The sequence below is a fragment of the Terrirhizobium terrae genome (assembly GCF_030323265.1).
Classification (GTDB): domain Bacteria; phylum Pseudomonadota; class Alphaproteobacteria; order Rhizobiales; family Rhizobiaceae; genus Neorhizobium.
Window position 1 is genome coordinate 57,672 of sequence record NZ_CP104991.1, and the last position, 57,671, is coordinate 115,342.

At 58.8% G+C, this 57,671-nt stretch carries 43 protein-coding genes and 16 pseudogenes; 34 read left to right on the forward strand and 25 right to left on the reverse strand.

Annotation, left to right across the window (positions count from 1 at the left end):
* The first annotated feature begins 677 nt into the window (after nucleotides 1–677).
* Nucleotides 678–884 (forward strand): WGR domain-containing protein, encoded by a 207-nt coding sequence (locus tag N7E02_RS03980; RefSeq protein ID WP_353622806.1) that lies wholly within the window; start codon nucleotides 678–680, stop codon nucleotides 882–884.
* 189 nt (nucleotides 885–1,073) lie between these two features.
* Here the strand turns inward: N7E02_RS03980 and N7E02_RS03985 are convergent, their stop codons facing one another.
* The gene (locus N7E02_RS03985; protein ID WP_286579109.1) at nucleotides 1,074–1,280 is read right to left on the reverse strand and encodes a hypothetical protein; all 207 of its coding nucleotides are present in this window, start codon (nucleotides 1,278–1,280) and stop codon (nucleotides 1,074–1,076) included.
* A gap of 349 nt (nucleotides 1,281–1,629) precedes the next feature.
* Between N7E02_RS03985 and N7E02_RS03990 the strand changes: the two genes are divergently transcribed.
* The gene (locus N7E02_RS03990) at nucleotides 1,630–1,908 is read left to right on the forward strand and encodes an HU family DNA-binding protein (RefSeq protein ID WP_286578800.1); all 279 of its coding nucleotides are present in this window, start codon (nucleotides 1,630–1,632) and stop codon (nucleotides 1,906–1,908) included.
* Between the two features lie 541 nt (nucleotides 1,909–2,449).
* Here the strand turns inward: N7E02_RS03990 and N7E02_RS03995 are convergent.
* The 5 genes from N7E02_RS03995 to N7E02_RS30285 all read right to left on the reverse strand — a co-directional run bounded on the left by N7E02_RS03995 (nucleotide 2,450) and on the right by N7E02_RS30285 (nucleotide 6,702).
* Entirely contained in the window at nucleotides 2,450–2,767 is a 318-nt protein-coding gene (locus tag N7E02_RS03995) for a DUF736 domain-containing protein (protein WP_286578801.1), read from the reverse strand.
* Nucleotides 2,768–3,681: 914 nt separating this feature from the next.
* Nucleotides 3,682–3,819, reverse strand: coding sequence for a hypothetical protein (locus N7E02_RS04000; protein WP_286578802.1), 138 nt, complete (start codon nucleotides 3,817–3,819; stop codon nucleotides 3,682–3,684).
* Nucleotides 3,820–4,101: 282 nt separating this feature from the next.
* Complete coding sequence (locus N7E02_RS04005; protein ID WP_286578803.1) at nucleotides 4,102–5,031, reverse strand: ArdC family protein; 930 nt, start codon at nucleotides 5,029–5,031, stop codon at nucleotides 4,102–4,104.
* Between the two features lie 331 nt (nucleotides 5,032–5,362).
* Nucleotides 5,363–5,974, reverse strand: coding sequence for a hypothetical protein (locus N7E02_RS04010; RefSeq protein WP_286578804.1), 612 nt, complete (start codon nucleotides 5,972–5,974; stop codon nucleotides 5,363–5,365).
* A gap of 437 nt (nucleotides 5,975–6,411) precedes the next feature.
* Entirely contained in the window at nucleotides 6,412–6,702 is a 291-nt protein-coding gene (locus N7E02_RS30285; protein ID WP_510185299.1) for a UCP036055 family protein, read from the reverse strand.
* Nucleotides 6,703–7,984: 1,282 nt separating this feature from the next.
* On the opposite strand from N7E02_RS30285, the gene N7E02_RS04015 reads away from it, so the two are divergent.
* Complete coding sequence (locus N7E02_RS04015) at nucleotides 7,985–8,911, forward strand: nucleotidyltransferase and HEPN domain-containing protein (protein WP_286578805.1); 927 nt, start codon at nucleotides 7,985–7,987, stop codon at nucleotides 8,909–8,911.
* 375 nt (nucleotides 8,912–9,286) lie between these two features.
* Here N7E02_RS04015 and N7E02_RS04020 read toward each other — a convergent pair.
* The 3 genes and pseudogenes from N7E02_RS04020 to N7E02_RS04030 all read right to left on the reverse strand — a co-directional run.
* Nucleotides 9,287–9,545 (reverse strand): annotated as a pseudogene (locus N7E02_RS04020) (IS66 family transposase); the annotation flags it as partial.
* 597 nt (nucleotides 9,546–10,142) lie between these two features.
* Nucleotides 10,143–10,396, reverse strand: a pseudogene (locus N7E02_RS04025) (DUF1419 domain-containing protein); the annotation flags it as partial.
* Between the two features lie 187 nt (nucleotides 10,397–10,583).
* Nucleotides 10,584–11,537, reverse strand: a complete 954-nt coding sequence (locus N7E02_RS04030; protein WP_286578806.1) for a DUF3991 and toprim domain-containing protein — start codon at nucleotides 11,535–11,537, stop codon at nucleotides 10,584–10,586.
* A gap of 613 nt (nucleotides 11,538–12,150) precedes the next feature.
* Here N7E02_RS04030 and N7E02_RS04035 point away from each other — a divergent pair.
* Nucleotides 12,151–12,747 (forward strand): annotated as a pseudogene (locus N7E02_RS04035) (J domain-containing protein).
* Here N7E02_RS04035 and N7E02_RS29990 read toward each other — a convergent pair.
* Nucleotides 12,710–12,790: pseudogene (locus tag N7E02_RS29990) on the reverse strand (hypothetical protein); the annotation flags it as partial. The pseudogenes N7E02_RS04035 and N7E02_RS29990 sit on opposite strands and share 38 nt — an antisense overlap.
* Nucleotides 12,791–13,148: 358 nt before the next feature.
* Between N7E02_RS29990 and N7E02_RS04040 the strand changes: the two are divergent.
* Together N7E02_RS04040 and N7E02_RS29415 are read left to right on the forward strand one after the other, a co-directional pair.
* Nucleotides 13,149–14,009, forward strand: a complete 861-nt coding sequence (locus N7E02_RS04040) for a lytic transglycosylase domain-containing protein (protein ID WP_286578807.1) — start codon at nucleotides 13,149–13,151, stop codon at nucleotides 14,007–14,009.
* 63 nt (nucleotides 14,010–14,072) lie between these two features.
* Nucleotides 14,073–14,177, forward strand: a pseudogene (locus tag N7E02_RS29415) (DUF2026 family protein); the annotation flags it as partial.
* Nucleotides 14,178–14,292: 115 nt separating this feature from the next.
* Here N7E02_RS29415 and N7E02_RS04045 read toward each other — a convergent pair.
* Nucleotides 14,293–14,604, reverse strand: a complete 312-nt coding sequence (locus N7E02_RS04045; RefSeq protein WP_286578808.1) for a hypothetical protein — start codon at nucleotides 14,602–14,604, stop codon at nucleotides 14,293–14,295.
* Nucleotides 14,605–14,657: 53 nt separating this feature from the next.
* Between N7E02_RS04045 and N7E02_RS04050 the strand changes: the two genes are divergently transcribed.
* The 6 genes from N7E02_RS04050 (at nucleotide 14,658) to N7E02_RS04075 (ending at nucleotide 18,762) form a co-directional block, all read left to right on the forward strand.
* Nucleotides 14,658–15,431 (forward strand): SOS response-associated peptidase, encoded by a 774-nt coding sequence (locus tag N7E02_RS04050; protein ID WP_286578809.1) that lies wholly within the window; start codon nucleotides 14,658–14,660, stop codon nucleotides 15,429–15,431.
* Nucleotides 15,432–15,518: 87 nt separating this feature from the next.
* Complete coding sequence (locus tag N7E02_RS04055; protein ID WP_286578810.1) at nucleotides 15,519–15,968, forward strand: hypothetical protein; 450 nt, start codon at nucleotides 15,519–15,521, stop codon at nucleotides 15,966–15,968.
* 33 nt (nucleotides 15,969–16,001) lie between these two features.
* Complete coding sequence (dinB, locus tag N7E02_RS04060) at nucleotides 16,002–17,099, forward strand: DNA polymerase IV (protein ID WP_286578811.1); 1,098 nt, start codon at nucleotides 16,002–16,004, stop codon at nucleotides 17,097–17,099.
* A gap of 29 nt (nucleotides 17,100–17,128) precedes the next feature.
* Nucleotides 17,129–17,878, forward strand: coding sequence for an exonuclease domain-containing protein (locus N7E02_RS04065; protein WP_286578812.1), 750 nt, complete (start codon nucleotides 17,129–17,131; stop codon nucleotides 17,876–17,878).
* The gene (locus tag N7E02_RS04070) at nucleotides 17,875–18,201 is read left to right on the forward strand and encodes a hypothetical protein (RefSeq protein WP_286578813.1); all 327 of its coding nucleotides are present in this window, start codon (nucleotides 17,875–17,877) and stop codon (nucleotides 18,199–18,201) included. Before N7E02_RS04065 ends, N7E02_RS04070 begins: the two co-directional genes overlap by 4 nt.
* Nucleotides 18,202–18,237: 36 nt before the next feature.
* On the forward strand, nucleotides 18,238–18,762 hold the full coding sequence (locus tag N7E02_RS04075; RefSeq protein ID WP_286578814.1) for a 2'-5' RNA ligase family protein: 525 nt from the start codon (nucleotides 18,238–18,240) through the stop codon (nucleotides 18,760–18,762).
* A gap of 300 nt (nucleotides 18,763–19,062) precedes the next feature.
* Here N7E02_RS04075 and N7E02_RS04080 read toward each other — a convergent pair whose 3' ends face one another.
* From N7E02_RS04080 to N7E02_RS04095, 4 genes are all read right to left on the reverse strand, one after another.
* Nucleotides 19,063–19,479: an organic hydroperoxide resistance protein gene (locus tag N7E02_RS04080; protein ID WP_286578815.1), complete on the reverse strand. Its 417-nt coding sequence runs from the start codon at nucleotides 19,477–19,479 to the stop codon at nucleotides 19,063–19,065.
* A gap of 160 nt (nucleotides 19,480–19,639) precedes the next feature.
* The gene (locus N7E02_RS04085) at nucleotides 19,640–20,971 is read right to left on the reverse strand and encodes a sensor histidine kinase (RefSeq protein ID WP_286578816.1); all 1,332 of its coding nucleotides are present in this window, start codon (nucleotides 20,969–20,971) and stop codon (nucleotides 19,640–19,642) included.
* The gene (locus N7E02_RS04090) at nucleotides 20,968–21,708 is read right to left on the reverse strand and encodes a response regulator (RefSeq protein WP_286578817.1); all 741 of its coding nucleotides are present in this window, start codon (nucleotides 21,706–21,708) and stop codon (nucleotides 20,968–20,970) included. Before N7E02_RS04090 ends, N7E02_RS04085 begins: the two co-directional genes overlap by 4 nt.
* A 124-nt stretch (nucleotides 21,709–21,832) precedes the next feature.
* Nucleotides 21,833–22,885, reverse strand: a complete 1,053-nt coding sequence (locus N7E02_RS04095; RefSeq protein WP_286578818.1) for an alpha/beta fold hydrolase — start codon at nucleotides 22,883–22,885, stop codon at nucleotides 21,833–21,835.
* Between the two features lie 345 nt (nucleotides 22,886–23,230).
* Between N7E02_RS04095 and N7E02_RS04100 the strand changes: the two are divergent.
* Together N7E02_RS04100 and N7E02_RS04105 are read left to right on the forward strand one after the other, a co-directional pair.
* Nucleotides 23,231–24,999 (forward strand): annotated as a pseudogene (locus tag N7E02_RS04100) (cytochrome c biogenesis protein DipZ).
* Between the two features lie 39 nt (nucleotides 25,000–25,038).
* Complete coding sequence (locus N7E02_RS04105) at nucleotides 25,039–25,797, forward strand: alpha/beta fold hydrolase (RefSeq protein ID WP_286578819.1); 759 nt, start codon at nucleotides 25,039–25,041, stop codon at nucleotides 25,795–25,797.
* Between the two features lie 51 nt (nucleotides 25,798–25,848).
* Here the strand turns inward: N7E02_RS04105 and N7E02_RS04110 are convergent, their stop codons facing one another.
* Both N7E02_RS04110 and N7E02_RS04115 read right to left on the reverse strand, forming a co-directional pair.
* The gene (locus N7E02_RS04110; RefSeq protein WP_286578820.1) at nucleotides 25,849–27,444 is read right to left on the reverse strand and encodes an ABC-F family ATP-binding cassette domain-containing protein; all 1,596 of its coding nucleotides are present in this window, start codon (nucleotides 27,442–27,444) and stop codon (nucleotides 25,849–25,851) included.
* A 134-nt stretch (nucleotides 27,445–27,578) separates the two neighbouring features.
* On the reverse strand, nucleotides 27,579–28,475 hold the full coding sequence (locus N7E02_RS04115) for a LysR family transcriptional regulator (protein ID WP_286578821.1): 897 nt from the start codon (nucleotides 28,473–28,475) through the stop codon (nucleotides 27,579–27,581).
* A gap of 96 nt (nucleotides 28,476–28,571) precedes the next feature.
* Between N7E02_RS04115 and N7E02_RS04120 the strand changes: the two are divergent.
* Nucleotides 28,572–29,986: pseudogene (locus N7E02_RS04120) on the forward strand (aldehyde dehydrogenase family protein).
* A 199-nt stretch (nucleotides 29,987–30,185) separates the two neighbouring features.
* Nucleotides 30,186–30,359, forward strand: a pseudogene (locus N7E02_RS04125) (Fic family protein); the annotation flags it as partial.
* A 134-nt stretch (nucleotides 30,360–30,493) separates the two neighbouring features.
* Here the strand turns inward: N7E02_RS04125 and N7E02_RS04130 are convergent.
* Nucleotides 30,494–31,144 carry a DUF2461 family protein gene (locus N7E02_RS04130; RefSeq protein ID WP_286578822.1) on the reverse strand — a complete coding sequence of 217 codons (651 nt, stop codon included), beginning with the start codon at nucleotides 31,142–31,144 and terminating at the stop codon, nucleotides 30,494–30,496.
* Between the two features lie 331 nt (nucleotides 31,145–31,475).
* On the opposite strand from N7E02_RS04130, the pseudogene N7E02_RS04135 reads away from it, so the two are divergent.
* The 11 genes and pseudogenes from N7E02_RS04135 (at nucleotide 31,476) to N7E02_RS04190 (ending at nucleotide 45,078) form a co-directional block, all read left to right on the forward strand.
* A pseudogene (locus N7E02_RS04135) lies at nucleotides 31,476–32,367 on the forward strand (SDR family oxidoreductase).
* 159 nt (nucleotides 32,368–32,526) lie between these two features.
* The gene (locus N7E02_RS04140; RefSeq protein WP_286578823.1) at nucleotides 32,527–32,793 is read left to right on the forward strand and encodes a hypothetical protein; all 267 of its coding nucleotides are present in this window, start codon (nucleotides 32,527–32,529) and stop codon (nucleotides 32,791–32,793) included.
* A 159-nt stretch (nucleotides 32,794–32,952) separates the two neighbouring features.
* Nucleotides 32,953–33,177 (forward strand): DUF982 domain-containing protein, encoded by a 225-nt coding sequence (locus N7E02_RS04145; protein WP_286578824.1) that lies wholly within the window; start codon nucleotides 32,953–32,955, stop codon nucleotides 33,175–33,177.
* A 718-nt stretch (nucleotides 33,178–33,895) separates the two neighbouring features.
* Nucleotides 33,896–37,326, forward strand: a pseudogene (locus N7E02_RS04150) (response regulator).
* Nucleotides 37,323–38,156 (forward strand): CheR family methyltransferase, encoded by an 834-nt coding sequence (locus N7E02_RS04155; RefSeq protein WP_286578825.1) that lies wholly within the window; start codon nucleotides 37,323–37,325, stop codon nucleotides 38,154–38,156. The pseudogene N7E02_RS04150 and the gene N7E02_RS04155 overlap by 4 nt, the downstream one beginning before the upstream one ends.
* Nucleotides 38,153–38,722, forward strand: a complete 570-nt coding sequence (locus N7E02_RS04160; protein WP_286578826.1) for a chemotaxis protein CheB — start codon at nucleotides 38,153–38,155, stop codon at nucleotides 38,720–38,722. The genes N7E02_RS04155 and N7E02_RS04160 overlap by 4 nt, the downstream gene beginning before the upstream one ends.
* A 1-nt stretch (nucleotide 38,723) precedes the next feature.
* Nucleotides 38,724–40,271 carry a response regulator gene (locus tag N7E02_RS04165; RefSeq protein ID WP_286578827.1) on the forward strand — a complete coding sequence of 516 codons (1,548 nt, stop codon included), beginning with the start codon at nucleotides 38,724–38,726 and terminating at the stop codon, nucleotides 40,269–40,271.
* 428 nt (nucleotides 40,272–40,699) lie between these two features.
* The gene (locus tag N7E02_RS04170; protein ID WP_286578828.1) at nucleotides 40,700–41,272 is read left to right on the forward strand and encodes a PAS domain-containing protein; all 573 of its coding nucleotides are present in this window, start codon (nucleotides 40,700–40,702) and stop codon (nucleotides 41,270–41,272) included.
* A 36-nt stretch (nucleotides 41,273–41,308) separates the two neighbouring features.
* Nucleotides 41,309–42,052 (forward strand): chemotaxis protein CheB, encoded by a 744-nt coding sequence (locus N7E02_RS04175; RefSeq protein ID WP_286578829.1) that lies wholly within the window; start codon nucleotides 41,309–41,311, stop codon nucleotides 42,050–42,052.
* Nucleotides 41,952–44,711 (forward strand): annotated as a pseudogene (locus N7E02_RS29420) (CheR family methyltransferase); the annotation flags it as partial. The gene N7E02_RS04175 and the pseudogene N7E02_RS29420, both read left to right, overlap by 101 nt.
* Nucleotides 44,704–45,078 carry a response regulator gene (locus N7E02_RS04190; protein ID WP_286578830.1) on the forward strand — a complete coding sequence of 125 codons (375 nt, stop codon included), beginning with the start codon at nucleotides 44,704–44,706 and terminating at the stop codon, nucleotides 45,076–45,078. The pseudogene N7E02_RS29420 and the gene N7E02_RS04190, both read left to right, overlap by 8 nt.
* Before the next feature lie 226 nt (nucleotides 45,079–45,304).
* Here N7E02_RS04190 and N7E02_RS29995 read toward each other — a convergent pair.
* From N7E02_RS29995 to N7E02_RS04205, 3 genes and pseudogenes are all read right to left on the reverse strand, one after another.
* A pseudogene (locus tag N7E02_RS29995) lies at nucleotides 45,305–46,820 on the reverse strand (ATP-binding protein); the annotation flags it as partial.
* 63 nt (nucleotides 46,821–46,883) lie between these two features.
* Nucleotides 46,884–48,776: pseudogene (locus tag N7E02_RS30000) on the reverse strand (GAF domain-containing protein); the annotation flags it as partial.
* 1,021 nt (nucleotides 48,777–49,797) lie between these two features.
* Complete coding sequence (locus N7E02_RS04205) at nucleotides 49,798–50,073, reverse strand: hypothetical protein (protein WP_286578831.1); 276 nt, start codon at nucleotides 50,071–50,073, stop codon at nucleotides 49,798–49,800.
* Between the two features lie 71 nt (nucleotides 50,074–50,144).
* On the opposite strand from N7E02_RS04205, the gene N7E02_RS04210 reads away from it, so the two are divergent.
* The 3 genes from N7E02_RS04210 to N7E02_RS04220 all read left to right on the forward strand — a co-directional run bounded on the left by N7E02_RS04210 (nucleotide 50,145) and on the right by N7E02_RS04220 (nucleotide 51,469).
* Complete coding sequence (locus N7E02_RS04210) at nucleotides 50,145–50,342, forward strand: hypothetical protein (RefSeq protein WP_286578832.1); 198 nt, start codon at nucleotides 50,145–50,147, stop codon at nucleotides 50,340–50,342.
* A 453-nt stretch (nucleotides 50,343–50,795) separates the two neighbouring features.
* Nucleotides 50,796–51,035: a type II toxin-antitoxin system VapB family antitoxin gene (locus N7E02_RS04215; protein ID WP_286578833.1), complete on the forward strand. Its 240-nt coding sequence runs from the start codon at nucleotides 50,796–50,798 to the stop codon at nucleotides 51,033–51,035.
* Entirely contained in the window at nucleotides 51,035–51,469 is a 435-nt protein-coding gene (locus tag N7E02_RS04220) for a type II toxin-antitoxin system VapC family toxin (protein ID WP_286578834.1), read from the forward strand. Before N7E02_RS04215 ends, N7E02_RS04220 begins: the two co-directional genes overlap by 1 nt.
* Nucleotides 51,470–51,657: 188 nt before the next feature.
* Here N7E02_RS04220 and N7E02_RS04225 read toward each other — a convergent pair whose 3' ends face one another.
* Both N7E02_RS04225 and N7E02_RS04230 read right to left on the reverse strand, forming a co-directional pair.
* On the reverse strand, nucleotides 51,658–51,828 hold the full coding sequence (locus N7E02_RS04225; RefSeq protein ID WP_286578835.1) for a hypothetical protein: 171 nt from the start codon (nucleotides 51,826–51,828) through the stop codon (nucleotides 51,658–51,660).
* A gap of 111 nt (nucleotides 51,829–51,939) precedes the next feature.
* Nucleotides 51,940–52,107: pseudogene (locus N7E02_RS04230) on the reverse strand (hydrolase); the annotation flags it as partial.
* An 823-nt stretch (nucleotides 52,108–52,930) separates the two neighbouring features.
* On the opposite strand from N7E02_RS04230, the gene N7E02_RS04235 reads away from it, so the two are divergent.
* From N7E02_RS04235 to N7E02_RS04245, 3 genes and pseudogenes are all read left to right on the forward strand, one after another.
* The gene (locus N7E02_RS04235; RefSeq protein ID WP_286578836.1) at nucleotides 52,931–53,305 is read left to right on the forward strand and encodes a hypothetical protein; all 375 of its coding nucleotides are present in this window, start codon (nucleotides 52,931–52,933) and stop codon (nucleotides 53,303–53,305) included.
* 133 nt (nucleotides 53,306–53,438) lie between these two features.
* On the forward strand, nucleotides 53,439–54,395 hold the full coding sequence (locus N7E02_RS04240; protein WP_286578837.1) for an SDR family oxidoreductase: 957 nt from the start codon (nucleotides 53,439–53,441) through the stop codon (nucleotides 54,393–54,395).
* 11 nt (nucleotides 54,396–54,406) lie between these two features.
* Nucleotides 54,407–54,780, forward strand: a pseudogene (locus N7E02_RS04245) (GFA family protein).
* Between the two features lie 302 nt (nucleotides 54,781–55,082).
* Here the strand turns inward: N7E02_RS04245 and N7E02_RS04250 are convergent.
* Together N7E02_RS04250 and N7E02_RS04255 are read right to left on the reverse strand one after the other, a co-directional pair.
* A pseudogene (locus tag N7E02_RS04250) lies at nucleotides 55,083–55,425 on the reverse strand (aldo/keto reductase); the annotation flags it as partial.
* A 22-nt stretch (nucleotides 55,426–55,447) separates the two neighbouring features.
* Complete coding sequence (locus tag N7E02_RS04255; protein ID WP_286578838.1) at nucleotides 55,448–56,440, reverse strand: MBL fold metallo-hydrolase; 993 nt, start codon at nucleotides 56,438–56,440, stop codon at nucleotides 55,448–55,450.
* Between the two features lie 170 nt (nucleotides 56,441–56,610).
* Here N7E02_RS04255 and N7E02_RS04260 point away from each other — a divergent pair, with 170 nt between their 5' ends.
* Complete coding sequence (locus N7E02_RS04260; protein WP_286578839.1) at nucleotides 56,611–57,516, forward strand: LysR family transcriptional regulator; 906 nt, start codon at nucleotides 56,611–56,613, stop codon at nucleotides 57,514–57,516.
* The last annotated feature ends 155 nt before the right edge of the window (nucleotides 57,517–57,671 follow it).

Here is a 57,671-nt window from a genome sequence, read left to right on the forward strand (position 1 = left end):
CGACAAGTAGCCCTCCATCTTCCGACGCTTTTCTGCCATCCTTCAACGGCCGAAGGGTCATTCTTCCCTCCCCTTCTCGGCGGCTTTCGAAATAACGTCGGGCGCTTTCCTGCAAGGCTCGCCTTGCCATTGCCCCTCGGGCGAAACGGCTATTGGTATACCAATAGCCTATCCTGCCATCTTTCTCAGACCGACCAACCACCGCGCTATTGCTGCGACGCGGATCATCGGTGTTACACTTCCGATCGCTATTGCTTCGTCTGACGACCCGCAACAGAATCTGCGGCTCGGGCACGGTTGGTCGGTCTGGGAAGATGGCAAAGCGAGCCGCCGTCATGAGCTGCCGGGATGTTTGGGGCGGAGGGATCCAACATCGAAGGCTGCGAGCGATGAGACGGCTTGTCGATCCGGACATGTCATCCTGCGCGAGTGATCGTTACCGAAGGGCGGAGACCGCAAGCAGGATTGGTGAGCGGCGCGAGTAGAGCACGGTCGGCGCCAGTTGTCTCGGCCAGGCTGCAGCGTGTCTCGGCCTTGCATCCATCACGATGATGAATCGAAACTCGTCGACAGATTCATAACTGTTGTTGGACGGAGAGGGTAGGATCAACGATTCTGCCGGCATGATCTCGCAACCTTACCAGCTTTATGTTGAACGATTGGACACCATGAGAAACATGGCGCGCTACTACGCCATGGATATCTCGGTAACACTGTTCGGCCAAGCCTGCCTAACGCGGCGGTGGGGCCGGATTGGGTCAAGCGGGCAGTCTAAACAGCACATCTTCGACCATGAACAGGAGGCGGTGTCGCTGTTCCTCGATATCCTGCGTCAGAAGCGGGGCCGCGGCTATCGCCCAACTCGGCGCAACAAGCTTGTCTGATTGTTATGGCGCCGAGCGTAATGGGCTCGCAAAAAAGCCGATGCATTCGTCGCCCTTGACAGAGGCGACAGCGCAGCCGGCCACCGTCCTGTTACCTCAAGCGATCGGACATGCCTTGCGAAACGGGCCTTTGCGCACGGCGCGCGCCGGTCGATCCGGCCGGGTCGGGCCGGGCCGTAAAAGCCTCCCTCAGAAGGGAGGCTCGGCCGAGACCTGACCGTCTTGCTCGGCGATGATTACCGCAAGCTCGGCGCAAGCAAGCTCGAGCTCCAGTTCGAGCCGACGGCGCTCGGCCGGGTCGACCGATGCGTTCTTTTCCAAGCGCAGCTCTTCGATGTGTTGTTCCAGGTGCATCATCGTCTCCTTGACGTTGTGAATGACGACGCCCGCCGTCATGAGGGGTCGGGTCGGGTCAAGGTTCGCGTCAGCGACCGGCGGAGCCGGCGTGCGGAGGAGCCGATTTTGTTGGAGCGGAGGGAACCGGAGCGGAGGCAAAATTGGAGGTGCCGCGCGACCTTGGGGCGGCGCGATCGCGCATGGCACGCTCGGCTCAACTGAGCAGACTTCCCCTCTCCGTATTGCACCCAATGCGACGGGCGCGGTCAGGTTCAAGCGCTCGTTTGGGGACTCGGTGTCGCGAAGTTGTGGAAAGGCCGAATTTTCGGGCTTTTCTGCTGCGTCCCACAGATGACATGGAACACGTTGGCTGCAAGGCTCCTGTGGTCAATGATGCGGAGACAAGAGCATGACGACCACAAACGAAATTGCCGACAAGATTGCGTCCGACAATAACCTGACGAAGGTACAGGCCAAGGCCATCGTCGAGGCGGTCATTGCCTCGATCACTGAGGCGGCGATCGCCGGCAATGAAACCAGTCTGCCTGGGTTCGGAAAGTTCAAGGTGAAGCACACGCCGGAGCGCGAGGCGCGCAACCCGGCGACGGGCGCGACTATCAAGGTCGCCGCGGCCAAGAAGCTCGCCTTCACGCCTGCCAAGGCGCTGAAGGATGCCCTGAACAAGTAAAGGCCCGGCATGGACGGAGCAGAGCCTGGCATCGCGTCCCGGGCTTTTCTCGTTTCGGTGCTAGGGTTCATGGGGTAAACCGACGTCTAAACTCCTGGATGACGGTCTCGGTAGTCGAATGAAGTGCCTCACGACCGTGGTCATCAAGCAGTCGCAGAAGCATTCCTTGCGCCATGGCACGAAGTCGAAGCCGAGTACTTTCGTCGCTTCGTAAGGGAGAGAGTGTTTCGAAGGCACGGTGTTCGACGCCAAGCCAGAGTTCGAGATCGCCCCTTCGGGACTGCCGAAAGCCTACAGGAAAAAGGTCCGGCGCGACGGTCGTACACCATGACAGCGTCGGGGCCGATCTGGTGGAAGGCGGTTCTGGTGACGCGGTACAGCGGCTCATATCGGCCTCCTCGGGGATTCGATGGACACTGGCCCCTTTAGGCGCGGGCCTTCTATCAGCCCGCGATCTACGGCATCCTGCAAGGCTCAGTGCCAGGGCCAGACAACAAAAGAAGGGCTCCGCCAAGCACGGCGGGGCCCTTTATTGCGGAACTCAGATCTCGCGCTTCGGCCGGTTCCAGATGAGGGCAAAATCTCCTTCCTTGTCACCCGGCCACAGGGCGGCAGTAATCGGTGCGTTGAAGCTTGGATCGTCGAGCTTGACCGATATGTACTCTTCGCCATCGTTGGAGACCGCCTTCCAGCCGGCGCCAACTTCGACGCCGTTTCCGGCTGTGATCCGGAAGTCCGGGGCATCTGGCGAAACGCGTTCGATTGGGTTGAGGCGGGCCTTCATGCTGACGGTGAGGGTACGAACATTGCCGATGATGGAGTTGTTGCCGTTGGTAGTGAATTCGCCGATAACTGCCATTGTCGTGTTCCTTCTTCGGTGTGTTCGGGCCGCGCCCATCGCGGCCTCGATGGAGGTGTCAAGACCGAGGGCGATCGACGCCGCACCCTAGGCCGAAACGTCAGTGGAGGGCGGCTGGAAGCGGCTTTCTTGTCGCGCGAGGAATGCGAACCGCGTTCGCAGGGGAAGAAAGTTGCGGACAGCCGTTGCGGTCGAGGCGATCGAGACGAAGTTGTCCTTCGGTCACACCAGTCCTATCGAGGTCTGCGTGGGTGAAGTCCGTCGTTTCGGACGGGAGGCCACGACCCGCAGTCAACGGCAGGCTCGCGATTGACATGACGCCAGAGAGGCTGTGTCCCAGGCCCCCGCTCGACCGCTTGGCCAAGCTGCCCGATCAGCATGGGCTGGCGGCCCAGCATTTTTTTGTCCACGACGACGCTGTCGCGATTGCGTCGGCCGGCCGGGTCTCTCCAATCGCTGAGGCTAGACGACCTTTCCGGCGAGACGCCGCGTATTCCCCTCGTATTCGTTCGGCCATAGATCGAGCGGGCCATGGTCGGCGGCGGTCGGCGGCCGTGGAAAAACCGGCTTCATCGAGTGGGAGGCAGGACCGGTGAGACAAGACTCCACTGCGACCCGCAGTTCTTGGCGGGAAAGCCCGATCGACTTCGATGGCATCCTCCCAGAAAGGGTGATCGCCTTCGCGCATTAGCCGCCAAGGCAATCCTTACGGCCCATGCGCCTTTCGAACAGCGGAAACCGTTTGATCCGCCAGACTTCGAAGCTCGGCTAGGCGCGCATGATCTCGTCGGTCGAGACCGATCCAGGTCTCGGTCACGGGACTAGGCGGCGATCGCTTCGCGTCAGGCCGGCCAGCTTGGGAACCTTCCGTCGGATGGAAGCGATTTCAGAATCCTTCGTGCGTTGCCGCCGGATCATACCACGGAGACGGTTTCGGTCGTGATCCGCCGCGAGCCGATCTCGACCGGGGCGCCATCATCATTCTCGTCAAAGACTGGCAGTTTCGCGCCGGTCGGCGTGACGCTCCAGGCGAAGGCGGGGATGAGCGCCATCAATCGCCTAGGCCAGTCTGGAGCAACTGCTCGCGGATATTGCCAGCCGAGACCATACGGCCGGCAATGACAGGTCATTCGGTGACGTCAGCCATTCGTGATGATCACCGACCGCGCCAGGCTCCTCGGCCAGGATCGGCGAAGATCGCGCACTCTGGCATAGGCTCGATCTACCGTGCGGCCATCAGCGCCTTGATGGATTGGGCCCGGCCCTGAGAGACAGTTCTCTAAGCCGGATCATTGAGGGTTCAGCATGTTCGGCAATCTCGGATGCGAACACCATCACGCCGCCGTCTCCTGATCGGAACCCACCTGCGGCTGAAGACCGTGGAGATAGGCGACCGCGCGCTGTGCATGGGCAGCAGCCTGGAAGATAGCACGCTTGTCGGATCCGAGAATTGCGGCCCAGGTCTGGATGTAGGCCGCATGGTCCGGCCGTGGCTCCAGCTCCGGAACGATCCCGAGATCGGCGCAAATCATCGCAGCGCCGAGCTCCACGAGCATCTCCTCAAAGGCACGCTCGCGGCGATCCTTGTGATAACGGGAAAGATCCCTGTTCAGCCGATGAGCCGAAGACGTCCAGTGCAGTGTCTCATGCGCACGGATGGCAATGAACGATGCCACATCGCGGAATTGCGCCGGTTCGGGAAGCTGGATGTGATCGGTAGACGGCGAATAATAGGCCTTGTTGCCGCCATACCGGACAACCGCATCGGTATTGTCGAAGAAGCCATCGGCATGCTCTATCCGCTCCAGCGGTCTGCTGATCGCGTCAGGCGCGCTGTAATAATGTTCCGGCAAGCCTTCAATTTGATCACAATTGAAGACGGTGTAAGCTTTCAGGAATGGGATATCGCGTTCTATCTCCGCACCGTCGGCGTCGGCTTCCGTCTTGGTGAAGCGGCTGGCGTAGACGACGGTGGCACCGTTTTCGCCCTTGCGGACATGAGCGCCGAGCTCGTTGGCTTGACGAAAGGTCATCCAGGTCGCGGATGTAAACCCGCGGGCGACGCTTTCAGACCACAAAAGCAGGACATTGAGCCCGGTATAGGCCTGACCGTTGTGACGAAGCGGCCGGCTCACCCGACCGGTCATATTGCGGGCGCTCCATGGCTTGACCCATGGGCGCACTCCATTTTCCAGATCGGCGACGATCCGGTCTGTAATGCGGGCATAGATGTCGATGCGGGCGTTTTCTGTTTTCCTGCTCATCATTCGAACCTCCGTTTACGGGAAGCCGCGTCGATCGCGGCTTCGTCACGGCGGTCCAAGAGCAGGAGCGTTCAGGGGCAGACGCACCGGAACGGCCGAAACGCATGTGCAGGACGGCGGAGCCGTTGCGGCCTGCATCCGGCTCCTGCAGGACCGAGGCCGGGACGAGGTTGCGAGGGCGCCGCTGGCCATTGTCCTGCTTTCCCTTCCTCTCCCTTTTCCATCGTCATGGACGTGATGGCGGACATGCAAGAGGCCGCCCTGATTGGGCGGCCACCTGCGTCAGACCTTGAGGGAACGGCGGAACCTGCGCTCCGCCGTTGGAATGGCCTTAGTCGAACGCCGACATTTGGGCTGCAGCCGCTTTGCGGTCGAGCGTCTGGCCGGGAGTTTCGACCGGGCGGTCGAAGGGCTTCCAGCGCTCGCCGACAATCTGCTCGTAAGCTGCGACGGCGCCCTCGGCAGCCATCCACAGCGCGTGAGCCTGGATGCCCATGTCTGCGGCAAATTCACGCTTGCGTTGAGCGGCGCTGTCGTAGCCGACCGGGCCGTCGAGATCCTCGTCGCGGGCTTCAGCGGCACCCTTGGCGGTGGCATCGCGTGCCACGCTGACGGCACGGGAATAAAACTGGCCGGCACCATGCGCCGAGCCGACATAGGCGCCGACGATCCGCTGGAGATGGATCTGCATCGCCCGCTCCCCGAGGCCGTCCGAAAGGCCGGTGGCAGTCTCCACGATCAGGCGCTCGTGCATCTCGCGGATACCGTCGCTCTCGACCATGGCGGTCCCAAAACTTTCTGCGATCTTCAGTGCCTGGGTTTCATCGGGGCACGTCAGGCGGACCATCTCGATGGTGGCGCCCTTGCGAAGCTGGAGCACGCGGGCGGATGGACGGGAGTCTCGATTGGGAGATTGCCGAGACTGGTTTGCTGGCTTTGCCATGATGGCTTCCTTTCTCTATCTGCCGAGGCGGTTTCGGCCCCCTTGGCCGCCCCGTCCTTCGGTGCGCTCGCAGGGGACCGACGCAAACCGGCCGGTTCAGGGTCCGGGCGGGCCAGATCGAGCAAATCCGGTATGCGGGCAAGCGGGGCGAAAGTCCTGCGATGTCCCGCATTCCTGATTTGCAACGAGCGGCATGACCGGCCGCACCGAGGCGCGACAGCGGCCTTGAACCGGCCGGGCGTTGGTCCAGAGCGCCACAAAACCGATGGGCGGGCCGGTCAAGGGAGCAACCTTGCCGGCCGAGATCCCGGAAGCGGCCAAGCAAAAGCAATGAGGACCCGTGCCACGACCGGACCGGATCGCCGACGATTTCCACGAGGCAGTCTCGGGCGCAGATTGCGTCGGCCTTCAATAATCCGACTGCGCCGGCTTCCGCATCAAAGCACCAGATTGTTAAGGATGTTAGCTTTTCGCGGCCCCCTAGCAAAACGCCACGGGAGGTCCGTGATAGGTAGGTTCCGCGATACGCCAGAAGGATAGCCGTGACGGTTTAGCGACGCCTCCGCTGCCTTGCGGCTAGCGGCGAGATGGGTGAGTTTGGCATTCTCGCCGGCATTGTCGCAGATGCGGAAACTCCCGACAGCTGGGACCCCAAGGAGGCTAAAGGTCGAGCTGCAAGCTGTCGTAAAACTCCGATAGACGCGGATCGCGATGACCGCCGGCGCCATGATCGCCCTTGTTCAACCTGAAACCGGCCGGTACGATAAAGCTGCCGCGCCGATACTCGTCCTTAACGCTGACCAGCTGGCTCCTGCCGTTGCGTGACTGTCAGGCGGACTGTTTTTTTGCGAAGGCGTTCGGATGGGCGTGGCGTGCCATCGGAGCGGGCCGACTTGGACCTTCGTCAGGACGCACTAGACCGGGCATTTTGCGAACTGCCATGGTGTTGGAAGACTGGAACGACCGCATGCGCGCGGCGAACGGCTTGCCTTACCGCAACTGAGCACATTTCCTTCTCCGATTTTTGAGTCGATCTCCTAGGAATAGGAGACGTAAAGCCGCCGCCTCATAGAGCTGGCGGACCAACATGCTTGCCAATCGCAGCGCAGCGATGGGGACATCGCTGTTGCAATGATCAAGCGGAAGACTCGAACCTCACCGGGGTTGTTCAGACCTGTCGGGGAACCAGATCGCATCGAACGCATTACATGAGCCAAAACCGGAGGCTTCTGGCAATGGCATCATCCTACTCCCTAGAAGATTTCATGACGCAGTACAGCCTTTCGAAATCCGAAGCGGAGCGTATTCTCCGGATCACGGGTTCGCTGAAAGCAGATGTCGACGCTTTGATGGCGGCTAAATCGCGCAGAGCTACCGCAAGCGATTGGATCCTCGATCCATACAGCGAAGTACCACGCCCAGAAAACCGCCCACGACGAGTTGCCGTTTGAAACCAGAGCCGTCTGATGGCACCGATCGGGTTAATACCGGTTCTCAACATAGCCAGTGGTCACTCATGCGGCTCAGCCATTCGCACTGAGCCTGTGGCAAGCATATGTCCGCCGGCAGAGGCTTTTGCGTTTTTCCTTGCCGATTGGTCCATTGAGCCCATCGCATGTCCTTACCCGATTGTGCTTAAAAATCCTTTGGGTGTTGGGGCACGACCCCTCCCATTCGGACGATCACTCACAGGCCAAAGCAGAGCGCTCCGTGTGGGTTCGACACCCCAAATTTTGGCACATATCGATGGCGGGAGCAGAGGCCGTCTATTACATCAGGTCATGACCACTCGTCCGGGCGTCACGGCGGCGCTGCCGCGTCGAGGGTTTGTATGATTGCTCGACCCTCGCATATATGCGAGTTGCATCATTGCGGCCGGTTACGCAAGATCTTGTCCTTCTGACGTCAACAATTGCTTGGTCCGCTGCCCTTGCACGTGTAGACAAGCAGGATAATTCAACCCCATATCTGACCGCCAGCTCAACCCGATCTCTGACCGAAATCGCCAAGATGAAATCCTCACTCGATCACATGCCGCCGCAGAAACGGCGCGAGCTTGCCCGCGTGCTGGAAGTCTTGCACGAGGAATTTGAGGATGTGCTGAAGGAGGGCACGGCTGAGTTCAAGAAGCGCGGACGCATCTTGAAGATCATCCTGTTCGGCTCCTATGCCAAGGGCGGGTGGGTCGACGAACCCTTTACGATGAAAGGTTACCGGTCAGACTTCGACCTTCTGATCATCGTCAACAATCGCAAGCTCTGCGACTTCGCCACCTACTGGTACAAGGCGGCTGACCGCCTGATCCATGACAAGGCGATCAGGACGCCGGTAAGCTTCATCGTTCACTCAAGACGTGAGGTGAACACCTATCTAAAGGAGGGGCAGTATTTCTTCTCCGACATCCGGAAGGAAGGCGTCGTCCTCTACGAACTCGATGACGAGCCTCTGCCCGAACCGCAGCCGCTAACGCCGGAGGATCAGCTCAGGGTGGCGCGAGAACATTTCGAGGAGCGATATGCTGAAGCATATGCGTTCAACAGTACAGCAAAACTGCAACTTGCCCAGATAGATCAAGGTCGCGCGATCTGGAGGAAGCTTTCAGCATTCAGCCTGCATCAAGCCTTGGAACAGGCCTATTCTTGCGTCCTATTGACGCTTAGCAACTACGCTCCGCCATCGCATAACATCAAGTTTCTTCGCTCGCTCGCGGAGGAGCAGGACCGTCGTCTGGCGGAAGCCTTTCCGCGCGACCAGCATCGCGAGCGCGCTTGGTTCAATACGCTCAACGAAGCTTATGTGAAGGCGCGATACTCGAAGCATTACGAGATCAGCGACGAAGCACTCGTCTGGCTCGCTGAACGAGCGCAACTGCTGCTCGACCTGGTGAAGGCGACATGCAGGGAACACCTGGATCGTCTTGCGACGGTCGCTGATTGACAGATCCCGCGGAAATCACGGGTGCTGAACCAAACCCTCACGAGTCAGACCGGCACCCCTTATGCGTCCTTCTAGCCTCGGTGTTTTTATCCGGCAAAGAACCTTATGGACACGAGAAAGACGTTCAGATGCCGCACTCAGAAGGAGGGAACTCATAATATCGATCGGCGTCCAATCACTCGACCCCAGACTTCATCTCGGCCGCTTCGCTATCTTGTCCAGATGATGGAATTTGGAACGGCACCCCAGATTGGGGGCACATCATTGTGATCGTGTAGAACCTGTGAAGCTTTGCTTGTAAGCGCGACCATGCACATTTATGTAGGCACCATCGCGGACGTGGCCGCTCCTGCGTGGCGATCTCCGGATCTGTTCGGCAGCGGAGGCTTTGGAGACGTTTAATGGCAGCAGGTCACCGATTTCGGCGGCTTCTTGGCGCCGGGCAACTCAGTAAGTACGTGGCGGAGCCTCGTAGCGTATCAACGCCACGGGCGCGACAATTCAGCATCAGTCTACAGATTACGGCGCCTGCCCTGGCTCCGTCAGCGGTGTCGCCGAACAGCCACGAGTTTCTTCCGGTCGCAAAAACTCTCATTTCGCGTTCCAAGATGTTGTCATCAATCGGAATCTTGCCGGCGCCCGCTCAGCCGGCAATCTGATATTGCCCAAGGGATGGCGGATCGTGGCATCGATATTGATACCGTCGAGACTCCAATGCCGTTGCTCGGTCGTAAGTGCAATTACCGCCGGCTCTCGACGCGGCCATCGGTACATGTTCTTTCGTCAACCGCTTCAGGATCAACACGAAGCCCGAGCGATCGAATAACAGCCGCTTCATCCGGTCACCCCGGCAATTTCAGAAGACAAATACCGCAGGGACTGAGAGGTCCAGCGCCACCGTCTCATAGACCTGGACCGCAAGGCTGTTGATGTCGGCCCGGAACTCGATCTGCTCCCGATGCAGGGAGACCTTTAGATCAGCGCCCAGTCTGAACAGACGACACAACCGGACTTGGTGCCTGCGCAAGCCGGACAATGTGCGAAGACGGCAAAGGTGGCAGGCCCGCTTTAGCCGTGGGAATGCCTAGCTCACCATCATCACGACCTTTGTCGTTTTCACACCTGTCAATACCTGAGCAATACTCCCGATCAGTGCCGTTTGGATCTTCCCCAGGTGATGCGGCCGCTGGCGGGACATCGCCGATACTCCTTCCGATGGTCGGAAGGGAGATGTGGTGAACAAGCCGGTGAGGTATTCGCGCATGCGAATGTGCCGCCGCGCATGAACAGCAGTGGCAGGATCTCGAACATGTAGTCATGCGAGGCCTCGTCGATTTCCAATCACTCGCCCCGGTAAAGGGCGCTGTCGTCGCCTGCCCATATATTCCATGTATTCGAGCGCTGAACATGGCGGTCGAACATGTTGAACATTTGCCGGCTGTCGGCGATACCCTGGCAGATCTTGCGGATGGAAGAGAAGGTCATGTCGGGCTCCTTCGGCTTCGTCCCGGCGTGAAGCGTGGCCGATCCTCGTGGTCGCCATCGTCTCTTCAGCCCTTCTGGACCCCTCCCCTCAGGCCGCCTCTCCGTCCGGACGGGTCAAGGGCCGGCTTTGGCTGGGGAAGCTTCGCCCCTTGACGCGCCCGGGGGCATGCGGCACATCCGTCTCCTCTCATCCCCTCTCCCCTGTCTTCGTCGTCTTTCTTTCCCTTCTTTTTATTTCCCGCGCGCGCAGCGCGTCGTTCCAGTCATCCTCCTGCGGCTTGAGGCGCAGCCAGTCGCAACCGGCCGCGTCGGCGATATCGCGCAGCCGACTGGCAAATGTCTCGCCTTGAGTATCGGCGTCCGTGGCAGCGACAAGTCGGGCGCCCGGGCGAGACGCAAGCCTACGTAATGCCGTGTCGGTCATCGGAGACCAGCCGCCTCCGGTGCTGAGATACAAACTGCCCTCGCGAAAGCCCTCCAACGCGGCAAGGCTCATGGCATCGATCGCAGCCTCGGTCACGCAGAGCCGCAATGCATTCTCAGCACCAAACCGGAAGAGCACCTTGGAACCGCCAGTGGCAAAGCCTCGCCAGCTTGGGCCACGTTCTTCCCATCCCGACACAGCTCCTGCGTCATCGAGATGTGCCGCCCAAACGCTGCCATAAGGCCCTTCCCGTAGCAGATCGGTTTGTATGGCGGTGCGAATGATCGCATCGGGCAAACCGCGTTTCGATTGCAGGTATCGCCAGGCCTCCGATCCTTGCCACGGGCGGCCGCGCGCGGCCCAACGCGTCTGGACGGTGGCGTTTGGATCGGCGTTCTGAACGGCCCACAAAGTCTGGCCCAGTGGCCAAGCCGGCCGCCCGGTGAAAGACCCGACCAAACCCGCCACGCGCTCGACGGCTTGGCCGAAGGACAGGCCGTCCAGATGCTCGGCAAGACCGAATACATCGCCCTTCGCGTCCGAAAGGGGATCGAACCATCCCCTCCCCTCGTGGATGACGATGGCAATTTCTACACCGCGCCGATATTTTATCGCCCGCCGCGTGCTCTCCTTCAAATCTACGGCGAAGCCGGCCTGTTCAAGCACAGCGCTGCACGGGACCCGGTCCCGCAGATGTTCCAGTTCCTTTCTTTCCATGGCTCGTTCGGACCCGAGGCCCGCCTTTCCTTGCCTGTTCCTTGTCCTTCCCTTTCCCCAGATTTCGCGGGGCCCCCTCCCCTTGCCGCGAAGAGCAAAGGGGGCAAGGGCGCGGAGGGCAGTTTCAGGTCACGCGGATTGCTCGAGATCTATGTCGCCAGACGCGGCGAAGCCTCCTTGCCGCGTGCCGCTCGCAAGCGGCATTCAGGCGACAATTGCTGGTGATCGAGGTAGCAACGCCCAAGCGTCGATCCGCGGCTCCGCGACGATCACGATAACCCCTGCGGCATGATGGGCGAGCCCCGGTCATGAACCGCTCCTTAACCATTCGCAATTTGCCCGCTGATTGGAGATCCGGCTTTCGTTTGCTGGGCTTTTGGACGCAGACAGTCATGCGAATGTGGCAAGCCAAGACTGATCATGGGAAAATTACAGCGGTCGCCGGTGCCATAAGATTTTCCGCGGACGGTTACGACAATGTACTGGTGCGCACATCGCCCGTGGGCGTCGACATCCTCTGGCGCTGTACGAAGTCTCCCGGTTTGGAAGAGCCTATCACGTGTGCGGCGCTGCCTTGTTTGCGGGCGCGACGAGATAGGCCATATAAGGCGCGATGAGCGATACAAAGATTTTTGTCGGCCTGCGGCCGACCCGGGGCAAGCAGGCGCCCGAGCGCATGCCAGGTGGCCCGACTTGCCAAGGGGATGGCTGTGATAAGGCCGGGATACATCGCGCTCCCGTTGGGCGCGACGCGGAAGGCCTCTACCTGATGTTTTGCGCGACACATGCCCGCGAGTACAACAAGGGGAATTTCGCGAGCGACCAGTCGGATCCTGTCGTGGCTCGCTACCAGCGTGAAGCGGCAATCGGCAAGCGTCGCACCTGGGGAGAAACAGTGTCTCAGGCGTCGGAGATGCCGCTTCCCTCGACCGAACGTTCCGGATCCGCCAGGATGCATGATGCCCGCAGAAATGCAGCCCAAGGCCAGGCAGCGAAGGCGGATCTTCATCGGCGCAAGCTCGAGGTGCTCGAAGCGCAGGCTTCCGAAACTCTAGGCCTCTCTGAGGAAGCAACGCCTGCCGAGATCAGAAGCAGCTAAAAGGCGAAGATCAAGATGCACCACCCTGACGTCAACGCGGGTAATCGAAAGTCTGAGGACGAGCTTCGCGCATCTCGATCGGCACGAGATCGTCCAGCCGGTCATGGGTGAGGACACAGCCGCCCGGATGCTGGCCGAGATGAAGGGGGCGCCCATCAACTGCATAGGAATCAAGCCGTCACTACTTAGGAATATTTCCCTGAACCTTGGACGAGAGGGTGGGTTTCCGCAAGATTCGATGACGAATCAGTGAGCTAGCTTAACTGCTCCAATAGTGATTTTTTTCCACTGGCGCTGGAGGTTGCGGATTGCCAGCGTCTGCAATCAAGCGCCCGAGGTCCGTTGCCTATTGCATTTATCCAGTGCGGCCACCGCAGCCGCGCTCGACAAGTCCGACAAGACCGATAAACTGAGGCGTCGACTGTCGTTGGAGGGTGAGCATCATCAATCGCGTTCGCCTTACCACATGTCTCGGCATCCTTGCCGGTCTCGTCCTGCTTTGGGGATGCGGCATGGCAGGCGCGACGGAACCGGCGAAAACGCCTTCAGAGTGTCTTTACCGGCGCTCTGCCGTTGGAGATGGCGAGCTCTGCAACGCCAAGGAAACATTCAACGCCGATCTATGCCGCACCATTGGCCATCTTGCCGAGAAGCATGGCGTGCCTCCCGATTTCTTCGCCCGTCTTATCTGGCGCGAAAGCCTGTTTCGGCCGGAAGCGGTCAGCCCAAAGGGAGCGGAAGGGATTGCACAGTTCATGCCGTCAACCGCGAAGGCCCGCGGGCTTGCCGACAGTTTCGACGTGATCGATGCACTTGATGCGTCTGCTGGCTATCTCGCCGAGTTGAAACATCGGTTCGGCAATTTCGGCTTTGCCGCGGCAGCCTATAATGCCGGCGAGGCCGGCTTTTCCCGCTTTCTCGACAAGGATCGCCTGCCGATCGAAACGCGTGACTATGTCTTTGCCATCACCGGAAGCACGATCGAGATCTGGCGTGACGCGCCTCCCGACACCGTCGCTCCCCCACTCGACACGTCCCGTCCGTTTCAGGAAGCGTGCACAGTACTGGCGGATACAAGGCAGATGAACGAACCGGTTTTTGCCGGATCGGCAGACTGGGCGCCATGGGGTGTACAGCTTGCGGCGCATTATCGGCCAGCTGTCGTCGACCGACTGTTTACCCGCGCGGTGACCCGCCTGCCCGCGCCGCTAAATTCTGAACGAGCACTGATCGTCCGGCAACGCGGCGGCAATTTCGGCTATCGGCCTCGCTATGCGGCACGGATCGGACGGGAAACGCGACAGGAGGCTGTCGAACTTTGCGCCGCGATCAAGGCAGCCGCTGTGCCCTGCACGGTGCTGCGCAATCGATGATCCTGTTGGCTTAATAGCTGTTTCTATGCGTCCCCGGTGTGGTTTCGTGACGGAGACCAGGCAATGGCACGCAATTATGCCGAATGGCAAAAGCATGCCGCGATCGGCGATCTTGCGTCGGTGGCAGTCAAATGGTTTCGCAAATCGCCGAAACGGATGCCGGGCTCGATCTCGATCGCAGCCAGTTCCGGTGGTACGAGAGACGTGCCGCTTATCGGACACACGCTGGAGGTGCCTGGTCGAAGATCAGTCGCGCCCAATGACCCTTTGGGATTGTCCCATGTCACAGACGACGGATTTTACTGCCGAGCTGTTCGAGGCTGCCAACCGCCTGGATGTTGTCTCGCCCTTCGAACGCCGTCGCCTGATCGAGCGGTCCGTGGCTGTCATCGCGGCGCAGCAAGAGCTTCTGAAGCTTCGCGGCAATGTCGTGCCAATCGAGCCGGATTTTCTCAAAGAGATCGGCAAGCTTGCCGAGATGGCAGGAGGCGACAACGGTATCGATGTGCTGATCAGCGCTGGCCTTCTGATGCTGGCCGACGAAATCCGGCGCCTGCGCATCCTTTGCCTGACGACCCGCGCCGACGGCGATCAAGCTTGATACCTCCGCTCTATGCTGGTTGACTGCTCCTCCATGGAGGAGAGCATATGTGCAACCTGTATCGCATGGAAGATCGCGACTGGGTGTCGACATGGGCTCGCGATGCCGAGATCCTGATTAACCTGATGCCGGCCTATCAGATGAACCCGGATCAGATGGGGCCTATTCTGCGCAACACTGCTGATGGCGGCAAGCAGCTCGTCCACGCTCGATGGGGACTGCCTTCCCCGCGATTTGCACTTGAAAAGGCGGCCAAAGTGAAGGCCGAGAAACTGAGGGGCAAAGGCAAGCCGGCAGACCTCGAAGAGCTGATCCGCATGGAGCCGGACCGCGGCACAACCAATGTCCGCCATTTAAATTTTCCACACTGGAAGCGCTGGTTCGGCGTCGAGTATCGCTGCCTCGTTCCGGTCACGAGTTTTGCCGAACCGGACCCGAAAAGCCAGATCCCGGGCGGCAAGGTGCCGAACGCCTGGTTTGCGCGTGACGAGCAGACATCGCTGATGTTCTTTGCCGGCATCCATGTTCCGCAATGGCAAAGCGTCAGAAAGGTGAAGGACGGGCTGACGACCGATGATCTCTATGGCTTCCTGACCACGAACCCGAATGCGCTGGTGGAACCGATCCATGAAAAAGCCATGCCGGTTCTGCTTCTAACCCCGGACGAGGTCGATACATGGATGCGGGCTCCCTGGGATGAAGCAAAAGCGCTTGCCCGGCCACTGCCGGAGGATGCCCTGATTATATCGTCACGCGAGCCCTATGGTTCATCGATCATTCCGAAAGACGGCGAGCCGCTTGAACAGCCAACGCTGTTGTGACCATTGACGCCGGTTGATCTTGGAAACATTTGACTCTCAGTTTATTTGTTCTTATTTTGTTCTTTTCGGTATGGAAGGGATATGGACATGAGCTGGCTCAAACTCGACCCTGCAAAATCATCGATGTCGGAACCCGACTTCTATCGGACTGCCCATAACCACTATCTGGATCTGTTTTTGCCGCATGTCGGCAGCTTCGATTGGGACGTCGCCGCCTTCTACCAAAGCCTGGAAGAGCCGCCGATCTATTACTTTTCGCCAGGCGCTGCCGATCTGCTCCTGAGATTCGGAAAATTCCCTTATGAGCCATGTGATAGACCAGAATTCGACGCAGTCCAATTACAGGTCGGGAGCTCACTTGCCTACGATACCGCCTGGGTGGAACTGCCTGACGAAACCCGTCCTTATCCCAAGTTCGATCAGGAGCTTGCCGACGCCGAGGCTCACTACCGGGACAGCGTCTGGGGACCGGGCGGAGAATGCGGACCAATCGAAGACGACACCGAACACCATGACTGGCAAACACCTCGTCGGTGATGGCGGTGTCTACCGGCCGCTGAGCTCGCATCAATGGACACTGTAACATCTCCGACCACCCGAAAGATTATCCACGTCGACATGGACGCCTTCTACGCGTCGGTGGAACAGCGCGATAATCCCGAACTGCGCGGAAAACCGCTTGCGGTCGGAGGCGCAGCCGCAAGGGGCGTCGTTGCCGCTGCCAGCTATGAGGCACGAAAGTTTGGGGTTCATTCCGCCATGCCGTCGGTCACAGCGGCGCGTAAATGTCCGGATCTGATTTTCGTGAAGCCGAGGTTCGAGGTCTATCGGTCTGTCTCGCAGCAGATTCGCGAGATCTTTGCCGAATACACGCCGCTTATCGAACCGCTGTCGCTCGACGAAGCCTATCTGGATGTGACCGAGAACCTGAAGGATATGCCGATTGCGACCGAGATTGCGCTGGAGATCCGGGCGAAGATCAAGGCTGTGACTGGCCTCAACGCATCCGCCGGGATTTCCTACAACAAGTTCCTTGCCAAGATGGCCTCTGACCTCAACAAGCCGAACGGCCAAGCAGTCATCACCCCGAAGAATGGCCCGGCTTTCGTCGAACAGCTTGCCGTCAAGAAATTCCATGGCGTTGGGCCGGCCACGGCCGAAAAAATGCATAAACTCGGAATTGAGACCGGGGCAGATTTGAAGGCGCAGTCGCTGGCTTTCTTGACGCAGCACTTCGGCAAGTCCGGCCCCTATTTCCATGGTATCGCTCGCGGCATCGATAACCGGCAAGTCCGGCCGGATCGAATAAGGAAATCCGTCGGCGCCGAGGACACGTTCGTGCATGACATCGACGATCTCGATCTTGCCACGAGCGAATTGAAGCCGCTCGCGGAAAAGGTCTGGAGTTATTGCAGATCCAAAGGCTTCAGTGGGAAAACGGTCACCGTCAAAATTAAATATTCCGATTTCACCCAGGCAACCCGGTCTAAGAGCAACGCCCTGCCCTTCGCCAACTGCAACGCTGTTCTTGAGACGGCGGCTGGACTGCTGACGACCGTCTATCCCTTCAAGCGGCCCGTACGCCTGCTCGGCGTGACCTTGTCTTCTCTGACGAACGACCGTGATGCGGATCATGGGGAACAACCGCAGCTCGGATTTGATTTATAGTCCTGGATCATTGGAGAGAAACGTCAACAGTGCCAACATCTCGCATCCGCGTCATTGATCTCGAGACAGCCGGCAATGGTGCAAATGACGTCTGCGAGATCGGCTGGCAGGACGTGGTTCTCGGCGGCGACGGTCTATGGGCCGTGACCGAGGAGCGGGGCGCGCGCCTCGTCAATCCAGGGCGCCCAATCTCTCCCGAAACCATGGCGATCCACCATATTCTCGATGAGCATGTCGCTGATGCGCCATACTGGAAAGAGATCGCGCCGAGTGTCTTGCGTCCCGCAGATGGGGTCATGGCACTCGCGGCCCACCGCGCCGCCTTCGAGCAGCGATATTGCACGCCGAGACTGTCTGGCGGGGCGGTCTGGATCTGCACCTGGAAATGTGCGCTGCGTGTCTGGCCGGAGCTCCCGCGATTTTCCAATCAGATGCTGCGCTATCAGCGCGGGCCTGAAGGGCTTGTCCACGAGATCGGCCTGCCAGCTCATCGTGCCATGCCGGATGCCTATGTCACGGCACACCACCTGCGCGACCTCTTGAACGCGGCATCGGTAGAGCAGCTTCTGCAGTGGAGCGCCGAGCCAGGCCTCTTGCCGCGCGTGCCTTCCGGCCCGGATCGCGGCAAGAGCTGGGACCGGGTCGGCGTGGAAGCGCTGCAGAACTATCTTGGCGATCGGGACGCCGACATTCGTTTCAGCGCCCGGATCGAGATGGAGAGGCGCGGCGCAACCGGGACCTCCAGCGATGACAAGCCGGCACAAGGGTCATTGCTATGACGAAGGATTCGGCTTCACGATATCCTGAGACACCAGACGGTCGGTACTTCGTGGTGCGCGGCCGGCTCTGGCGCAAGAGCAATCCGGCGCTCGACGACGTAACAAGAGAACGACTGGTCAAGGAATTGATGTCGGCAAGGCGCGCGGTCCGGAATGCGGCGAACGATCCGTCCGAGATCGCAAAGGCACGTCGGCGGGTAAATGAGGCGAAGGTGGCGCTTGGCGAGCGTGGCCCTGTCTGGTGGGACGATGGCGCACCGGATTTCAACCGGCATCTGGTCAAGAATACGCCCTATGCCGCGTGGTTTGAACTGTTGCCGTGACAGGGCATGCCGGCACATGCCGAAGCAGGAGTATCGATGAAGACACGCCATCCGCTCATTCTCACAGCTCGGATCGCGGAGAAAGACCTCGAGCAATTTGATCGGCTTCGGCAGGCACATTTTCCGCCAGACCGTAACTTCCTGAGAGCGCATCTGACGATGTTTCATCGGTTGCCAGGTGAATATGAGGCGCGGATTGTCGACGCGCTCAACTGCGCGGCCGAAAGCGTGCCTTCCGTGACAGCTGAGGTCAGCGGCGTCAGGCATCTGGGCGCAGGCGTCGCCTTTGTGATTGCCTGCCCGCCCCTCGAGGCAATACGTGGAGCGTTGAAGAGCGCGTTCGTCAACTGGCTCGGGTCGCAGGACATGCAGACATGGCGGCCGCACATCACGATCCAGAACAAGGTGGCGAGAGTGAAGGCAGATGAGCTTTACCGCGACCTGCAAGCGCGCTTTGAGCCTCGGTCCATCGAGATCGTCGGGCTCGATCTCTGGGCCTATCTCGGCGGCCCTTGGCAACATCTGGCCTTGGCGCCTTTCGGCTCCAGACCTCAAGCGTGATCAGGGCGCCTGCCTCTGCAGAGCTTCAAGCTCTTGACGGGATGTGATCCAGCAACCCGTCAATCAAGAGCCGCGACGGGTGGACGTCGGCTAAATATTGGAAACGTCTAATGCTTTTACCGGTTTTAGACGCATAGCCAGACAAGGTCAGCGTATAGGCTGCCCTCAAGGAGTGAGGGCAGCCACGAATGCACCGAAAGCGGACATCGTTTGATGTTACATCAATAAGGCACGGCGTCATCATGACAGTCGCGATCGGCAAGGCCACCGTAAACTGACCGGGCGAACGGTCGTAGCGCATCAGACGAGATTGAGCTCTACGTTGATATTCCCCCGTATCGCCTTCGAATATGGGCAGATCTGATGCGCCTCATGGATGATCGCCTGGGCGACCTCGCGCTCCATGCCAGGCAGGCGGACATTCAGGCGGGCCTGCAGGAAGAACTCACCTTCGATCGTTCCGAGATCGACTTCCGCATCGACGGCGGCATCCGCCGGCAACCGCAATTGCCGCGTACCGGCAGCGCGGGTCATGGCGCCGATGAAGCAGGCCGACCAGCCGGCGGCAAACAGCTGCTCCGGGTTGGTGCCCGGGCGACCGCTTCCCGGAGGCGAAAGCTTTAGCTCCAACGCAGCATCATCGCTGCGCGCGAAACCTTCGCGTCCACCCGTAGTGTAGGTCCGACCGGTATAAAGAACTTTGTCGATCTTCGGCATGGCAAACTCCTTTTGAGCCAGGCCAGCGTTGTTCGCTGACAGGAAGACGTTTCGCCCGCTGGAGTATCCGCACTGTTTCAGGAGAACCGGTGAAATGTATCAAACCGTATATCGGTCCGGCAGAGCCGAAAACAGAACGCCGGAAAGCCGGCGGCCGTTATCATCGCAACGTCAGTTCCAACGCAAGCCCACCGCCGTCTCGATTATAAAGCCTCACCTTGCCGCCAAGGGCCGTGGCCAGCTGCTGGGCGATCGCAAGCCCCAGTCCTGTGCCGCCGGTCTCGCGGTTACGCGATTGTTCTAGCCGCACAAAAGGCTGCATGGCGGCCTCCAGCATCTTCTCAGGTATACCCGGTCCTCTATCGAGGATCATCAGGACCGTTTCGCCATTTTGCTTCCGCTCGACACTCAGCTCCGCCGCGCCGGAAAACTTGATCGCATTGTCGATGGCGTTTGTCAGGATACGTCGCAGCGCATGCGGCTTCGTCGTGATCGTGCCCCTTACGGGGCCGATCACCGTCACGGCCTTGCCCGTATCCTGATAATCATAGGCAATGCTGTCGATAAAGGAGGCGAGATCGATACGCGACGTCTTTTCGCCATTGCCATGCGAACTTCGCGCATAGGCGATGCCGTCCTTCACCAGCATTTCGATCTCGCGCAGGTCGCTGACCAGCTTGTCGCGATCCGGGCTTTCGTCCGCCATGTCAATGCGCAGCCGCATACGGGCGATCGGTGTCTGGAGATCGTGGGAGATGGCCGCAAGGATCTGCACCCGTTCCTCAAGATGATGCGCGATCCGGTCTCGCATGGCGTTGAACGCCCGCGCCGCATGGGCCACCTCACGGGGACCGGTCTCGCTGATCGGCTGGTCCTTGCCATTCGGATCGAGCGCATCGGCGGCAGCGGCGAGATCGCCAAGCGGCCGGAATGCCTGACGCACGACAAGCCAGGTGCAGAGGACGAGCAACACCATCTGCACGGCAAAGACATATGGCAGCCAGCTGGCCAGCGGCATGACACCCCGCGGTGTCACGTCGATCGTCAGCGGGGAACCGTCAGAAAGCGTCAGATGTCCTTGCAGCCTGCGATTTTCACCAGGAATGGCTTCCACCGTCAGCGGGAATTTTTGACCCGCGGCGTCCTCGATCCGCGCGGCGATCTCGGCTCCGCGCCCCGACATGTCAGGGACGCCCGGAACTCCTGTTCCAAGCTCCAGCCGATAGTTTCCGCGGCTGAGGCGATCGAGCCATGCCGGACGTTCTGCTGCCGGCAGCCGGTCAATCACCGCGATCGAGGTTGCAAGGTCGCTTTCGAGCGTACCAAGCATCACGGCCTTCGCAGATGTATAGCGCTCGAAAAACAGAATGCTGAAGGAAAGGCCGTAGGCAATCGCAAGGCCTGAAAAGAGGATGAGAAACAGGCGCGCGCGAAGGGTGCCCGGCCAGAAAGCGAAATGCCGGCCCGCTTTGTTCGCCGCCGGCTCTGTCATGTCCTGGCCTCCGAAATTTCCACCGGCACCGCGAAGACGTAACCTTCCGCACGCACCGTTTTGATATAGGTCGGCTCGCGCGCGTCGTCGCCCAGCCGCTGGCGCACGCGGCTGACGAGAAGATCGATCGAGCGGTCGAACAGTTCCGCATCGCGGCCCTGCGTCAAGTTCAAGAGCTGGTCGCGGTTGAGAACACGCTGCGGGTGGTCAATGAAGACGCGCAGGAGCCGATATTCGGCGCCGCTGAGCGTAATCTCCGTGCCCTCGGGATCAAGCAGATGCCGGCCGACGGTATCGAGGCGCCATGTTCCGAAGGTCAGGATCTGGCCTGCCTCGCTGATCTGCAGGTTTGGCGGCAGCATTCTCGTGCGGCGAAGAACGGCCTTGATGCGGGCAAGAAGCTCGCGCGCCGCAAAGGGTTTCGGGAGATAGTCGTCCGCGCCCATTTCCAGCCCGATGACACGATCCATCTCGTCGTCCCGCGCGGTGAGCATCAAAACCGGCGTCGCCTTGTGCCTACCGGCACGCAGTTCCCGGCAGAGAACCAGCCCGTCATCGCCGGGCATCATTATGTCGAGAACGACCAAATCCACGACATTGGCATCGAGGAAGCTGCGCATCTGCCGACCATCAGCGGCGACGCCGGTGCGCAGGCCGTTCTTCTTCAGATAGCTCGACACCAGTTCACGGATCTCGCGATCGTCGTCGACGATCAGGATATGGTCGATATGCTCCATCTCGGGTTCTCGCATCCTCTGTCTTTGCTGCGTGTCGAGGAATTCCCATTTAGCCCCGGATGCGGCCTCCGCGAAGCCGGGAAATGCCCTGTGGCGTCCTGTTGCATCCGGAAATTCGCCGCGGCTAGAATTTCGCGACGTCGAGCACCGCCCGGGCGAATTCCACTGGTGCTTCCTGCGGCAGATTGTGACCGATGCCACCGCCGATCGTGCGATGTTCGTAACGTCCCGAAAACCTTGCTGCATAGGCAGACGGATCCGGATGCGGCGCGCCATTGGCGTCCCCCTCCATCGTAATGGTGGGAATGGTTACCACGGGTGCCTTGGCAAGACGCGCTTCGTAGGCATCGTATGTCGCTTCGCCCGCAACCAGCCCGAGCCTCCACCGATAATTGTGAATGGTGATGTCGACATGGTCGGGATTGTCGAGGGCGGCGGCGGAGCGGTTGAAAGTCTCGTCATCGAATTTCCAGGTCGGCGATGCCGTCTGCCAGATGAGCCGCGCAAAATCATGGGTATGCGCGGCGTAACCGGCACGGCCACGTTCGGTGGCGAAATAGAATTGATACCACCAAGCAAGTTCGGCCTTGGGCGCAAGCGGAGCGCGATTGGCTTCCTGGCTGCCGATCAGATAGCCGCTGACGGACACAAGCGCCTTGAAGCGCTGCGGCCAGAGCACGGCCATGATATCCGCCGTCCTTGCACCCCAGTCATAACCGGCAACGATCGCAGTTTCGATCTTGAGCGCGTCCATCAGCGCGATCATGTCGACCGCAAGGGCTGCCTGCTGGCCATTGCGCGGTGTTTCGGACGAGAGAAACCGTGTCGTGCCATAACCGCGCAGATAGGGAATGATGACCCGATACCCGGCATCGGCAAGGATCGGCGCAACATCGACATAGCTGTAGATATCATATGGCCATCCGTGCAGGAGCAGGACGACGGGACCATTTGCCGGGCCGTCCTCTGCATACCCGATATTGAGGACACCGGCATCGACCTGCTTCAGGGCGGCAAATTTCGTATGGCCGCCCAGCCTGCCTTGCGAATTGCCGGATGACCCGGCTGCGGCGGATTGAGCATTGGCCAGCGACGTGGCACCGAGCTCGACGGCTGCGACGGTCATGGCTGCCAGGCCAAAGAAGCGGCGGCGTTGAAGCTGAAACATATCGGACATGGGTTTTCTCCGGTTCGCGTTGATGACGATCCCCAAGAAACAGCTTGTATGTATTGTCGATATGTCCTGCGACCTGCTCAACTGCAAGCAAGTGTAGCGGCACGCCGCCGAGATACAATTCGATACAAAAACCTCGCTTCACCTGCGCGAAAAGACGACGAGATGGCCGGTCCCGCCCGCCTGATTGTTTCATATTATGGCGGCGCGGGCGCTACCTACACTCCGATACATTTCTCCCTGAAGCCGGACACATCCGAGATACCCGCGTGCGCGCAGATTGGCGCAGTTGCCGACGACGCCCGTGTCGGCTTCACCAACACTCATCGGGCTTCAGAGGACACGACCATGACGCTTCTCGTCATTGCCTATCTCGGAGGGGCGCTCACCATCCTGAGCTCTTGCATCCTGCCGATCCTTCCCTTCATTTTTGCTCGTGCGGGACAGCCGTTCCTGCGCAGCACGCTACCCATGCTGACAGGCATGGCCGCGACATTCTCGCTCGTTGCGACACTCGCTGCGATCGGCGGCGGCTGGGCCATCGAGGCGCATGAATTCGGCCGGCTTGCCGCGCTGCTGCTGCTTGCACTGTTCGGCCTCGGCCTCATCTCTCCCCGCATCGCCACGATCCTGAGCCAGCCTGTGGTCGGGCTAGGCAACCGGCTGATGAATGTTGCCGGAAAGCCGGGCAGCGTTGCAACCGCCGCGGGCTCTCTCCTTCTAGGCATTGCCACCGGTCTCCTCTGGGCGCCCTGCGCCGGGCCGATCCTCGGCCTCGTGTTGACCGGTGCCGCCCTGCAGGGCGCCAATCTCGAAACGACGGTTCTCCTCAGCGCCTATGCCGCAGGCGCAGCCACATCGCTTGCCCTCGCCCTTTTTGCAGGTGGGCGCTTCTTTGCTGTCTTGAAACGGTCCCTGGGTGTCGGCGAGCGTATTCGTCAGCTCCTCGGCGCAGCCGTCATTGCAGGCGTCGGCGTCATCGCGCTCGGCCTCGACACCGGCCTTCTCGCCAAGCTCTCCTATGCCAGCACGTCCTCCTTCGAACAGGCGGTTCTCGATCATCTCCACACCCGGCCAGGCGAAGGCGGCATGGAGGTGGTAAGTAAGGAGAATTCCGTGCTCGCCAGCAACGGCAAACCGTTTCATTCAGACCTTCTCGTCGAAGGACGCGCACCGTCACTGGGGGTGCCGTCGAATGGCTGAATTCGCCGTCGCTTTCTGCGGAAGCTCTGAAGGGCAAGGTCGTGCTCGTCGATTTCTGGACCTATTCCTGTATCAACTGCATCCGCACCATTCCCTATGTCCGCGCCTGGGCCGAAAAATACAGAGATCAGGGGCTGGTCGTGATCGGCGTGCACGCGCCAGAATTCGCCTTCGAGAAGAAGATCGACAATGTCAAAAAGGCAATCTCCGACTTCAAGATCGGCTATCCCGTCGCCATCGACAACGACTTCAGGATCTGGCGTGCCTTCAACAACAGTTACTGGCCTGCCAGCTATCTGATCGATGTCAAGGGCAATATCCGCTACCACCATTTTGGCGAAGGCAATTACGGCCGGACCGAGCAGACAATACAGAACCTGTTGCGAGAAGCCGGCAGCGACGTGGCCACCACCGCGCCCGTCAAGCCCGAGGCGAAAGGCGCAGAAGCGAGCGCCGACCTGAAAGATGTCCGCTCGCGCGAGTCCTATATCGGTTATCGGCAGGCCACCGGCTTTGCCTCGAACGAAGGCCTTCGTCCCGGCTCCTCCAACACCTATTCGATCGACAAGCCAAGTCTTAACGAGTGGGGTCTCTCCGGCAGCTGGACTGTCGGCGCGGAAGAAGCGACCCTCGACAAGAGCGACGGCGCCATCACCTACCGGTTCAGCGCCCGCGACCTGCATCTCGTATTGGGGCCGGATGGCTCGGGAAAACCGGTCCGTTTCCAGGTGACGATCGACGGTCATGCACCCGGCGCCGACCACGGCACGGATACCGATGCCGACGGCAATGGCACGGTCACATCCACTCGCCTCTACCAGCTTGTCCGTCAGTCCGGCGGCGTCACGCCCAGAACCTTCACCATCCGCTTCCTCGATCCGGGCGTGCAGGCCTACGCCTTCACCTTCGGCTGAACCCCTGCCCCACCTATCCAGACAATAACGGATCACGACATGAATCGCCGTTTCATTTCCATCGCAGCCATCGCATTTGCCACCAGCGTCATCGCCTTCGCCGCACAGGCGGCGGAGGCAAAGAACATCGTCATCGTGCATGGCGCGCTTGCCGATGGCTCCGGCTGGCGCAAGGCAACCGAGATCCTCGTCGACCGCGGCTTCAACGTCACCACCGTGCAGGAGCCGATCACCTTTCTCGCTGAGGATGTCGCCGCCACCAACCGCGTGCTGGATCTACAGGACGGACCGTCGCTACTCGTCGGCCACAGCTATGGCGGCATGGTCATCACCGAGGCGGGCAACAATCCACATGTTGCAGGCCTCGTGTATGTGGCGGCCTTCCAGCCCGAAATGGGGGAAAGCCTGTTCGATCTGGCAAGCTCCAAGCCCGCCGGCGGAATGAACATCCGCGAAACGAAGGACGGGCAATATCTCCACCTGGACCCCGCTGCATTCGCGGGTGACTTTGCCGGCGACCTTCCGAAGAAGGACGCTGATTTTCTGGCGAGATCGCAGGTCTTTGCCGCCAAGCAGGCTTTCGCGGCGAAGATCAGCGAGCCGGCCTGGAAGACGCGCAAGAGCTGGACGGTCGTCGCCACCCATGACCGTTCGATCAATCCGGATCTGGAACGCGACATGGCCAAGCGTGCGGGCAGCGACGTGACCGAGATTGCGGCAAGCCACGCCGTTTTCATTTCCCAGCCCGAAAAGGTCGCTGATGTGATCCAAAAGGCGGCGAAAGCCCTGTCACACTAAGCCCCGCAGATCTCCATCAAACTAAGCCACGCCTTTTTGGGGCGCGGCTTTTTACGCTCCGAGCGGCGCTCCAAGCTGAAACCGCCGGGTGATTTCGATGGCCTCGAGGAACGCCTCATCATGGCTGACCACCAGAAGCGCACCATCATAGGCGACCAGCCCCGCCTCCACGGCGGCGATGGAGTCAAGATCGAGGTGATTGGTCGGTTCGTCGAGAATAAGCAGTTGCGGCGGCCTTTCTCCACCGAGGACACAGGCCAGGCCGGCGCGCAACATTTGCCCACCTGACAATTGTCCAACGTGCCTGAGGCTGGCATCGCCACGAAACATGAAACGGGCGAGAGCCGCTCGGCAGGCATTTTCGCCTGATCCGGGATTGAGCCGCATGAAATTGTCCCGGATTGACAGCTGCGGATGCAGCAGGCTGACCTTCTGGTCGAGAAAGGCGTATGGCACCTCGACCCTGACGGACCCTGAAAACGGTGCCAGGCCTCCAGTGATGATGGACAATAGCGTCGTCTTGCCCGTGCCGTTCGCGCCGATGACGGCAAGCCGTTCGGGACCAGTCAAAGTCAGCGAAAGATCGGAGAGGACCGGAGCATCGCGTGCATAACCCGCAGTCACCTTGTCCAGCCGCAGCACCATCCTCGACCCCACAAGACCCGTTGATGGCAGCGAAACCTTGAAGGGATCGAGAACCTCCAGGCGGTCGCGGGCAGCAGACACATCGACCCTCGCCTCTCCCGCCATTCGACTTGCAGCCGCGGCCTTCTCTCCGCCGGTCTGCTCCGCACGCATGGCGCGGCCGCCGACCGAAATTCGCGGTATACCGCCCTCTGCCGCCTTCCTTTTTCCTGCGCCATCGCGGCGGGCCTGCCGCTCCGTCGTCTCCTGTGCCTTGCGCTTTACCTCTCTTAGTCGCTTCTGTGCGTCGGCCAGATCATGCCGGGCAGCGGCAAGTTCAAGAGCCTTGCGTTCCCGGTAATGGCTCCAGTTTCCGCCATAACGGCTGATGCCGAGCGATGTCAGCTCCACGATCGCGTCGACATTTTCCAGAAGCTCCCGATCGTGGCTGACGACGATCGCGCCCTGGCGCCAGCCGGCGAGAAGCTCGATCACCGCCGCCCGCCCGTCCCGATCGAGATTGTTGGTGGGCTCGTCGAGGATCAGGAAATCGGGGGCGTGATAGACCTGGGCAGCCAGCGCGGCACGGGTGCGCTGGCCGCCGGAAAGCTGCGCAAGTGACGTCGACAAAGGAATGGAGAGGCCAAAACGCGCCAGCGCCGCCTCGATATCCGGCTCCAGCATCCAGTCGATATCGGCCAGTTCCTCGAGCGTCGCCGTGCCTGCCTGCGCGCGCTCGAGTAGTGCAAGCGCATGACGGGCGCCGAAGAGATCGGCGACGGTTTCACCTTCCGCGGCCTGTACGCTCTGGCGCAGGATGTGGATGCCCGCGGGCGCCGCCAGGGATCCCGAAGCCGGCGACAAGTCACCTACGATCAAGTTCAGAAGCGTCGTCTTACCGACACCATTGCGGCCAACGAGCCCGGCCCGTTCGTGACCGAAAACGATATTCAGATCGGAGAAAAGCGGACGACTGTCAGGTGTGGACCAAGACAGATTGGAGAGAGTAACGGAATGCGGCATGGACAAGATCTTCCCGTATGGCAAGGCAAAGCGGCGTTGCGATCGGGTTGAAATCCATTGTCGACCATCTGTTGGTGCTGCAGACGGTGGTGATCTAGCGCGTAAAGGCGGTGGGTTCAAGGCATACGACGACGCTAATCCCAGGCAACCTCCCTGACCAGATCGACCAGCGCCCGCAGCTTGGCCGGAATATGGCGCCGGCCGGGATAATAGAGGCAGAGACCCGGATAGGGAGCGATCCAATCATCCAAAACCTCAACCAATGTGCCATCGGCAAGATCCGCGGCGACCTGCCACGCATTGAGATAGGCAAGGCCGGCGCCTTCCCGCGCGGCACGCAGCATCAGGTCGCTCTCGTCAAGCGTCAGCAGGCCCGCAACATCCAGGGTGAAGGCCTCGCCGTGCCGCTCGAATTCCCAGTGGTAGAGAGAGCCGCTCGCCATACGCGCCCGAATGCAATCATGGTTCTTCAGATCGGACGGCACTTTCGGCATACCATGCCGCTCGAAATAGCCGGGAGAGCCGACGATCACGGGGCGAACGGAGCGGCTGATCGGCTGGATGACCATATCTGGCGGCACGGTCTCGCGAATGCGAATGCCGGCATCGAAGCCCTGCGCATTGATATCGACCAGCGCGCCCTCCGTAACGATTTCGACCGCCATTTGCGGATGGCGCCGCCGGTACTCCAGAAGCACCGGATTGAGCACCATGCGCGCCGCACCGACAGAGGTGTTGATCCGCAGCGTGCCGCTCGGCTCGGTGCGATGCTCGTCCGCCAGATCGACCGCCTTGCGGATTGCCGCCAACGCCGGCGCGATCTCGGCCACGAACTGCTCACCGGCGGAGGACAGGACGACGCTGCGTGTGGTCCTGTTGAAAAGCCTCACGCCGATGCGGGCTTCCAGAACCGCGATCTGCTGGCTGAGTGCGGAGGAGGATATGCCCAGTTCACGCGCTGCCGCGCGGAAGCCGCCATGTGTGGCCACAGCAACGACCGCCTCGAGTTCGGCCAGTGTCCCACGCAGCATTGTCCGCCATTCCTTATCAGATCGTCCTTTATTGGCCAGCTTATCAAATCAATGTCGAACCGCCAGATGAAGCGCATCACTTTCAAGGAGACGACGATGCGTATCATCGACAAGATCTATAACACGGCCAGTTCATCACCCCGCATAGCGCGGAGATCGCCGATCTCCACAATCCCTCGACGGAGGAGAAGATCGGCACGGTGCGTCTCGGCGACATCGAGGATGCCCAGGCGGCAATTGCCGCAGCAAAGCGCGCCTTTCCGGCCTTTGCCGGTACAGGCAAGCAGGAGCGTATCGCCATGCTCGAACGCCTGAGCGACGCCGTTGCCGCACGAAATGCGGAACTGACCGAGGCGATGGCGACGGAATATGGCGCCCCGCAATATTTCACCGGCTTTGCCGTCGCTCATGCCGCATCCAGTTTTCGGCACATGGCCGAAGTGCTCAGGGATTACGACTTCAAGCGGCGGATCGGGCGGGCCGAGGTCACGATGCAGCCGATTGGAGTGACGGCTGCGATCACGCCCTGGAACAGCAATTACGGCTTTATCTGCGCGAAACTCGCAACCGCTATCGCAGCCGGCACGACGATCGTCATCAAGCCGAGCGAGATGAGCGCGATCCAGACACAGCTGCTTACAGAGTGCCTGCATGAAGCCGACCTGCCCAAGGGCGTGTTCAACATCGTCAATGGCCGTGGTGAGACTGTCGGAGCGGAATTCAGCCGGCATCCGGATATTGCCAAGGTCACGTTTACCGGCTCGACTGCCGTCGGCAGGCAGGTTCTTCGCGCGGGCGCCGAAACCCTGAAGCGGGTAACGTTGGAGCTCGGTGGCAAGGGACCGAACATTATCCTCGATGACGCGGATCTCGATATCGCCATTCCCACCGCCCTGCGGGTTGGTCTGATGAACAGCGGCCAGGCCTGCATTGCCGGTACCCGCATTCTTGTGTCCGAGACACGAAAGGCCGAAGTGATCGAGAGACTGCGGACTGAGATCGCGACGTTCAAACCGGGCGCACCATCAGACCCGACCGTGATGGTCGGGCCGATGATCAGCCAAAAACAATATGACCGGGTACAGTCCTATATCAGGCTGGGGCTTGATGAAGGCGCAGACCTCATCGCCGGCGGCCCCGGCCGTCCGCAGGGTTTCAGCCAAGGGTGGTTTTCGCAGCCGGCGATCTTCGCCAATGTCACGAACGACATGCGTATCGCTCGCGAGGAGATTTTCGGACCGGTACTGTCTGTCCTGACCTACCAGGACGAGGAGGATGCGATCCGTATCGCCAATGACACGAGCTACGGTCTTCAGGCATATCTGCACGGCACGGACATCGAGCACATGCAAGCGCTTGCTATTCGGCTGGAATGCGGCCGGGTAGTGATCAATGGTGCACCCCACGAGCCAATGGCGCCGTTCGGTGGAATGAAGCAATCTGGTATCGGTCGCGAGTTCGGCCTGTTCGGATTGGAGGCTTTTCTGGAGCCGAAGGCGATATTGGCTTAATTCAGAACCTCAAGGTAGCAGAAGTGACACGCAACTGGCCAAGCCGACCGCAATGTTCCTTCCCGATCGCAACTTGTCGTCGCCAACATCATCGTCTCGCTCTCGATGGGGAACTATGGCCCCACTGTTGTTCCACGTCAGCAAGAACTAGCCAGCGATGCAACTGCTGGATCTTGTGAACTAACTTCTCAAAAAACGGATGGTAATGGATGAAGAAATGGAATTTCCGAATACGAGTACCGTCCGGATCACACCAGAAATCTTGTCACTGATTGCCGAATTCGACGAGTTCAAAGGTGCGTGGCGCGCGATCGGCCGCATTGCACCTGAGCGATTGTCCAGCCTTCGTCGGGTCGCCACGATCGAGAGCGTCGACGTCATGATCGAGCGAGCGGTTCCTTACCGAATAAGCTCTTGCCAGCAGAGGCACTGATGGTTGATGTCGCGAACCGACAGCTAATTTTCGAAAAGCTTCAGAGTGACGAGAACGCGTGTAAAAGCCACTAGTTAGCTCGCCACCGGAAGCCGCGTCGTCGCACGATTGATATAATCGACCAAGGCACGGGCGGCCGTAAATGATTTCACGGCTTCCTCTACCAGGCTGGAAGACATCAGCATCTCGTCTGAGATACTGCGACATGCGCCAAAGTTCCTGAGGTTGAAGAAATCGAGCGCATCATGGTTTTTCACATAACCCTTGCCGCTGGCATCATGCCCGCCAGTCAGACCGTTCGGGAAATATTTCTGAAACAGCGGACCTTCAACGATACCTCTCCATTTACCGGTATGGCTCACGATCGTCTGCCGTAAAATGCGAGCAAGACGCGGGGCTGGAAGCAATGCGCCCCCTCCGCTATACGAACGCGAGGGCGAGATCTGCATGAAGTAAGTTGCAGCAGCATTTTTCGATGGTGACACACGCAAAGTGATCGACCCCACACCTTTCGATATTAGCACTCTTGCCAAACATTTTCGCGGGTCAGGGTTAGCTTCTGCGATACGAGGATCTATCGATCCGGCATCTGCGATCAGCTTCAATGTGAACTCCGTGAGATCGCAGCGAGCGCAATCAAATTGGACTTTGTTGTCGGTTAGCCATTCAGCGTCATGATCGCCGGAGGCCGTCGAAAGAAATTCTATAGTCGACTGATCGATCATTCGTCGTTCCATTGCCAGCGGATAGCATCACGGGTCGAGAAATCTTTGGAACATAAAAAGAACGAAAATATGTCCGGCTGCAGCTGTCAGGAGCCCGGAACAGATTTCAATGCGCTCAGCACGGACGCGCCGCTCACGACATGTTTCTAGTTCATGGTCTAGGTGCCGGTCGGAGACAAGACAGTCGCGGCAATGCAATCCTTTAGACCCAGGCGCAGATGAGCCTCGCTAGGCCAGAGAAGTAGAACGAGCATCCCGTCGCTCGTTGGGCAACCTGATGCGTTTCCACCGCGCACGGCGAAAGTGGGAAACAGCAGCAGCAGGAGCCCATATGACCGATCGCCTTACCATGCAGGATCCCCGCAACCAGTATCCAAAGCCCCCTTCCCGAAACAGCCTTAGCCGGTCCCAGGCATCGCAGGTCAGATGGAACCGAAGGCGGACCATGACGAGACGAGTTACAGAGGCTCCGGCAAGCTCGTCGGCAGAAAGGCGCTGATCACAGGCGGCGACAGCGGGATCGGACGCGCAGCGGCGATCGCGTATGCACATGAAGGTGCCGACGTCGCTATCTCCTACCTAGAGAACGAGGAGGCTGACGCTCGCGAGGTCATCAATCTTATCGAGGCGGAGGAACAAAAGGCTGTCGCCCTTCCCGGCGATATCAAGGATGAGGAGTGGTGCAGGAAACTGGTCGAAGAGGCTGTATCCTCGCTTGGAGGGTTGGATATTCTTGTTATCAATGCCGGACGTCAGCAGTTCCGCGAGGATGTTTCGAATGTCTCGTCCGAAGACTTCGACAAGACCCTCAAGACCAACCTCTATGCGATGCACTGGATCACGCAAGCGGCGGTAAAGCATCTGCCTGCAGGCGCCTCCGTCATCACCACAGCCTCCGTGCAGGCCTTTGATCCATCTGCAATCCTTCTCGATCACGCGACAACGAAGGCTGGCATCGTCGCTTATACGAAGGCGCTGGCGGCCCAACTCATCGAAAAGGGCATCCGGGCGAATGTCGTCGCCCCTGGTCCGTTCTGGACTGTGCTTCAATCTTCCGGTGGCCAGCCACAGGAGAAAGTCATGAAGTTCGGCGAACAGAGCAAGTTTGGCCGGCCGGGACAGCCCGTCGAGATTGCTCCGATCTACGTCCTCTTGGCCAGCCAGGAGGAAGCTACATCACGGGAGAAGTTTACGGAGTGACGGGTGGAGCCGGCATCGCCTGAACTGAAGGTGGAGGCGGTTCTTGCCGTCTCCATCCTACACTTTAGAGATCGGAAGCAGAAGACATCCAGACCGCTTAATGCAAGCTTAGGCGACGCTCTTTCTGCGTCTCTCGAGCCGATTGATCCCATAGGAGTTGCGTAGTCAAACAGGAGGATGCGATGAAGGTTAAATACATACGCGTAGTGCACGGAGGCGCCGGCAACTGGATTGTCGACTTCATCGGTGATGATGACGAGGCTGTTTCGGTGAAGGTCAATGACGACGCCGTCACAAGCAAGGACGAGGTCGTCGCGCATGCCAAGCAGATCATGGTCGAGTTGACTGCGTTTGGGACCCGTGGAAGCGGGACAGGCGTTAACAGTTACGACATTCTGAGCAATGGTAACTTCGATCTCGATGGCCCACCAAGCGGCCCTCGCCACTGAACGCGCAGGCAGCAGCTATCCAGCGCTTGCCCTCTTTTATATTGTTTGCCTAATATTCACGCGGCGACAGGAACTTGCACCGTCGAACGACGTTCTCTTGCGGCAAATCTGTAGGGAGTTGAACAAATGTCTGGTCCAAACGCACGATGGAATGAGCCTGTGGAGCTTGCCTCCCCGTCAGGCTCACTCAAGGTCAGCGGTCCATTCGAGGCACTCGCGCACATGACGGAGAACTGGCCTGCTGCGCAGGGACTTGATTTCGTACGCGCGCGCAGTGCTTGCCGCGGCGCGATCGCGGGTCACAGGACTGTCGATGAGGCGCGTATCGCCTTCGAAGCGGCTGCCAGCGAGGCACGCAAGCAGTTCGATCTGCGTCGACATTGACCGCAAGGAGGGCATTGGGCGCGATTGCATGCTCGTCCGCCTCACCTATCGGCGCCCGGCCAATCGTTGGCGGCTTCATCGGCAAATTTATCGCTAAGCGCGATGGAGACGAGAGCGCTGAGCTTGCTCATTGCGCCTCTAGTTCAACGAATGGTCGGGCCGGGATAGCCCAGATGGGCGGTGTGGAATTTAGAGAAAAGCTCAATTCCTGTGGCGGCTAGATCCTCTGCGACAGATAGCTCGGACTGAGCAAGATCTTCCGCAAACGTCAGATTAGCGGATCCAAATGTGAGCATCGTCTCTTCGAGCAGCTCTTAACCTTTTTCCGTGGCGATGCAGGGTTATGAGGTGCAGACGGCGTGGTGCGAACACTCTTAGCGAACCCCAGCACCGAAACTTTCTCTAGAGTGTATGGAACAATCGGGCTGCAAGTGCGTTGCGGGGCCTGATGTGATACATTATCTCGAAAAGGACGGCATTTCGAATGTTGCAAGCGAACCCGGAATACGGGAAAATCATCCGTATTCCCAGAAGCGCTGGCCTAAGGTATGTACCGCTCGTCGGTACAGCGCGACGTTCATTTGTTTTTGCTAAAGCCACCGAGTTATTTCCCATCGGCGCCAGTCGACACGCGTGCGCTTTCTGTATCAACTGGCCCACCAGGAATCAGGCTCAATAACCCGCTGATCGGTAATATTTCCTTTCATTCGAGAAATTTATGACAATCTACGCCGTCGCGCCCTCCAAGCGAACCCTTGGTCTCGACCCTTCGGTCGCCTTCAGTCTGGCCAGTGCACTGGCGTTCTTCCTCATCAGTGCCGCGGTCTCCTGGTATAATGTCCAGACACTGCGCTCGAACAACGAGCGGGTCGTCCACTCCCATGAAGTGATTGTCGGGCTCTCGGATCTGCTTTCGCTTGTCCAGGACGCCGAAACCGGCCAGCGCGGGTTTCTGTTGACCGACAGCGAACGTTACCTCGAGCCCTATAATGCGGCGATCAATGCGATCCCGAGACGTCTCGAGACGATCGCGGGCATGATCAGCGACAACCGTTCGCAGCAGCAGCGGCTGGCGGCCCTCAGGTCCCGTGTCGACGCAAAGCTTGCTGAACTGCGCAGCACCATCGATCTGCGGCGCACACAGGACGCCGACGCAGCTCTCGCGGTCGTCAATTCCGACCGGGGAAAAGTTGAGATGGACGCCGTGCGCGCGCAGCTGACGGCCATGAGGCAGGAAGAAGCCCGCCTCCGCACGCAGCGGCTCTCAGAAATGGAAAGCGCCTACACGACGGCCTTCGCCAGCAGCATTCTGGCCGGTATTCTGGGTATCCTGCTCACAATCGCGATCGGCGTACTAATGCGCCAGGCGACGCTTTCGCGCCGCAAGCAGGATTGGCTTCAATCCGGCGAGGTCAGCCTCAACGCCGCCGTCACCGGCGATCGGCGTACCGAGGACCTTGGCGACAGCATTCTGGAATTCCTGGCCCGATATACGGGTGCCGTTGCGGGCGCGATCTTCGTCAAGGATGAAGACGATTTCCAGCGCAGCTCGACCTGGGGCGTTCCCGACAACGCAAGCGTGCCGGCGCGCTTCAAGCCGAGGAGGGCCTGCTGGGCCAGGCCGTCTCCGGCGGCAAGCCAATTCTCGTGGCCGACGTGCCGGATGGCTATCTCACCTTCGGCTCGGCTCTCGGCAACGACAAGCCGAGACATTTGCTGATTTCGCCCGGAAGCGTCGACGGCGCGGTGAATTCGGTCATCGAACTCGGCTTCCTGCGTCCTATCGGTGAGGAAATCCTGACCCTCCTTGACCAGGCTTCCGCATCAATCGCCACCGCCGTCCGCTCGGCAAAGTATCGCAGCGATCTGCAGAACCTGTTGCGCGAAACCCAGCGGCAAGCGGAGGAATTGCAGGTTCAGGGCGAGGAATTGCGGGTTTCCAACGAAGAGCTGGAAGAACAGGGCCGGGCGCTGAAGGAATCGCAGGCCAGGCTGGAACAGCAGCAGGTGGAACTCGAGCAGACCAATTCCCAGCTCGAAGAACAGGCCCAGCAGCTGGAAGGTCAGCGCGACGATCTCGAAAAGATCAATGCCTCAGTTCAGCTGAAGGCGCGCGAACTAGAACAGGCGAGCCGTTACAAGTCGGATTTCCTCGCCAATATGTCGCATGAGCTGCGCACGCCGCTCAACTCCTCGCTGATCCTGGCCAAGCTTCTCGCCGACAATCCGGACGACAACTTGACCCAGGAACAGGTCAAATACGCGCAGACCATCCAGTCCTCCGGCAATGACCTGCTGAACCTGATCAACGACATCCTCGATCTGTCGAAGATCGAAGCCGGTCATGTGGATATCACCTCGGAGCCGGTTTCCCTCGAAAGGATGACGGGAAGTATCCGGCAGCTGTTCGATCCCGTGGCCAGGTCGAAGGACCTCGGCTTCGACATCGAAATAGCCCCGGAGGCACCTGCGGTTATCGAAACCGATCCGCAACGGCTTGAGCAGGTGATCAAGAACCTGCTGTCGAACGCCTTCAAGTTCACCGAAAAAGGCAAGGTCACCCTGGCTCTTCGCAGCGCCGGCGACGGACAACTGGCACTGGCCGTATCGGATACGGGCATCGGGATTGCCGAGGAGCAGCAGAACAGCATTTTCGAAGCCTTCCATCAGGCAGATGGAACTATCAGCCGCCGCTTCGGCGGCACGGGATTGGGATTGTCGATTTCCAGAGAGCTTGTCCGGTTGCTCGGCGGCACGATCCACCTGACCAGCCTTCAAGGCCAGGGAAGCACGTTCACCGTCATCGTGCCCGTATCCTATGACCCTTCCCGGGTCCTGTCCCGGGATATTCGGACCGCGGAAACAATGGCCGCACCACGGCTTGTTGTCGAGGAGCAAGCCCATCCAGCATCAGCCGCCATGAGATCGTCGAGGACGACCGGGCAGTGCCGAGCGACGGCAGGCGTACCCTGCTGATAATCGAAGACGACGATACTTTTTCGGCGATTCTGCGTGACCTCGCGCGAGAAATGGGTTTCCGGGCGCTTGTTGCGGGCACGGCCCATGACGCGCTGGACCTTGCAAGGCAGCATATGCCAAGCGCGATCGTCCTCGACATCGGGCTGCCAGATCAGTCGGGACTGTCGGTGCTCGACAGGCTCAAGCGCGACGTGCGCACACGCCATATCCCGATCCACATCGTCTCCGCCGACGACTACACCGAGACCGCGCTGTCGCTTGGCGCCGTCGGCTATGTCATGAAACCGGTTCAGCGCGAACAGCTCGTCGAGGTTCTGCAGAAACTGGACGCCAAGCTGTCGCAAGGTGTCCACCGCGTCCTGATCGTCGAGGACAACGAGGTGCAGCGACAGGCGGTGGCGAAACTGCTCACCTCCCATGATGTCGAGACGATCGGGGCGGGCACAGCCGCCGAATGCCTGACGCTTCTGAAAGAGCAGACGTTCGACTGCATGGTGCTCGACCTCTCCCTGCCGGACGCGTCCGGCTACCAGCTTCTGGAAACGATCAGCGCCGACAGCAGCCATTCCTTCCCGCCGGTGATCGTCTATACCGGCCGGGTACTGTCGGCGGACGAAGAGCAGCGACTGCGCCGCTACTCAAAGTCCATCATCATCAAGGGTGCGAAATCACCGGAGCGGCTCTTGGACGAGGTTTCTCTGTTCCTGCATCAGGTGGTTTCGGATCTGCCCGATGAGCAGCAGAAGATGATCCGCAAGGCGCGCAGCAGGGATGCGTTGCTGGAGGGCCGGCGGATCCTGATCGTCGAAGACGATGTTCGCAACGTGTATGCCTTGACCAACATTCTCGAACCGCGCGGAGCGGTCATAGAGATCGCCCGCAACGGCCAGGAGGCGCTCGACAAGCTTGGCCAGTCGCAGGGCGATGCGGCCAAGGCCATCGATCTCGTCCTGATGGATGTGATGATGCCGGTCATGGACGGACTGACGGCCACCCGCACGATTCTGAATTAATCCTGACTGGAAGAAGCTGCCGATCATCACGCTGACGGCCAAGGCGATGCCTGACGACCAGCAGCGCTGCATCGAGGCCGGCGCCAATGATTACATGGCCAAGCCCCTCGATGTGGAAAAGCTGCTCTCTCTCGTACGTGTGTGGATGCCGCGGTGATCGAGACCTTCGAAAAAGTCGAGGACATTGAAATACGGCTTCTGTTGGAGGCGCTTTATGTCCGCTACCACTATGACTTCCGCAACTATGCGATGGGGTCGATCAAGCGTCGGTTGAGGCAGGCCCGTGATCAGATGGGCTTTGAGACGATCTCGGCGCTGCAGGAGCGTGTGCTGCATGATGAGACGATGCTTCCGCGTCTGCTTGGCTATCTTACGGTTCAGGTCAGCGAGATGTTTCGGGACCCCGGCTATTTTCGCGCCATCCGCGAAAATGTCGTTCCCCACCTGAGAACCTATCCGTCGCTCAAGATCTGGATTGCCGGCTGCAGCTGCGGTGAGGAGGTCTATTCGTTGGCTATCCTGTTTCGCGAGGAAGGGCTTGAAGACCGAACCATCTTCTACGCCACCGACATCAACCAGGATGCTCTGCGGATGGCCGAAGCCGGCGTCTATGACCTCGACCGGATCCAGCTGTTCACCGAGAACCACCGCAAGTCGGGCGGCAAGTCCTCACTCTCCGACTATTACAGTGCCGGTTATGGCCGGGTCTCGTTTGACCGGACGCTGCGCGAGCGCGTCGTCTTTTCCGACCATAGCCTCGTCACCGATGCGGTGTTCGGCGAGATGCACCTGATTTCCTGCCGCAATGTGATGATCTATTTCGACCGGCCGCTGCAAGACCGTGCGGTCGGCCTGTTCAAGGATTCCCTGGCGCGCAAGGGCTTTTTGGGAATCGGCGCAAAGGAAAGCCTTCGCTTCTCGGCGCATAGCGAAGAGTTCAGGGAATTCGTGCGCGAGGAAAAGATCTATCAGAGGGTGAGCAGATGAGCGCTGCCAGCCCTAGGGCAATCGTCGTTGGCGCTTCGGCCGGAGCATTGGAGGCGCTCACCGCCATCCTGCCGGATTTGCCCGGCGATTTTCCGTTGCCGATCATTATCGTCGTGCATATCCCGCCCGACAAGCGCAGTGTTCTTGCCGAACTGTTCCGTGCGAAATGTCGGATCGAGGTGGTCGAAGTCGAGGACAAGGAGCCCTTGCGACCGGCAACCGCCTATTTCGCGCCGCCGGATTATCATCTCCTGGTCGAGGATTTTGAAACGCTGGGCCTCACCAACGAGGAACCGGTCCTTTTTTCCAGGCCTTCGATCGATGTGTTGTTCGAAAGTGCTGCCGACGTCTATGGTGCGAGTGCCGTCGCCATTTTGCTGACCGGTGCCAATCAGGATGGCGCCACCGGTCTGCTCGCGATCGCTGAGGCCGGCGGACACGTGATCGTCCAAGACCCCGAAACTGCTTTTGCCGCCGCCATGCCCGAGGCAGGCCTGGCGCTCTGCCCCGATGCGACAGTCATGTCGCTTGACGGCATATCAGAATATTTAAGGAGGATCGGCTGAAATGAGCCAGGTTTCGTTTCTATTGGTCGATGACCTTGAAGAAAACTTGATTTCTCTCGAGGCCCTGCTGCGCCGCGGAGGCCTGAACCTTCTCAAAGCTCGCTCCGGCGACCAGGCATTGGAACTTCTGCTCGAGCATGATGTTGCACTGGCACTGATCGACGTCCAGATGCCGGGCTTGAACGGCTTCGAGCTTGCCGAATTGATGCGTGGAAACGAGCGCACGCGCCGGGTGCCGATCATATTCGTCACGGCCGGCAACACGGCCGACAGCCGGTGGCGGTTCCAGGGTTACGAGGCGGGCGCCGTCGATTTCATTCAAAAGCCGATCGAACCTGATGTCTTGCGCAGCAAGGCCGAGGTGTTCTTCGAGCTCTACCAGCAGCGGCAACAGATCGCCGCCCAGCGTGACGAGCTGCAGCTGCAGGCCGAAGCGTTGAAGGAAGCCGATCGCCGCAAGAACGAGTTCCTGGCGACGCTCGCCCATGAACTGCGCAATCCGCTCGCTCCTCTGCGCAACGGGCTGGATATCCTCAAACGCAACCCGAACGGCGAGAATGCGGGCGAAATTCGCAACATGATGGACCGGCAATTGGTGCATCTGGTCCGGCTGATCGACGACCTTCTCGATGTGTCACGCGTCAGCCAGGGAAAGATCGAACTGCGGAAGTCACCGGTCAGGATTGACGAGATCATCAATTCCGCAACCGAAGCCAGCCGTCCCCTGATCGACGGGGCAAGGCACAGCTTGACGATCGACATGCCGGTCGAGGCCCAATGGGTCGATGGCGACCAGGTCCGCCTGTCGCAGGCCCTGTCGAACCTGTTGAACAATGCCGCCAAATACACGCCGCCGGGCGGGCAGATCGCCCTCACCGCACGCACGGTAGGAGATCAGGTCGTCATCCGGGTAACCGACAACGGGGTCGGGATACCGGAGAACATGCAGGCCAAGGTGTTCCAGCTCTTCACCCAGATCGACGACCATTTGCAGCGCTCCCAGGGTGGGCTCGGCATCGGCCTTGCCCTTGTCCGGCAGCTTGTCGAAATGCACGGCGGCTCGGTGGAAGCCTTTAGTGCGGGGCCGGGATCGGGCAGCCGTTTCACCATCAGTCTTCCCCTGGTGCCCGCATCGAAACCTCCCGAAGAAACAGAGCAGCTGTCGACTGGCATCCCTTCATTCAGACCGCTAAAAGTTCTCGTCGTCGACGACAATCCGATTATCGCCGACACGCTGGGAATGATGCTCGAAGATATCGGTCATGAGTTCGAGGCCGTTCACGACGGTCGCGAGGCCCTCGATGCTGCAAGGCTCTATCATCCGGACGTCATTCTCCTCGATATTGGTCTTCCCGGCATGAATGGCTATGAGGTTTGCCGCGCGTTCCGCAGCGACGCAGAGTTTCTGACCACGCCCATCATTGCGCAGACCGGTTGGGGCCAGGATCGCGACAAGGAGCTAGCGACCGAGGCCGGCTTTGATTTCCATCTGACGAAACCCGTCCCGCTGGAACAGTTACAGAAGGTGTTCTCGACACTTTCAAGTTAGCGGAGGTATTACTTGAAAACCTTTGAAACGACTCGAACCGGCGATCTGCTTTCCAGGTGGTTTGCTTTTTCCCGTCATTCAAGATTTTCGCCAGAGGAATGCGAGCCACAATGGCAGCGCAAGGAACCGGATGCGAGCTGCCTGGGTCGAGCCGAAAAACCTTCGAACGAAAAAGCTGGCCGCGCGAAGAGGTGCGGCAGGCTTCGAGGCGCGCACTCGAGCCTCAAAAAACAGGCAGCGCTCCTGCAGCAACGGGAAGTTTCTGTCGACCCCGTTCACTCTAGCAGGAGGGGTTAAGCGAGCGTCACCGCGCCAGACTTTCGCGTGAATACGCTAACCGCATCAATAACATGGTAGTTAGTCAGTTTCTCGTGCAGTCTTCCTATTTTTGTCTCGCAATGCCATATCTGAAAAAAATGGATATGGGCATGGATCAAGAAATCGAACGACCACTGACTGAGTTTTTCAAGAACTCGTCGATCGCCTTGGCTCTGGCTACAGCGGATTCCGACAACCACCTCGTCTTAGTCAACGAGCAATTCACCAAGTTGACGGGCTACGATAACGCGGGTGTTGTCGGGAAGAACTGCCGCCTTCTGCAGACAAGCCCGCGCGGCCTGCATGCCGAGAACACTGAGGCCAAGGCCAAGATACATGCGTTTCTGAAGCCGGACGGCCCGGCGACAGTTCGTACGCCAATTGTCAACTTCCGAAAGGATGAGCGAGCGTTCGTAAACCTGCTCTTCATGTCAAAGCTCACTGGTGCGGCTGGCAAGATTTCTTACATCTTTGCTTCGCAGTTCGACGTGAGCCGGACGCATCCTGACCTGCTGCAGGCCTATGACGTTGCTTTAGACGATACGCTCTCCAGATTAAAGCCGCTACTTGATGGTCATAATGTTCTCATAGAGGGAACGTTGGCGACCATTGCGAATTCAACGACGACTATCGCTCAGGCAAAGCTGACCCTGGCGGAGCTGGAAACCAGTTCGCCTTATTAGGCTGGCCACCACATTCGGCGGCATAAAGGATTGCACTTGTCACAACGACCGAACTTTGAGGCCGCTGTTCCTGTTGTTGGAATTGGGTCTTCCGCAGGTGGCCTTGAGGCCCTGCGCCAGATGTTTGCGGCGGCCGAGGTGCCGACGGGCCTGGCGTTCGTCGTTGTTCAGCACTTGGACCCCCACCACCAGAGCATGCTTGCAGAACTGCTTGACCGGCACACGCAGTTGTCTGTTCGACAATGCGAAGGTGGAGAGGAAATTGAGGCTGACACGGTCTTCATCATCCCACCGGGGAAAAGCCTGAGCATTGACGATGGTCGACTCGCACTCAAGGACTTTGAAGAGCCGCGCGGCCTACGCCGACCGATCGACGACTTTTTCATATCGCTCGCCAACGATCAAAATGCCAATGCCGCCTGCGTTATCCTGTCTGGAACCGGAGCTGATGGCTCGACAGGGCTGAGGGCTATCAAAGAGAATGGTGGCCTCTGTGTGGTGCAGGAAGCGTCCACTGCCAAATACGACGGGATGCCTGTAGCGGCAACTGGTACCGGCCTCGTCGACTTCGTGCAGCCGCCGGAACAGATCCTCGCCTGCATCGGCGGATTCTTTTTCGCAAAAGTCAAGGGGCTGACAAGACGGAAGCGTCAAAGGTTGCAGACCACGTCGATGATCTGTGCACTGCGCTCCGCAGTGTGGTCGGCCACGATTTTGCAGGCTACAAGCGCTCGACCTTTGTGCGTCGGGTGGAAAGACGCATGCATGTCCTTGGAATAGACAACGGCTTCGACTACCTCAACCGCGTTCAGAAAGATCATAGCGAATGCGATGCGCTGTTTCGCGACCTGTTGATCAACGTGACGCGTTTTTTCCGTGATCGATCTTCGTTCGACGTACTGTCGGAAAACGCCATTAAACCGCTTCTCCAGGAGGGGGCGCATAGCGAGGATGGCGTTCGGGTGTGGGTTCCCGGCTGTTCGAGCGGGGAAGAAGCTTACACGATTGCAATTCTCTTCGCAGAGGCAGCCCGGGAACTGGACCTTCCTTGTAACGTGCAGATTTTCGCTACTGATATAGACGAAAGCATGCTCAAGATCGCGCGAGAGGGTCATACCCGATCGCTGCGCTCGCTGATATCCCGCACGAGCTGCAGGAGCATTATGTCGTTCCTCACAAGGAACGCTTCAATTTTGTCGGGCAGATCAGAGATATGATCCGGTTTTCGGGGCATAGCCTGATCAAGGACCCGCCGTTCTCAAAGCTCGATCTTGTGTCTTGTCGCAATCTCCTTATCTACTTTGATGACAAGCTGCAAAAGACCGTCATGCCCCTTCTTCACTATGCTATTCGGCCGGGCGGTTTTCTTTTCCTCGGCTCGTCGGAAAGCGTCGGTCGTTTCGATAATGTCTTTTCCGTCATTGATCAGAAAGCGCGGCTGTTTGAGCGGCTTCCCGGTTCCCCGACATATCCCATACCGTTGCCCGGGGAGCGGCGTGATATACAGAGACCGAAGGTCACGTCGCCGGCGCCTGACGCTGGCGAGCATGTAGAGCAACTGGCAACAACCCGGCTCATGGAAAGGTATGTTCCGGCCAGTGTCGTATTGGATGACGACGGCCAGATTGTAGCGGCCTACGGCCGTCTTTCACGGTTTTTCGAATTTCCGGTTAGTGGCATCAACGAGGCTAGTGCTGTCACCTTGGCAAGGCCCGGCGTACGCGAGCAGCTTGGTCCACTTCTGCGTCAGGCCAAGACCGCACGCAAGCGCGTCATTGCTAGAAACGTCGAGGTCGTAACGGACTTTGGGACTTTGAGAACTGACATTGTCTGTGACCCGCTCAATGCGGGTTCGCGTCTGGTCGTGTTTCAGGAAATTTCGCAATTCACGCCTCTCGACAGTGGGGATCTGATCGATCTCGAGCCCAACAATGACCACGTTGAGGGTCTTGAGCGCGAGCTTCGTGCGGCAAGGCGCCGTTTACGTTCGGCGACGGAAGAACTCGAAACGGCAAACGAGGAGTTGAAAAGCTCCAACGAAGAAATGATGTCGATGAACGAGGAGCTTCAGTCGACAAACGAAGAACTGACGACCGTAAACGACGAGCTCAAAACAAAAGTCGACGAAGTTACTGTCGCCAATAGCGATTTGCGAAACTTTTTTGAGTCCACCAGTCTCGCTGTCATTGTGCTGGACAAGCACCGTCGCCTTCGCTCCTACACGAAGGCGGCAACGTCCTTGTTCCCGTTACAACCGGCCGATCGAGGACGTCCACTATCCGATGTCGCCAGCCGCCTCCTAAAGTTCGATGTAAACGCCAGGGTAGAAAGCGTCATGGAAGACGGCGTCGAGTATCAGGATACGGTGCTGGATCATGACGGGCAGCGTACGTTCTCGCTGCGGATACTGCCGTACCGGACGATCGATGGCTCGATCGATGGCGCGACAATCGTCCTGACCGACATCTCGCACGCCATCAGCGTCGAAGGCCAGCTCGCAGCGGAGCGTGACCGCCACGACCTTGCGATCGAGGCATCAGGCATCGGCGTGTGGGAGTACCATCCGGATCGAAAGCAGTTCGTGTTTGGCGGACAGGCCGCGGAATTGCTCCGCACCAGCGGCGACAGCCCTTCCCTTCACAGCGTGACTGAAAAGTTCTCAGATTCCGATCGCAAAGCCTTCGATCGCGCGCTCGAGTATGCGGTAGACAAACGCGAGTCGTTTGAGGTCACAATCCGTATCGATGGCGAGGGGCGACAGACTTGGATCAAAAGCTTCGGTCGATATGTCGAAGACAGCGACCCGCCGCGCCTTATCGGTGTGAGCGTTGATGTCACGGCGGAAAACCAATTGTCTGAAGCGCGCGAACTAATGCTCAACGAGATGAACCATCGCGTGAAGAACCTGTTCGCGATGATCGGCGGAATTCTGAGGATTGCCGCGCGCACACACACCACTGCCAAGGCGCTGGTGAACGACGTGGAGAGCCGTGTGCTGGCGCTAGGAGAGGCTCACACGCTGGCGTCCAATCAGCATCGGACCAAGCCCATCGAGCTTGAGGAGTTGATCCACACGATCCTCGCCCCGCATTCGGGTTCCGAAATCGAAATCCATGGTGGACTGTTTCCCATCTCCACGAACTGTATAACGCCCCTTACACTTATTCTGCACGAGTGGGCCACGAACGCTGTGAAGCATGGTGTCCTGGGTAACAGGCCCGGTTCCTTGATCATCACTTGGGAAAGAAACGCCGATAAGACGGTTTTGACTTGGAACGAAAATGGTGAAGACGACGTTGAGGATGCTGGTAAAGCGGGTTTTGGGACCGTCCTGTTATCGACATCGTCGCGGCAACTCGGCGCCACAATCGAAACCAAGATAGCGGGCTCAATCATTTCGCACATTTTGACATTGCCCAATTCGGTGAGACATGACTGCTAAAAAGGTGCTGTTGGTTGAAGACGAGATGTTCGTCGCACTCGATATTCAAATGACTTTGGAAGATGAGGGCTGGCAGGTGTCAGGGCCGTTCGCGACGGCCCGTGAAGCACTAGAGTTTCTTGACGACAACTCAGTACATTGCGCAATCCTCGATGTCCGATTGGCGGACGGAGACGTATTTCCAGTTGCAGACCGTCTCAAGAAAAACGAAATACCCTTCGTGTTCCATTCCGGCCATGCTAACCCGCAGAAGCTTGTAGAACGATATCCCACCTCACTGGTGTGCCAGAAGCCGTGTCATCCTACCGCGTTAGTTTCGAGGCTGGCGTCGTTTGCCGAGAAATGTGACACGTTCGTGGCATGACACCAGCCGATCAGAACAAGCCATTCCGGCAATGGTCATCATAGGCGCGACCAGAGGATGTTTCTTGCTTTGACGAAGGCAGGCTGACTGATCGGGTAGGGTGTCCCGATGGGCTCGCCTAGCGGGACCGACATAATTCTGAGCGGCCTCGCATACCTATGGCCACCAAGCTGATTTTGAATGGGAAAGACAATCGCCTGCAATATGCCTCGCGGCTGCATTATGGCTAGGTCGCGCAAGCCAATTTGGCGAGACTTTCCGCGAGTTCATCCTTCCGAAATGGTTTCGTCAGTCTTGAAAGGTTCGAACTAACGCCCTCGCTCCCGGCATAGCCGGATACGAGTAAGACGCGCGTTTCGGGCCTAGCGCTTCGCACTTCGCGGGCTAGATCCAGCCCGCTGATGCCAGGCATGAGATGATCGGTCACGAGAAAATCAAAGTGCTCGCCGGACTTGAGGAGGTGGAGAGCCTGCTCCCCGAGGCGACCTCGGTTACCGCGTACCCGAGATCGCTCAGCATATCGGCGGTACTCATCCGCACGAGTTCCTCGTCGTCGACCAAAAGTACGCTCCCGCAAGTTCTTGGTAATACGAATAGTCCCGCCGCGGTCTTTACGGTTTCAGGAATCGCATGGCTGAGAGGCAGCCAGAGGTCAATAGTAGTGCCCTGTCCAAGACGGCTTTGGATCGTAAGAGCACCTCCAAGCTGGGATGCAAGCCCGTGCACCATCGAGAGACCCAGTCCCGTCCCTTTTCCAACGCCCTTCGTCGAGAAGAATGGCTCGATAGCTCGCGCGAGCGTCGCCTCGTCCATCCCTGCCCCGCTATCGGTGACGGACATACAGATATACGCATCGGGCGGAAGGTTCGTGCGGTGCCCTGCGGCGACACGTTCCATTCTAGCGGAAATCCGCAGCTCGCCACCGCGTTCCGCCATGGCATCACGTGCGTTCACAGCAAGATTGAGCAACGCCATCTCAACCTGGTTCGGATCGGCCTTCGCAGGGGAAGGTCGTCCTGAGCATCCACCACGAGCTCAATCTTTGGACCGGTCGTGCTTGCGATAAGTTCAGTCATCCCCGCGATTAGCTTTGCGACATCGACCGGTACCGACTGAAGTGGTTGACGACGGGCGAAAGCGAGCAATCGCTGAACAAGCGTTTTTGCGCGTTCAGCCGATTGCACTGCCCCGGCGATCAAACGTTGTTCGCGCTCATTTCCGAGGCCTCGGCGCTGGAGCAGATCCAGGCTTCCGACAATGGGCGTCAGCAGGTTGTTGAAGTCATGCGCCACACCGCCGGTGAGCTGCCCCATTGCCTCCATCTTCTGCGATTGTCTGAGCGCATCTTGCGCCGCCTCCAACTCGGCTTGGGCACGAACCCGTTCGGTCATGTCGTAGGCGGTGTTGACCGCACCCATCAGCCGACCGTCGCGATCGCGAAGCGCGTTAAACCGCACTTCGAAGGCAACTTTCTCGTCGCCGAATGTGTCGATCAGCACAAACTCTTCACCCGCAAGTGCGCGTGTCCAGTGGGCACGCACCTGCGCCTGATGTTCGGGCATACTGGCCAACATGTGCAGGAGATTGTCACCTACTTTGGCTTCGATGCTATACATGCGCTTCAGAGTCGCAGCGTTCGCGCTGTTCAACGCCAGGATGTTATGATCTTTGTCCATGACGAGGATCGATGCGGGCGAGCTCTCGACGACGTCGGCAAACACCTTACGTTCCGCGAGCGCCTCTTGAAGTTTTGCTTGACGCATTTTGTCGTCAGTCACGTCACGTGTGATCGAGTAGAGCTTGCCAGCTTTCGGCACGGCTACCCACGACAGCCAGCGCCAGCCATCATCCTTGGTCCGGTAGCGAGCTTCGAAGCGCCTAACCGGCTTGCCGTTTCGCACGAGCGCAAAGGCGTCCACGCTCGCGGCTATGTCATCGGGATGGACAAATTGCTGATAAGGCTGGCCCTCAATCTCGTCTGCCAGCCAGCCGAGCGCAACCGTCCAAGCAGGGTTGACTGTATCAAACGTTCCATGGCTCAAGTCTATGACGGAGAGCAAGTCGAGGCTATGACGCCAAATCTGATCGCGCTCTGCGCTGGTTTCAGCCACGCGGCGTTCCAGAGTGTCATTCAGCTCGCGTAGGCGATCTTCGGCGCGCGCGCGCTCGATGGCTGCTCGCACGCGTTCGGCGACCTCACGGAAAAGGCCTTCTTCCGAACTTGTCCAAGCGCGAGGCGTAACACTCTGCATGGCAAGCAAGCTGACCCAATGCTCATTCTCGAACAAGACGACATCGAGGTAAGCGCCGACCTGCCTTGCCTGGAGCCCGGCCCGCGCGTCGTCATTGAATCTGGAATCTCTGAGGACATCGTCGACCTTGACGACCGGACACTCATGGTAAGCGCGTAGCAGTTCGGGTCCAAACGCTGCCAGATCGTGTTCTCCCACGATTGACTCAACACCTTTCGTAAAGTCGCGCTCGATTTTCATGATACTGCCGAAATACTCGGCGTAGAAAACCCGGCTGAGATTGAACCGCTCGCCCAAACGCTCTACCGCCGCCGAGGCGATCTCATTCGGCGTTTGAAGCACCCGCATCGCGTCCGAGAGCGACAGCAGAAAAGCCTGCCGTGCCTCGCTCTCGCGTAGCGCTGCCTCGACGTGCCCGCGCTCAATCGCCGTTGCAATCTGGGCGGCGATAGCAGTCAGCGCGTCAAGTTCTTCCGGCGAAAACGCTTTACCTCGACGACCAAACGAAACCGTGCCAAGCAGGTCGTCCGCGGCCAGAAGCGGCACACTGAAATACGTGTTAAGACCGAACTTTTTCAAAGTTGCGGCATGTGCCTCACCGGATGTCTGGATGTCAGTCACAAGCATCGCTACGCGCTTGACGGCGACGATCCCGCAGACCGTCTGGCCGAATTCAATTCGTGCTGCTGCCCGCTCTTGCTCAGGCGTGAGGCCTGCTGCTGCAACCAGCTTCAGTGCACCGTCGCTGCACTGGTAATGGAATGCTACGTCAAGGCTGAATTCGTCGGCCAGAAGCAGGAACAAGGCTCGCACCGCCTCAGCTTGATCGGATGCACCGAGCAAGATTGTCGACGCCTTGGCGACAAGCGACAGACGACGGGCATGCTGTTCGGCACGGCGTCGTTCAGCCAGCGCGAGAGCTTCCGATCGCTTGAGTTCTAGCCGCGCCATGGTCTGGTTGGCCAGCACCAGGAGCGCGCGTTTTTGACGCTCGCTTATACCCTCCGGCCGGCTTCTCCGATCGAGAACGCAGACCGTGCCGAGCGGGAGGCCGTCAGGAGTCTCCAGGACCGCGCCTGCGTAAAACCGTAGACCGCCGGCGACATGGACCAGTGGATTGCCTGTGAAGCGATTGTCTTGGGTAAGGTCGGGCACGACGAGGACGCCCGGCTGCAGTATTGCATGCCGGCAGATGGAAACGTCGAGCGGGAGGGTGTCCGTACCGATACCGACTTCCGCCTTAAACCACTGGCGATCGGCAGCGATGAAATTAACCACAGCAATGGGTGCTTCGAGTATGTCTGCAGCCAGCTCTGCGACATCATTAAAGGCGTTCTCGCGACCGCTGTCGAGTATGGCGTAGCGCTCGATGGCGGCCAGACGATCTGCTTCATCCCAATGCGGCGCGCAAAGCTCCGCGTCGAGGCCGGATGTCACGTCGCTCATGGGGTAGAGTTCTCCGATTCTGCCATTCTGGGATGCGCTTCGAAACTTGCCGAAGCAGACGGCAGAACGCTATTCATTAGTCGATGGGCCAACGGTCTTATTGGAAAACAACCTTAGACTCTGGGTTCAGGTATTACCAGAGGTGAGCACACACAAAGACAGATCCCCCTCATCACCGCAGACACACTTCGGTCAGCTCGCTCAGACCCGGAAATGTCGCATGCTGGCCCATTTCTGATGGTCCTGATGCAACACGAACCCGTCGACATGCTCATGAGGGCTGCAGTCTTTCTTTCGTCTTTTTGAGCGTGCAGTTCGACGATCAATTTTAGATGGACCTTCCGAATGCTCTACCCCTCGGACAGGGCGAGCATCCGGGCGAGCTAAGCGACGCATGGCAGTCACCTCTACCGCCGGAACAACCGCACCCTAACCCCGCGGATCTCGGATTGTGTTATTGGCTTGGATCGGGAATTAGGACTCGTCAGTCTTTCCACGATCCGACTGTGCCGTACTCGAAGTACGGCGTTGACGGTGTTCAAACTGGGCGATTTCAGAATTTGGACTGAGTTGCTTGCCGACTGCGATTTTGCATCCGGCCCGTTGGCATCACCACTGTCTGCTACCTCGACATTAACGCGCTTCACGGATCTAACCTCAGCCACCATAATATTCGCAGACGCGGCGGCGGGAAGGCGCTCATATGCCTGCCGGTTCGGATCCACCCGCTTAACTCCCGATGTCTAAAGAGGCTCGTCATGTAGACCGGCAAAGGCATGAGGCTCGGACGACTGCGCGATTTCGGATGATAGCTTCACACCGCAAGCTGCTACCGGTAGCAGACAGGAAGCGAGAAGGAGGCCCGTGAGAAGTCTGCGCATAGCATACAACCCTATGATTTTGCTCTCAAAAAGAATGCTGGCGCGACAAAATTGTTCCTCGGTATTGTGTCTGATCACAAGCGGGCACTCTGCAGTAGCCGATCTGCCACCCTGGCGGCCTCAGATCGTCACCTCTAGCGTCACGGGCTGAGCGGCGACTTCGCTTTTCTCAAGACTATGGGAAAGTTCTTTGATAAGCCGTAGGCGGAACGCGCTTGCGGCTGGCGAAGTTCTCTGGAAATCGGCTGCAATGCCAATGGCTGTAGAGAAAATGCGGTCCGAAAGAAAAAGGGTTGTACGACGCGTCTGGCACCTACCGACGGGAAAAGTTGCGGTTCAGCAAAAGACACCTCACTCGCGTGGATTTTGCCGTCCTGCTCGGGCATGGCGGACACCGCCATAACTTTGATCGCCAAGGATCAACCATGCTTTCAGCCGAATGAAAAAATGGACGGACAAAGAAGTCCGGCCACCATAAATCAATCGATTGGAAACCGAAGCTTTCGTCTTGCGGATCGGCGCCGTCCTTGAAGAATTTTCCAGCCTCGAAGGGATTGTTGAAGCGGGCCGTTCGCTCGAGTACGAATTTTGCGACCTGCGGAAGGACGCTATTATCGCCATGACGAAGGAAGCAGGCATTCAAACGCCACCCAGCGTCGGCGAACGTCTCGGTAAAGTTCGGTAGATACAGCCGGCATCGAGCACATCGCGCGTTCGATGTCGGCACTATAAGACATCGGGAGCACCGAGCGTCTTCTGACTTCGCGGGAGTTCATTCGACGAGGGAGCCCGCCCCCTCCCCTCGTGCTCCCCGCCCCACCCTTTGTTCAAGATGAATTCTTCATGAGACTGCCAGAGCCATTCACCGTTGAAATAGGAAAGCGACCGGTCGCGGTTCGTACCCATAGCGGCCTGCTCCCTGCGAACCGGATTACCTCGCTTGGGAGGCAGGTAATCGCGAAATGCTGGTGCGACTGCTGAGGGCGCTTTTCGACCGACATGATGTCGATGTGTCCTGGCTCTTGAGCGGCCAAGTAAAGCGGTGGAAACAGTCCTGCCTGAGTGCTGACAGGCAGACATTTTCTTGTCAGCATATGCTCACTAGGATATTATAATATCCTCGAAAGGATATGCTGCGATGCCGCTCTACATAAAAGATCCCGAGGTCGACAAGCTTACCGCCGAACTGATCAACCTGACGAAAACGTCCAAGGTCGATGCAGTCAAGGCGGCGCTCAGGCATGAAATCGCCAGCCGCAAGAATAAGCTACCTGTTCGCGAACGACTCGCCAAGACCCTCGCCATGGCGAAGGAGGCGGGGCCGATGGTTCATCTCGATCACAAGCAATTGACCGACGAGATGTGGAGCGAGGACTAATGCTGTTCATTGATGCGTCGGTGATTGTAGCGATCATCGGACAGGAAGTGGATGCCGACCAACTGATGGATCGGCTGTCCGATGATGACGGTCCATTCTACGTTTCTGCTATGGTGCGGATGGAAGCGACGCTGGCGCTGACCCGCCAGATGGCCGAAGCCCATGGGCGCAACAACCCGGCCACACCGGAGATTGTCGTGAAGGCACGCGGTCTCGTCGATCAATTCATTACCGACCTCGAAGCGCGCGAGGCGGTGATCTCGGGCGATGTTGGAACTAAGGCGCTGGATGCGGCCCAGCTTTACGGCAAGATCGTCAATCACCCGGCCAAGCTCAATCTCGGCGACTGCTTCACATATGCCTGCGCCCGAGCCTACCGCACTAGGATCGCTTATAAGGGTGATGATTTCACCGAGACTGATCTTGGCTGGTAGGCGGTGTCGCGCCGGAACACGGAAGCCGTAAGCTGCCGTTCAAGATAGATCACGGTATGCCCGAAATAGAGCGAGAGGCGACGCGGAGGCTTTGGAACGGACTTCGGAAGAAGCACCAGCGTTGCGCTTGGGCCGTTGCAGGGACATCGACAATCTGGGCAAATGCGCTGTTTTTCCTATAATCGCACTTAGAACTCCAGCCGGCGGGCTTCTTCCTTCCTTGGCTGCATTTCCCAGTAGCCATGGCCATCCTCGTCTTCGTTGTCAAAAAGACCCTCGATGAACGCGCGGAATGAAAGGGCTTGCTGGCAGAGATAGTCATTGTCAGAAGACGACCAAGCTCCGCCGAGATTGCGCATCCAGCTATAGACGTGGCCATAGTCGGACGCCGCTAGCGCGGCGTCCGCACGGACTTTGTCGGTCGAGCGTAGCGGAGTACTCGGCCTGTTATCTGTGGGATCTTGACGAAGTTAGGCAGCCTTCTCAGCGTTGAATCCGACAGCATTGTCAAACACGCCCATAAATCGGGGAACGGTAGCTTCTCGCGACCAGTCGCGCTGTAATTCGCAGTACATCTGGACGCGACTGATCAGCTCGACGCCAGCCTACTCAACCCGTAGCACAGCCTCGTGCGCGGCAGGCATGTGAATCTGCGTTGTGCAGAGATTACTCAGGATGTCGCAGATAGAAACTACGCCATTAGGAGTACATCGACATTTGCTTATATATGTGGCTCAATGTCCAAGAGCTTAGTGATGCTCGCGTAAACTTCCCAACCTTTTCGCCCCTCCAAACGACTCTATGGAGGGGCTCTTTTCATCTAAGGATGATCTATTAGGATTCCGATCGGGGTCGCTATTTGACCGTCGAAAAAACCGGTCAGGAAAACGCAGTGATGCTTACTAAGAGTGAGAAGAACGACCTCGTTCACGCAGGCACGAGAGCAGCGCTCAATCGCGTTGGGGCGTTCACCTGCCCTTATGTCGATGATGATGCTCGCTTCGCCGCTTGAATATCGGGTTATAAGCTTGGCGCACTCCGTCTAGCAGCAGCAAAGACGCGGAATGATCCGGTTGAGGAAGCGGAAGACTTTTGGGCAGAGGTGTGCCCCATCAAATGATAAAAACCTCGCGCCGTCCCTTGGCGGTTGAGCATTTATGACCAGATGCTCATTTTTCGCCTGGCGGTTTATGGACAACTCCTAATATATACGTAAGTGGTGACGTGGACAAACCGCTAGAGGACAGCATATGCCGGTGGACGACCGAGATTTCGAACGCGACGCTTCGGTCAAGCCAGAATTGCAGATCAGCGCAGGCAGAATGTTGCTGCTTGCTGCAACAGGTATCTGCATAGTCGGCCTCATTATGTTTGCGTCGAGATCATAGTCACCCGAATGGGTGAAGACAGATATTAGGCCGTCTTTATCTTCAGTCCTGCAACGTTTTTTTGGGGGATTGAATGAAACGCTACACAATATTAGCAGCCATGCTCACATCTGCTTTGACACTCTATGCACCTGCCTCAGCGGATGCGCAAACTAAACAGTCTGGCAAAACGTCTACATGGGACGGCACTTGGTCTGGCACGTCCAGCGCTGGTGGCAAAACCAGCGTCAGGATCGCCAATGGCAAGGTGACGTTCTGGACAAACAACGGATTTCCGCGCCCGAAAGTAACCGGCTCGGTCAAAGGCAACTCGGTTGCTCTGGATGACCAAAACGGTTGGAAAGCCACGATGACGGCGCAAGGGGAAGGCAAAGCCCGGATCACAGCGGCAGGTATTGGCAATAACGGCAAGCCAGCCAAGAACACAGCCATACTGCGCAAAAACTAGCCTGACCCTTGAGGGAAGCGTGATTGTAGCCATCAACTGCAATCGATCTTTAAAATGAGCGGCCGCGCGTCGGTCACCAACAGAACAAAATGTCGGCCTCCGAGTTCTTACCCCAAGTAAGCAGGAGGCCGTCATGACATCTTCATTCACCGCCGCGAAACAGCGCGAGATCCAAGAGCAAGTTGCGCAAGCCGACGAACTGGAACCGGCTCCCAAGGAAGGCGCGATGCAAGCGGGCGCTCGGTTATATCCGGAACCGCCCTTCCCCAAACAACATCAGGACAAGCCAGGCGACGAAGCTAGTCTCGTCCCACAGACATATTACGACGCACCGTATTACCTTGGCTCACAAAAGCTTCAGGACAAGGTCGCGCTCATCACAGGTGGTGACTCGGGAATCGGAAGATCCGTCGCAGTCCTCTTTGCTCGCGAAGGCGCGGACGTTGCGATTGTTCATTTAGATGAGGATGATGATGCGGCCGTTACCGCCGAAGCCGTAAAACGCGAAGGCCGTCGATGCTACGTCATCAAGGGAGACGTAAAGGACTCCGCCTTTTGCCGGAAGGTTGTCGCAGACACCGTTTATCAATTCGGAAAACTCGACGTGCTCGTCAATAACTCGGCATTTCAGGTTCACACAAACGATATACTCGATCTGACGGAGGACCACTTCGACGAGACGCTCAAGACGAACCTTTATGGCTATTTTCACATGGCCCGGGCTGCTGTGCCACATCTCAAGCAGGGATCGGCGATCATCAACACCGGATCGGTCACCGGCTTCGACGGCGAAAAATCGCTGCTAGACTATTCAATGACAAAGGGCGGCATTCACGCCTTTACGAAATCGCTCGCATCCCAACTCGTCCCGAAAGGCATCCGAGTTAACTGTGTCGCGCCCGGCCCGGTCTGGAGCCCGCTCAATCCGAGCGACAAAGAGGCCGACAAAGTTGCGCAGTTCGGGTCGGGTGCTCCGATGAAGCGCCCGGCGCAGCCGGAGGAAATCGCTCCTGCCTACGTGTTCCTCGCCTCGCCGCACTGCTCAAGCTTCATAACGGGCGAAGTCTTACCGATCGTCGGTGGATACTGAGGGAGGTCGGCATGGCGACACGACTTGGCGCATGCCGATGTAGCGAGGTTCAGTTTCAGGTTACGGGTGAGCCGGTCCGGGTGGCTATCTGCCCTTGCATCGACTGCCGACACGAAAGTGGATCGGCCTTTACTTACTACGGCATCTGGCCTTCCGCAGACTTTCAGCGACCGAGGACACTTCAATTTACGAAGGTCGAAGGTTTTGCAGCCAATACGGTTCGAGGGTCTTTGCATTCGACGAAGATGAGGCTGAGATAAAGCTCGGTAGCCTTCAGGCCGGCCCCTACAGAGTTAAGACCTTCCTACGAGCTTTGGGTGAAAAGGCGCGAGTGCTGGTTAGCGCCCACCCTGATGCGCAGCAATACGACGAGGACCGAAATTAGACACTAGCAAAGGACCTAACTTCGTCCGTGCCGCGTCTAATCGGGCTTTTGCATGCATTGGAGGGAGGATCTGATGACTGAGGAAGATCGTAAGCCCCAAGATGCCAATGGGCGCGCTACCAAGTATGAGGACCGTGGTCGAACAGTGGGAAAGCCGGGCTTCGCAAAATCAGCATGGTGCATTGCCATCGCTGCCATTGCGCTTACCGCGTTCCTGTTATGGATCTTTCTGACGCCGAGAGTCTAATTATCGTCAGTGGCCATATTCGCGATCTGTTGTGCCCCAGTACGCGTCCATCCAGGCCCATGAACTGGCCGACACTCACTTCCGCCAAGCCGTAGAGGGGCGACGTGACGACCACGCGATCGCCTGCAGCGACGCAGCGCTCGAAGACCTGACGCAGAGCGTCGCGGCGGTCGCCGCTTCAGGTCAAAGGTCAGGAACGTGCCGAGGCCCAAAGCTGTGACCTTCTCGCCGGTGGGCGGCAAAGTGCGGGTCAGCACATTCTGGTTTGATTCCGAGGTTGGCGATGTCGCGCTCGTCGCCTGGGTTCGCGCCGCGGCGTTGGTGGCGAGCGCCAGTCCTGTAGCAGCCGCGCCCATCGTGCCGAGGAAGCCACGTCTGTTCATATTCGCCTGGTCCATAGGTGTTTCCTGTTTCTGAGCGTCAGAACTGCCAGTTGGCGGGAACCCAGGCGTACCCGCCATCGGTCTTCAGCATCCGCCCCAGGCCGGGGAACGGGTAGTGGAAGCCAAGCACGGGCATGCGCTCGGTGGCCGCTCTGTCGAAGATGCGACGACGGGACGAAAGGGCTGTTTCCTTGTCCCGATCCGGGCCTGGAAGCCAGGGATTGTCGACGTTGACGACGGGGTGATAGGCAAGGTCTGCCGTCAGCAGCAACTGGTCGCTTCCAGAGTGGACGAGGAAGGTGGCCATGCCCGGCGTGTGGCCGAATGCCGCGATCGTCGTTAAACCCGGCACGATCTCGGCGTCGGCTTCATAGAGCTCGACGTCGTTCATGAACGGCGCGAGGCTGTTCTTGATGTTCGCCGCAAAGCGCAGACGGAACTCTTCCGGCACCGGCATGTACGAGAGGTCCGGATCGGTGCGCACAAAGAAGTCCCAGTCGGCCTTCGGAACAAACACAGTGGCGCGAGGAAAGGCTTTGCCGCCGTCCGCGGTCCTCAAGTTACCGACATGGTCGGGGTGGGTGTGCGAGACGACGATCGCATCGATGTCCCCAGGATCAAGACCGATCACTGCCAGGTTATCGAAGATCTGCCCGCCCTTCGGACCCATCGTCTTACCGGCCCCAGCTTCGATCAAGATCCGCCGACCGCCGGTCTCGATCAGCAGCGTATTGAGGTTGAGCGTCAGGTGGTCGGTCGGAAGAAACGCCTGCCGCAAGACCTCCTGAAGCTCGGCTTCCGGCGCGTTGCCTGCATAGACGCGAGGCGGCCCACCGATCACACCATCGCTCAAGACAGTCGCGCTGATCTCGCCGACGCGAAAGCGATAATGCCCAGCATTGCCGGCCACCGGAAAAGCCGCCTGGGCGCGAGCGCTGCCGGAGTCACTCAGGCTCGGGATCAGCATGCTCGATGCGCCGGCGACGGCGGACAGCATGATGGCACGTCTGTTGAGGGTAAGGGTACTCATCAGGTTTTCCTCCGTGTTGGGGGCTCAATTGCTTTATCGCTTCGTATGGGTCGAATTGACTGTGAAAGTAAGCATCGAGCGCCGCGTTGGACTCGGCATCAACCATGACATCGGGCTATTGATCTGATAACCTGCGTCAAGTTTATCACCTTGATTAGAAAAACTTCGCAATGGATCCTATTCGTCTGGACAGTTTCGATGTTTTCGTGGCTATCATGCGCTGTGGTGGCTTCCGCGCTGCTGCACTTGAGCGAGGCGTGTCTTCATCCGCGTTGAGCCAAACGATGAATGGGCTGGAAGAGGCTTTGGGTATCCGGCTCCTCAACCGAACGACGAGGAGCGTATTCCCAACGGAGGCAGGACAGCGCCTTCTGGAACGTCTGGCGCCTGCACTGAGCGACATCCGGCTCGCAATCGCCGAAGTGGACGAATTACGGGATAGCCGGTCTGGAACGCTTAGGATCAACGCGCCGGCGCCGGCTGTCGATCATTTTCTCTGCCCGCTTGTCTTCGACTTCATGGACCTTTATCCCGAAGTGAAGATCGAGATCATCAGCGATGCGGCCGTCATCGATATCGTAGAACAGGGTTTCGATGCAGGCGTGAGGTTCGGCAAGCAATTGGCTCAGGACATGATCGCGCTGCCGCTCGGGCCCGCGCTTCGTTACGCAATCGTCGCCTCGCCCGACTACATCAAGAGGTGCGGAGAACCACAGACGCCGCAGGAACTCGTCACTCACGACTGTATCAAACGTCGTTTCCCCGGTGGCACGCATGTCACCTGGCGGTTTGCCGAGGCAGGCGAGGAAATCGAAATCGTTCCAACCGGTCGCTTGACGGTCAGCTCCGCACACAATGAACTGCAAGCTGCGCTGGCGGGCAGAGGAATCGCCCATGTCTTCGACGACTATGCGAAGCCGCATATCCAAACGGGCCGGCTGGTGGAGCTTCTCTCCGACTGGAGCCCCACCTTACCGCACTGGTTTTTATACTACGCCAGCCGCCGACTTCCGAGTGCCGCCATGCGTGCGTTTGTCGATTATATGAGAACCTATAACTGGCGGGCAAACGACTGACGGCCCATGCCTTGAGGTCGAGCCTTACAGGGTAGCCTCGTGCCTCATTTGACGCGCTGCCCTTCGATACGGATTTCGGTGCCCTCCGGCCTGCGGAACTGTTCGGTCATACGGTCGCCATCAACGATCATCCTCAGATCATCACGCGTTCGCAC

Coding starts and splice junctions, on each gene's coding strand:
- N7E02_RS03980 (WP_353622806.1), top strand. CDS start 678: ATGGCGCGCTACTACGCCATGGATATCTCGGTAACACTGTTCGGCCAA.
- N7E02_RS03985 (WP_286579109.1), bottom strand. CDS start 1,280: ATGACGGCGGGCGTCGTCATTCACAACGTCAAGGAGACGATGATGCAC.
- N7E02_RS03990 (WP_286578800.1), top strand. CDS start 1,630: ATGACGACCACAAACGAAATTGCCGACAAGATTGCGTCCGACAATAAC.
- N7E02_RS03995 (WP_286578801.1), bottom strand. CDS start 2,767: ATGGCAGTTATCGGCGAATTCACTACCAACGGCAACAACTCCATCATC.
- N7E02_RS04000 (WP_286578802.1), bottom strand. CDS start 3,819: ATGGCGCTCATCCCCGCCTTCGCCTGGAGCGTCACGCCGACCGGCGCG.
- N7E02_RS04005 (WP_286578803.1), bottom strand. CDS start 5,031: ATGAGCAGGAAAACAGAAAACGCCCGCATCGACATCTATGCCCGCATT.
- N7E02_RS04010 (WP_286578804.1), bottom strand. CDS start 5,974: ATGGCAAAGCCAGCAAACCAGTCTCGGCAATCTCCCAATCGAGACTCC.
- N7E02_RS30285 (WP_510185299.1), bottom strand. CDS start 6,702: ATGGCGCCGGCGGTCATCGCGATCCGCGTCTATCGGAGTTTTACGACA.
- N7E02_RS04015 (WP_286578805.1), top strand. CDS start 7,985: ATGAAATCCTCACTCGATCACATGCCGCCGCAGAAACGGCGCGAGCTT.
- N7E02_RS04030 (WP_286578806.1), bottom strand. CDS start 11,537: ATGGAAAGAAAGGAACTGGAACATCTGCGGGACCGGGTCCCGTGCAGC.
- N7E02_RS04040 (WP_286578807.1), top strand. CDS start 13,149: ATGGCAGGCGCGACGGAACCGGCGAAAACGCCTTCAGAGTGTCTTTAC.
- N7E02_RS04050 (WP_286578809.1), top strand. CDS start 14,658: ATGTGCAACCTGTATCGCATGGAAGATCGCGACTGGGTGTCGACATGG.
- N7E02_RS04055 (WP_286578810.1), top strand. CDS start 15,519: ATGAGCTGGCTCAAACTCGACCCTGCAAAATCATCGATGTCGGAACCC.
- dinB (WP_286578811.1), top strand. CDS start 16,002: ATGGACACTGTAACATCTCCGACCACCCGAAAGATTATCCACGTCGAC.
- N7E02_RS04070 (WP_286578813.1), top strand. CDS start 17,875: ATGACGAAGGATTCGGCTTCACGATATCCTGAGACACCAGACGGTCGG.
- N7E02_RS04075 (WP_286578814.1), top strand. CDS start 18,238: ATGAAGACACGCCATCCGCTCATTCTCACAGCTCGGATCGCGGAGAAA.
- N7E02_RS04080 (WP_286578815.1), bottom strand. CDS start 19,479: ATGCCGAAGATCGACAAAGTTCTTTATACCGGTCGGACCTACACTACG.
- N7E02_RS04085 (WP_286578816.1), bottom strand. CDS start 20,971: ATGACAGAGCCGGCGGCGAACAAAGCGGGCCGGCATTTCGCTTTCTGG.
- N7E02_RS04090 (WP_286578817.1), bottom strand. CDS start 21,708: ATGGAGCATATCGACCATATCCTGATCGTCGACGACGATCGCGAGATC.
- N7E02_RS04095 (WP_286578818.1), bottom strand. CDS start 22,885: ATGTCCGATATGTTTCAGCTTCAACGCCGCCGCTTCTTTGGCCTGGCA.
- N7E02_RS04105 (WP_286578819.1), top strand. CDS start 25,039: ATGAATCGCCGTTTCATTTCCATCGCAGCCATCGCATTTGCCACCAGC.
- N7E02_RS04110 (WP_286578820.1), bottom strand. CDS start 27,444: ATGCCGCATTCCGTTACTCTCTCCAATCTGTCTTGGTCCACACCTGAC.
- N7E02_RS04115 (WP_286578821.1), bottom strand. CDS start 28,475: ATGCTGCGTGGGACACTGGCCGAACTCGAGGCGGTCGTTGCTGTGGCC.
- N7E02_RS04130 (WP_286578822.1), bottom strand. CDS start 31,144: ATGATCGATCAGTCGACTATAGAATTTCTTTCGACGGCCTCCGGCGAT.
- N7E02_RS04140 (WP_286578823.1), top strand. CDS start 32,527: ATGAAGGTTAAATACATACGCGTAGTGCACGGAGGCGCCGGCAACTGG.
- N7E02_RS04160 (WP_286578826.1), top strand. CDS start 38,153: ATGAGCGCTGCCAGCCCTAGGGCAATCGTCGTTGGCGCTTCGGCCGGA.
- N7E02_RS04165 (WP_286578827.1), top strand. CDS start 38,724: ATGAGCCAGGTTTCGTTTCTATTGGTCGATGACCTTGAAGAAAACTTG.
- N7E02_RS04170 (WP_286578828.1), top strand. CDS start 40,700: ATGGATCAAGAAATCGAACGACCACTGACTGAGTTTTTCAAGAACTCG.
- N7E02_RS04190 (WP_286578830.1), top strand. CDS start 44,704: ATGACTGCTAAAAAGGTGCTGTTGGTTGAAGACGAGATGTTCGTCGCA.
- N7E02_RS04215 (WP_286578833.1), top strand. CDS start 50,796: ATGCCGCTCTACATAAAAGATCCCGAGGTCGACAAGCTTACCGCCGAA.
- N7E02_RS04220 (WP_286578834.1), top strand. CDS start 51,035: ATGCTGTTCATTGATGCGTCGGTGATTGTAGCGATCATCGGACAGGAA.
- N7E02_RS04225 (WP_286578835.1), bottom strand. CDS start 51,828: ATGCGCAATCTCGGCGGAGCTTGGTCGTCTTCTGACAATGACTATCTC.
- N7E02_RS04235 (WP_286578836.1), top strand. CDS start 52,931: ATGAAACGCTACACAATATTAGCAGCCATGCTCACATCTGCTTTGACA.
- N7E02_RS04240 (WP_286578837.1), top strand. CDS start 53,439: ATGACATCTTCATTCACCGCCGCGAAACAGCGCGAGATCCAAGAGCAA.
- N7E02_RS04255 (WP_286578838.1), bottom strand. CDS start 56,440: ATGAGTACCCTTACCCTCAACAGACGTGCCATCATGCTGTCCGCCGTC.
- N7E02_RS04260 (WP_286578839.1), top strand. CDS start 56,611: ATGGATCCTATTCGTCTGGACAGTTTCGATGTTTTCGTGGCTATCATG.